Here is a 57671-nt window from a genome sequence, read left to right on the forward strand (position 1 = left end):
GCGTCGGCATGACGTTCCTCTCCTGGGATGTGGCGCGGGGATCTGGCGGTCGTGCCCTCAGCAAAGCCGTTGAGGATGTGGGGTTTTCCCCAGACTGCCCTCCACGAGGATGGGGGAGCCCCACCCGACGCGGCGTCGGTGCCCGCCGACGGGCCCGGGGTTCCGCTCGTGCCCACTTCCCCTTCGGGCACGAAGGCCGGGGCCGTGGCCCGTCGGCGCCGGTGCGTTCCGGGCTCGCCGACATGGCACACCGCGCCCCGTGCGCAGACCCACTACGCGTGCCGTCAGGCACTGAACGAGGAGGTTCCCGGCCATGGACGCTGGGCTCAAGCGCGAACTGGAGGAGAAGGTCTTCTCCGGTGAGCGGCTGTCCCGCGAGGACGGCATCGCCCTGTACGAGTCGGACGACCTGGCGTGGCTGGGCGGTCTGGCGCACGAGGTGCGCACGCGCAAGAACGGTGACGTGGTGCACTTCAACGTCAACCGGCACCTCAACATGACCAACGTGTGCACGGCGTCCTGCGCCTACTGCTCCTTCCAGCGCAAGCCGGGCGAGCAGGACGCGTACACGATGCGCATCGAGGAGGCCGTCCGTCTGGCGAAGGCGATGGAGAACGAGCACCTCTCGGAGCTGCACATCGTCAACGGTCTGCACCCGAACCTGCCGTGGCGCTACTACCCGCGTTCGCTGCGCGAGCTGAAGAAGGCGCTGCCGAACGTCGGTCTCAAGGCGTTCACGGCGACCGAGATCCACCACTTCGAGACGATCAGCGGGATGAGCGCGTCCGAGATCCTCGACGAGCTGATCGACGCGGGCCTGGAGTCGCTGACCGGTGGCGGCGCGGAGATCTTCGACTGGGAGGTCCGCCAGCACATCGTGGACCACCGCACGCACTGGGAGGACTGGTCGCGCATCCACCGCCTCGCGCACGAGAAGGGTCTGAAGACCCCGTGCACCATGCTCTACGGGCACATCGAGGAGCGGCGCCACCGCGTCGACCACGTGCTTCGCCTGCGGGAACTGCAGGACGAGACGGGCGGTTTCCAGGTCTTCATCCCGCTGCGCTACCAGCACGACTTCGTCGACATGAAGGACGGCAAGGTCCGCAACCGGCTGCAGGCGCGCACCACCATGGCGACCGGCGCCGAGGCGCTGAAGACGTTCGCCGTCTCCCGCCTCCTCTTCGACAACGTCCCGCACGTCAAGGTCTTCTGGGTCATGCACGGCCTGCAGACCGCGCAGCTCGCCCTGCAGCACGGCGCGGACGACATGGACGGCTCGGTCGTCGAGTACAAGATCACGCACGACGCCGACAACTACGGCACCCCGAACAAGCTGACCCGCGAGGACCTCCTCGACCTGATCCGCGACGCCGGGTTCCGCCCGGTCGAGCGGAACACCCGCTACGAGATCATCCGCGAGTACGAGGGCCACGACCCGGCCCGCCGCGAGGCGCCGCAGCCGATGCGCGTGTGACCCCGGCCGATCCAGAAGACGACACCTTGACGACACCACGACGACACCACGACGACACTGCCAGGCAGGTGTGAATGTCCCCGCAGACAACGAACGACGAGGACCTGGAAGTCTGGATCGACCAGGACCTGTGCACCGGTGACGGTATCTGTGCCCAGTACGCGCCCGAGGTGTTCGAGCTGGACATCGACGGGCTCGCGTACGTCAAGAGCGACGACGACGAGCTGCTCCAGACGCCGGGCGCCACGACGCGGCTCCGCCTCGATCTGCTCACCGACGTGGTGGACTCCGCCAAGGAGTGCCCCGGCGAGTGCATCCACGTGCGCCGGGTCTCCGACCAGGTCGAGGTGTACGGCCCCGAGGCCGAGGACGCCTGACCCCGTCTCCCCTCCCCGCGCTCACCGGGCGGCCCGTCCCGCCGCCCGGTGAGCGGGTCGCCGGCACGAACCCGCGAAGCCGCCGCCGTACCGCCCCACCGGAAGGACACGTACGTCCATGAGTTCCACCACCGACAACCTGTGGATCCGCAGGTTCCGGCCCTCCCCCGACGCCGCCGAACGCCTGGTGTGCTTCCCGCACGCCGGTGGTTCGGCCAGCTTCTACGTGCCGGTCGCCGGCGCGCTCAGCCCCCGCGTCGACGTCGCCGCGATCCAGTACCCCGGGCGTCAGGACCGGCGGCGCGAACCGGGCCCCGCCTCGGTGGCCGAACTCGCCGACCAGGTCGCCGGGGCCCTCGCGGCGTGGGACGACGACCGGCCGCTGACCTTCTTCGGCCACAGCATGGGCGCGCTGGTCGCGTTCGAGGTGGCGCGCCGTCTGGAGCGCAGTGGGTCCGGTCCCGTCCGGCTGTTCGCCTCGGGCCGGCGGGCCCCGTCCCGCACCCGCGACGAGCACGTCCACACCCTCGACGACGACGGGGTCATCGCCGAGCTGCGGGCGCTGGCCGGCACGGACGCCCAGGTCCTCCAGGACGAGGAGCTGCTGCGCATGGTGCTGCCCGCGATCCGCAGCGACTACCGGGCGGTGGAGACCTACCGCTGCGAGCCCGGGGCCACCGTGAGCTGCCCCGTGACCGTTCTGACCGGCGACGCCGACCCCCGTACCTCTCTCCCGGAGGCGCACGCCTGGAGCGAGCACACCACGGCCGGAGCGGACGTGCGGGTCTTCACCGGCGGTCACTTCTTCCTCTCGGAGCGGCCCGCCGAGGTCCTCGCCGTCCTCGACGAGCACTTCACCGCACCCGCCCGCCAGGGCTGATCCCCGCCTGATTCCGCCTGAATCCGCCTGAATCCCGCCGCCCCTCCCCCGCTTTCCCCTCGACCCGTTCCGGGAGATGTGCACGATGACCGAGCAACTCGCCCCCGAGGCCGCGCAGTCGACGCAGGTGCGCCGACGCCGTCCCCGGGTCGGCCACATCCAGTTCCTCAACTGCCTGCCCCTGTTCTGGGGCCTCGCCCGCACCGGCACCCTCCTGGACATGGACCTGCGTCCCGACACGCCGGACGGTCTCAACGACGCCCTGGCGGCGGGCGAGCTCGACATGGGCCCGATCAGCCTCCTGGAGTTCCTGCGCCACGCCGACGACCTGGTGGCGCTGCCGGACATCGCGGTCGGCAGCGACGGTGACGTCATGTCCTGCCTGATCGTCAGCCAGGTGCCGCTTGAGGAGCTGGACGGGGAGCGCGTCGCGCTCGGCTCGACCAGCCGCACGTCCGTGCGCCTGGCGCAGCTGCTCCTCGCGGAGCGGGTCGGTGTGAAGCCCGACTACTACGTGTGCCCGCCGGATCTGCGCACCATGATGTCCGAGGCCAAGGCGGCGGTGGTGATCGGTGACGCCGCCCTGCGCGCGTCGCTGCACGAGGCGCCCCTGATGGGGCTGCAGGTGCACGACCTCGGCCGGATGTGGAAGGACTGGACGGGGCTGCCGTTCGTGTTCGCCGTGTTCGCGGCGCGCCGCGACTTCCTGGCGCGGGAGCCGGAGCTGGTGCGCCGGGTCCACTCCGACCTGCTCGCCTCCCGCGACCTCTCGCTCGCCGAGGTGACCAAGGTCTGCGAACAGGCTTCGCAGTGGGAGGAGTTCGACGCCTCGACGCTGGAGCGCTACTACACCACGGCCCTCGACTTCACCCTCGGCGCCGCGCAGCTCGCCGGCATCACCGAGTTCGCCCGCCGGGTCGGCGGCGGCGACGAGGGGTTCCCGCCCGACGTCACCGTCCGTCTGCTGGAGCCCTCCACCCCCGCCCTCTGACCCCTTCCACGCCCATCCGAAAGGCCCGGACACCATGTCCCGTCCCGCACCCCATGAACTCCAGCCCGTGCTCGACCGTGCCGCGGCCGGTGGACGGATCACGCCGGAAGAGGCTCTCGACCTCTACCGCGACGCGCCGCTGCACGCGCTGGGCGCCGCCGCGGACGCCGTGCGCCGCCGTCTGTACGCGGACACGGAGCACATAGCGACGTACATCATCGAGCGGAACATCAACTACACGAACGTGTGCGTCACGGCGTGCAAGTTCTGCGCCTTCTACGCCGCCCCGAAGGACACGAAGAAGGGCTGGACCCGGGACCTGGACGACATCCTGCGCCGTTGCGCGGAGACCGTCGAGCTGGGCGGCACCCAGATCATGTTCCAGGGCGGGCACCACCCCGACTACGGCGTCGAGTACTACGAGCAGCACTTCTCCGCGATCAAGGAAGCCTTCCCCCAGCTGGTCATCCACTCCCTCGGCGCGTCCGAGGTCGAGCACATGGCCCGGATCTCGAAGGTGTCGGTCGAGGAGGCGATCACCCGCATCCACAAGGCCGGGCTCGACTCGTTCGCGGGCGCCGGCGCCGAGCTGCTCCCCGCCCGGCCCCGCAAGGCGATCGCCCCGCTGAAGGAGAGCGGCGAGCGCTGGCTGGAGATCATGGAGACCGCGCACGGCCTCGGCGTGGAGTCCACTTCGACGATGCTGATGGGCACCGGGGAGACCAACGCCGAGCGCATCGAGCACATCCGCATGATCCGCGACGTACAGGACCGCACGGGCGGCTTCCGCGCCTTCATCCCGTACACCTACCAGCCCGAGAACAACCACCTCAAGGGCCGCACGCAGGCCACGCTCTTCGAGTACCTGCGCATGATCGCGATCGCCCGTCTCTTCCTCGACAACGTCCCGCACATCCAGGGCTCCTGGCTGACCACCGGCAAGGAGATCGGCCAGCTCTCCCTGCACTACGGCGCCGACGACCTCGGCTCGATCATGCTGGAGGAGAACGTCGTCTCCTCGGCGGGCGCCAAGCACCGCTCCAACCTGGTCGAGCTGCTCACCCTGATCCGGGGCGCGGGCCGCGTCCCGGCCCAGCGCAACACCACGTACGAGCACCTGGCCGTGCACGACGACCCGGCGAACGACCCGGTCGACGAGCGGATCGTCTCCCACGTGTCCTCCACCGCGATCGCGGGCGGCACCGCCCACCCCGAGCTGAAGCTGATCGCCGCCACCTGAGCCCCGGGCGTCCGTCCGGGGCTCGCGCTTTCCGGGCCCCGGACATTCGCGCCCCCGCTCACCCACACCCCCACGCAGTGCCATCCCCCACCCCTGCACACGACGAGGACGGAGAAGCCCATGGCGGGCGCCATTCACGCCACGGGTCTGGTCAAGACCTTCGGCGAGGTCCGGGCCGTGGACGGAGTAGACCTGGACGTGCCGGAAGGCGGCGTGCTCGGTCTGCTCGGCCCCAACGGAGCGGGCAAGACCACGACCGTGCGGCTGCTCACCACCCTGCTGCGCCCCGACGCGGGCACCGCCGTCGTGGCCGGTCACGACGTGGTCCGCGAACCGGACCGGGTCCGGCTCCGCATCGGGCTCTCGGGCCAGTTCGCGGCCGTCGACGACCGGCTGACGGGCCGTGAGAACCTCCGCATGATCGGCGAACTGTACGGCCTGCGCTCCCGGCCCGCCCGGCAGCGGGCCGACGAGCTCCTCGCGCAGTTCGACCTGACCGCCGCCGCCGACCGGGTGTCCAGCACCTACTCCGGCGGCATGAAGCGCCGCCTCGACCTGGCCGGCGCCCTGGTCGTCCGGCCCTCGGTGATGTTCCTCGACGAGCCGTCGGTCGGGCTCGACCCCACCAGCCGGCTGATGCTGTGGGACGCCATCGAGAACCTGGTGTCCCAGGGCACCACGCTCCTGCTGACCACCCAGTACCTGGAGGAGGCCGACCGCCTTGCCCGGGACATCGCCGTGGTCGACCACGGGCGGATCATCGCGCGGGGCACCCCGCGCGACCTGAAGGCGCAGGCGGGCGGCCAGCACATCGAGGTCGTCGTGGCCTGGCCGGAACAGCTCGACCCGGCAGCGAGCCTGCTCGCCCGGTTCGGCAACAGAGCCCCGGACCTGGACCGGCCCCGCAGCACGGTCTCCGTGCCCGTGGACGGCGGCGTGCGCCTCCTCACCGAGGTCATCGCCGCACTCGACGCCGACGGCATCGAGATCACCGACATCGGGCTGCGCCGCCCCACCCTCGACGAGGTCTTCCTCGCCCTCACCGAGGACACGAAGCCCGGCACACAGACCGGCACCCCGCGCGACACCGAACGTACGGCGGTCGGCGCCGGCGCGCCGAGCGAGAAGGAGTGATGAACGTGTCGGCAGCGGCACCGCCCGTACCCGAACTCAAGCCCGGCACGGCCGCCAAGTCCGTGCGCGACGTCCTCGTCGTCACCCGGCGCAACGTGATCCGCATGGTGCGGATCCCGGAGGTCCTCGTCCTCAGCCTCATCCAGCCCGTGGTGTTCGTGCTGCTCTTCGCCTACATCTTCGCCGGGTCGTTCAGCCTGCCCGGCACGGAGGGCGCGACCGCCTACCGCGAGTACATGATGCCGGGCTTCTTCGCCCAGACCATCGCCTTCGCCACCGCCAGCAACAGCAGCGTCAGCATGGCCAACGACGTGCAGAGCGGCATGGTGGACCGGTTCCGGTCGCTGCCCATGGCGCGCGGCGCGCTGCTCACCGGCCGCACCGTCGCGGACCTGGTGCAGAACACCATCGTGGTGGCGGTGATGATCCTGTGCGCGCTGCTCGTCGGCTGGCGCATCCACCACGGCCTGCCGCGCGCCGTCGCCGCGTTCGCGCTGCTGCTGCTCCTGGGGTACGCGCTGTCGTGGGTGGGCGTCGTGATCGGCCTGTCGGTACGCGCCCCGGAAGCTGCCGCGACCAGCAACTTCCTGTGGCTGTTCCCGCTGACGTTCCTGTCGAACGCGTTCGTGGCGCCCTCGACGCTGCCGACCGTGCTGCGGTGGGCCGCGGAGTGGAACCCGCTGAGCGCCACCGTGCAGGCGGCCCGCCAGTTGTTCGGCAACCCGGGACTGACCGCGACGGGCGCCTGGCCCGCGCAGCACCCGATCTGGGTCTCCCTCGGCTGGTCGGTGCTGATCGCCGTGGTCGGCCGCACGCTCGCGGTGCGCCGCTACCGTTCGTCCGAATCGTGAGGAGGCACCGGTGACCGCCGACGCCACGTTCCGGGCGGACCTGATCCGCCCGGTGCACGAACTGCTCGCCGGGCACGCCGCCAGGCAGCCCGACCGTACGGCGTTCAAGGACGCGCGCCGCTCGGTGACCTGGGCCGAGCTCGACCGGCGTACCGCGCGGGTCGCCAGCCACCTGGTGGGGCTCGGACTCGAACGGGGCGCCTCCGCGGTCATCTACCTGCCGAACCGGGTGGAGACCGTGGAGAGTTACCTCGCCATCACCCGGGCCAGCGCGGTCGGTGTGCCGCTGAACCCGAAGTCGACCGACGCGGAACTGGCCCACCTCCTCGACGACTGCGCGGCCCGCCTCGTCATCACCGGCGCGGCCCAACTGCCGCAGATCCGCCGGGTGCTCGCTCAGCGGCCGGGCGTCACGGTGGTCCTGGTCGGCCAGGAATCCGAACCGGGCTTCGCGGAGGCCGCCTTCGCCGATACCGCCGACGAGGAGCTGCCGCGCTGGGAGGACCTCGCGCTGACCTGGTCCCTGCGCGCCCCGCCCCGCGACGACCTGGGCCTCGACGAGCCCGCCTGGATGCTCTACACGTCCGGGACGACCGGGCTGCCCAAGGGCGTCGTGTCCACGCAACGTACGTCGTTGTGGGCGACGGCCTCCTGCAACGCCCCGCTGCTCGGCCTGGAGCCGCAGGACCGGATGGTGTGGCCGATGCCGCTGTTCCACGCCGTGGCGCACAACGTGTGCGTGCTCGGCGTGGTCGCGGTCGGCGCCACCGCCTGCATCACCGACGGCCTCGCCGCCGACGAGGTGCTGTGCCGGGCCGTCGCGGAGGACGCCACCTTCCTGGTGGGCGTGCCGACGATGTACCACCAGATGGCGGAGCTGGCGCGGTCCGGGGAGACCGAGGTCCCGCCGCTGCGGGTGTGCATGGTGGCCGGATCGTCCTGCCCGCAGTCCCTGCACGAGTCGTTCCGGTCCGCGTTCGGCATCGCACTCCTCGACAGCTACGGCTCGACGGAGACCGGCGGCGCGATCACCACGAACCTGCCCGAGGGCCCCCACGTCCCCGGCTCGTGCGGGGTGCCGCTGCCCGGCCTGACGCTGCGCCTGACGGACCCGCGCACCGGGGACGAGGTGGAGCGGGGCGCCGAGGGTGAGATCTGGGTCTCCAGCCCCGCGCTGATGCTCGGCTACCACCAGCAGCCCGAGGAGACCGCCGCCGTCCTCTCCGACGGCTGGTACCGCACCGGCGACCTGGCCCGGCAGGGCGACGACGGCTATGTGACCATCACCGGCCGGCTCAAGGAGCTGATCATCCGCGGCGGGGAGAACATCCACCCCCGCGAGGTGGAGCAGGTGCTCGTCCAGGCGCCCGGGGTCGCGGACGCGGCCGTCGCGGGCGTCCCGCACGACTCGCTCGGCGAGGTCCCGGTCGCCTACGTGGTGCCCGCCCCGGGCGGACTGGACGTCGAGGCGGTGCTCGCGGCCTGCCGACAGCGGCTGTCGGCGTTCAAGCTCCCGGAGGAGATCCACGAGATCGCCGAGGTGCCCCGCAACCCGGCCGGGAAGGTCGCCCGCAAACAACTGGCGGGCCTGCCCGCGCGGCTGCTGTGGCGCAGGTCCCGGCAGCCCGTCGAGACGGCGGCCCGCTACACCGGCGCCGCCGACCTCGGCGTGGACGACGCGGGTCACCCCCTGCTCTCCGCCGCGGTCGAACTGCCCGGGCGCGACGAGCTGGTGTGCACCGGGCGGATCACGGCGGCCGGCGCCGACCCGGCCCTGCTGCGCCGCGTGGACGGCGCGACGGTCGTCGCCGGGGCCGTGCTCCTCGACCTGGTGCTGCACGCGGCGGGCCGGGCCGGCTGCGCCCGGGTCCTTGAACTGTCGGCCGACAGCCCGCTGGTGCTGCCGCGCGACGAGGGCGTGCAACTGCGCGTGTCCGTCGGCGCGCCCGGCGCCGAGGGCGTCCGGCGGGTGACGGTGCACGGGCGCCGCGACGCGCGCGGTGCGGCCGGGCGGCCGTGGATCCGGTACGCGTCGGCGACGGTCGCGGCCGGTTCCGCGCCGGAGCCGGAGACCAGCCTGGCGGTGTGGCCGCCGCGCGGCGCGGACCGCGTCGCCGGGGCGGCCGACAGCGAGGGCACCGGGCGCGTGCCGCGCGGGGTGTGGCGCCGCGACGACGAGATCTTCGTCGAGGTGTCGCTGCCCGACTGGGCGGCCGCGTACGAGAACCCCGCACTGCATCCGGCGCTCCTCGACGCGGCTCTCGCGAGCGCGGCGAAGCACTCCGGGTCCGGCGCCGAGGACGTGGTGGCGGTGCGCTGGCGCGAGGTGTCCGTGTACGCCGTGGGCGCGTCGGTGCTGCGGGTGCGGTTGCGGCGCGCGGCCGACGGCACTTGGGACGTCGAGGCCGCGGACGGTGCCGGTGACCCGGCGTTCGAGGCGCACGCGGTGGTGTGCGCGCCGCTCGACACGCGGGACGTACGGACCGCGTCGGCGGTCCAGCAGGACGGTCTGTTCGAGGAGGTGTGGACGGATGTGGACCTGCCACGGGTCGCGTCGCGCGCGGGCCGCTGGGCCGTCGTCGGCGCGGACCCGTACGGCGCCCGCTCCGGGCTGATGTCGGCGGGCCGTTACGCCGAGGCCCACCCCGACCTGCCGACGCTCCTGACGGCGGCGGCCGAGGACGGCGCGCCGCCCGTCCCGGACGTGGTGATCGTCTCCCCCGCCTCCGCCGCCCGCCCGGACACCGACCCGGCCGACGCGGTGCGCACGGCGGTCGCCGAATCCCTGGCCGTCATCCGCCACTTCGCCCACCCCCTGCTCGCACAGACCCGCCTCGTCGTGCTCACGCGCGGCGGGGTCGCCACGACGGACGACGACCCGGCGGACGCCGCCGCGGCCGCCGCGTGGGGCCTGGTCGGCGCCGCCCAGGACCGGGCGCCCGGCCGCTTCGTGCTCGTGGACACGGACGGCGTCAAGCGGTCCTGGCGACGGGTGGAGTCGGCGGTGGCCTGCGGCGAGCCACGGGTCGCACTGCGATCGGGACAGGCCCGGGCGCCGCGCGCGGTACGGGTGCCTGCGGCTGCCCCCGGCACACCGGCCGGCGACCGGGAAGCACTGCTCACGCAGGACGCGACGACCCCGCACACCCGGGACGCGACCACCCCGTTCCTGCGGGACGCAACCGCCCTGTTCGCCGGGGACGAGGCCCCCACCGCCGCCGAGGCACTCCTCGCACGGTCCGAGGTCGGCGAGACCCTCCTGACCGGTCCGTTCGCGAAGAACGTCGCCGACCGGCTGCCGGACTCCGTGAAGGCCGCCGAGCCGGTGCGCTGGGAGCCGGTGGACCCGGCCGGGGCGATCCGGACGCTGCTCGGGAGCGCCCCGCGCACCGTGCTGTTCACCGCCGCCGTCCGCACCGACGGGACGACGGCGGGGGCGCAGGACGACGTGGACGCCGCGCTGCGTCCGCTCATCGACCCCGCCCTCGAACTGGTCCGGTCCGCGCCCGCGCACGGGGTGACCTCCGTGGTCCTCGCGACACCCGCACCCGCCGCGGCGGGCCTCGCGGACGCGGCCGTCGCCGCCGTGTTCGACGTGTGGGCCCGTGCCCTGCGCACGGCAGGCGTGGCGGCGGTGTCACTGCGCGGCCCCGGCGCGGCGACGGACGAGGCGGCGGACCTGTTCGCGTCGGCCGTGGCGACCGGCAGGACCGCGCTCGTCGCCGACCGGCCGGAACTGCCCGGCGCCCGAACCGCCGGCCCCCTGACCGGATCGGCCGCGCTGCTGCGCGACCTGACGGGCGGAGTGGTCCGGCGCCGCGCCCGCGACACGGTCGCCGACCCCGGCGGGCTGCGCCACCGCCTGGCCGCGCTCACCGGGGCCGAACAGGAGGACACGCTGCTGCGTGTGGTGCGTACGCACTTCGCGACCGCGCTCGGACTCGCCTCGGCCGGACAGGTCCCTGAGGACAAGGAGACCCGCGACCTCGGCTTCGACTCGCTGACCGCGCTCACCGCGCGCAACGCGCTGGAGACGGCGACGGGGCTCTCCCTGCCCGCCGCGGTCGTCTTCGACTTCGCCACACCGGCGGGCCTGGCCCGCCATCTCATGAAGGAACTGCTCGCCGACTGAGGCGGGTCGACGGTTCGCAGCCGGGCGGTACGGCACCGAGGGGTGCCGTACCGCCCGGCTGTCTCCGCCGTCGTCGACGGCCGGGTCCGCCCGGTCAGGAGGAGGAACTGATGCGTGTCGAGAACGTCCACATCGAGTCGCTCGGCGTGGTGCTGCCCGAGTGGGCGAGCGCCGAGCAGGCGGTCGCGGAGGGGAAGCTGGACGCGGAGATCCAGGCCGCGAACGGCCTGACGGGCGCTCACATAGCGGGCGACGTCCCGGCGATGGACATGGCGGTCGAGGCGGCCCGGATCGCCCTGGACCGCTCGAAGACCGACCCCGAGGACCTGGGCGCCCACATCCACACCGCGGTCCACTACCAGGCCCCGGAGGGCGCCTACCCACCCGGCTACGTGCTGCGTGAACTCGGCCTGGGCCGCCTGCCCGCGCTCTATCTCCAGCAGGGCTGCGACGGCATGCTCAGCGCCCTGGACGTGGCGATCGGCAAGCTCACCGGCGCCGCCGGGGCCGGCTCGGTGCTCCTGACGACCGGCGAGAACTTCTCCTCCCCGACGATGGACCGCTGGAAGGGCTTCGGGCAGGCGTACATCCTCGGCGACGGCGCGGCGGCCGCCCTGATCAGCGACGAGGAGGGGTTCGCCGAGGTCCGCTCGCTGAACTCCGGCGTGCTGCACGAGCTGGAGAAGTGGCACCGCGGCGACGGTCCGCTGCTGCTGCGGGAGGACGCCGGCTCGATGTCGGACATGGCCGAGCGGGCGCAGCGTTTCACCGAACGGGAGATGCCGCTGTCGGAGACGATGGAGAAGCTGACCCTCTTCGACCTGGAGGTCATCCAGCGGTCCCTCGTGGACGCCGGTCTGAACGCCTCGGACCTGGCCAAGGTCGTCCCGATCAACATGGACGGCCGGATGATCGAGTACTCGATCATGCTGCCGCTCGGCCTGACGATGGACCGGTGCAGCTGGGGCGAGTTCGGCAAGTCGGTGGGGCATGTGGGCGGCGCCGACGTGTTCATCACCCTGGAGCACCTGGTCCGCACCCGCCAGGTCGCCCCCGGCGACCACGTCCTGCTGGTGTCGCAGGGCCCCGGCTGGCTGTGCAGCGCGGCCGTCGTCACCGTGACCGCCGTCCCGCACTGGGCCGAATAGACCGCGTACGCCGAAGGGCCCGCACCCTGCGCAGGGTGCGGGCCCTTCGGCGTGCGCGGCCGGTCAGGCGCCGAGGCCGGTCAGCCAGGTGTCGGTGGCCCCGGCCGTGGAACGGGCGTGGTCCTCCATCATCGTGAAGTGGTTGCCGGGGACCTCTAGCACGGTGTGCGCCCGCTCCCACGACGTCTGCCAGTCCTCGGGCCGCAGCTCCTCGCCGGGTGCGGCGGGCACCGGCGGCTCGGTGGAGCGGACGAGGAGGACCGGGCAGTCGAGCGGGCCCGGCTCCCATTCGCCGATCATCGCCACGTACCAGCTCATCGCGGTCAGCCGGTCGGAGTCCATGTGCGCGAACATCGACTCGCGGTCGAACATGCCGCCCAGCATCTGCTGGGAGAACCGCAGGAACGGTGAGTCCGCGCGCGGCATGTAGGTGTCGAGCAGGACGACGGCGGCCGGAGCGGCGCCCCGCTCCTGCATCCGCCGGGCCGTGGACAGCGCGAGGACGCCGCCGGAGGACGAGCCGAGCAGGACGGGCGGGGTGTCGCCCACGGTGCGGAGCACCGCGTCCGCGTGCAGATCGGCGACGGCGTCGAAGGTGGCGGGCAGCGCCTCCCCGGTGCCGAAGCCCTGGGTGGGCAGCGCCCACACGTCGCGCCGCCCGCGGAAGGCGGAGGCGAACCGGGCGTACTGGTGGACGCCGGCGAGGGCGACGTAGGAGCTGAAGCAGACCAGCGGGGCGGCGGTGTCACCGGCCGAGAGGCGGATCGCCGCGGGGACGGTGGCGAGTTCGTCCGGCGAGGTGAACGTCGGGCGCAGTTCGGCGGCGGCCTGGAGCAGCGTGAACCCGTCGTCGACCCGGCCGTCCAGGCAGGCCTGCTTGAACAGTCCGCCGATGGTGTCCTCGGGTCGTACGGCAGTTGCGGCCGTACGGTCCTGAGCGGTGTCCGGCGCGGCCTGTTCACCGAGCCTGCCGTGCAGGTGGGCGGCGAGCGCCTCGGGGGTCGCGTGGTCGAACAGCAGGGTGGGGGCGAGCTTCAGGCCGGTGGCGGTGGCGAGGTGGTTGCGCAGCTCGACCACGGTCAGGGAGTCGAAGCCCTGCTCGGTGAAGAGCCGGTCGGGCTCCACCGCGTCCGGCCCCGCGTGGCCCAGGACGGTGGCGGCCAGCTCCCGGACGAGGCCGGTCAGCATCTCGGGGGTGTGTCCGGCGAGGAGCTGTCCTCCGGCGGTCGCGGGGGCTCCTGCCGCGACCCGGCGGGCGGCCACCGCTGCTGCGGGCCGCACCATCGCGCGTACGCCGGACCGCCCGGAGGCGGTGGCGACGGCGATCACCGAGGGGTCGGTGGTGGTGAGGGCGTCGTCCAGGAGGGCGAGGGCGTCCTCGGCGGCCAGGGGCCGCAGGCCGCCCCGGGCCAGGCGGCCCCGGTCGGTGTCGGAGAGGCGGCCGGTGATGCCGCTGTCGTCGCCCCACAGGCCCCAGGCGACGGAGGCGGCGGGCAGTCCGGCGGAGCGCCGCAGGGCGGCGAGTCCGTCGAGGAAGCTGTTGGCCGCCGCGTAGTTGGCCTGGCCCGGGGCGCCGAAGGTGCCCGCGGCGGAGGAGAACAGCACGAACGCGGCGAGCGGGTGGGCGGCGGTGAGTTCGTGCAGGTGCCAGGCGCCGTCCGCCTTCGGCCGGAGCACGGTGTCGAAGCGTTCGCCGTCGAGGGCGGTGAGGACGGCGTCGTCGGTGACACCGGCCGCGTGGACGACCCCGGTCAGCGGCAGATCGGCGGGTACGCGGCTCAACAGGCGCTCCACGTCCGCGCGTTCAGCGATGTCACAGGCTTCCAGACGGACGTCGGCGCCCAGGTCCGTCAGTTCGGCGACAAGGGCGTCCGCTCCGTCGGCCGCGGGACCGCGCCGCCCCGCGAGGAGCAGGGACCGTACGCCGTGCCGGGTGACGAGGTGGCGGGCGACGGCGCGGCCGAGGGTGCCGGTGGCGCCGGTGACGAGCACCGTGCCGTCCGCGAGAGCGGGCGCGTCGCCGGTCGCGGCCGGGGCGACATCGGGGTGCAGGACACGGCCGCCACGGACAGCCGTCTGCGGGCGTCCGCAGGCGACGGCGGCGAGCAGGGCGGCGTCGTCGCCGTCCTCGATGTCCGCTGCCACGTCCACCAGATGGAAGCGGCCGGGGTGTTCGGCCTGCCCGGAGCGGACCAGGCCCCACAGGGCGGCGCCCGCCACATCGGTCCTGCCGACGCGGCCCGCGGTGATCGCGGAGCGGGTGACGAAGGCCAGTCGGGCGTCGGCGTACCGCTCGTCGGCGAGCCAGCCGCACATCAGCTCGTGCGCGCGGGCGAGGTGGCCGCGGACCGTCTCGGGCACGGCGGGGCCGTGGGCCTCGGGGGCGGCGAGCACCACGTCGGGCATGGTCATGCCGGTGTCGACGGCCTTGCCGAGGGCCTCCAGGTCGGCGTAGGTCTCCAGGTGGACCCCCGCCGCGTCGAGCGCGGCGGCCACGCGGTCGTCGCCCTCGCCGAGGAGGATCCAGCGCACCGTGCCCGGACGCGGGGCGTCGGGCGCCGGGAGGAGCTCCTGCCAGTCCAGGCGCAGCAGTTCGGGCCGCCGTGCGGTGTCCGCGGCGGGGGCCGCGGAGACGGCCCGCAGGGTGATCGAGTCGGCGGTGGCCACGGGCCGGCCGGTCGTGTCGGTGACAAGCACCCGGTAGCCGTGCTCGTGGTCCGCCGGGCTCAGGCGTACCCGGAGCGCGGTCGCGCCGGTGGCGTGCAGGGTCAGGCCGGTCCAGGCGAACGGCAGCATGGGCACCGCCTCGTCCTCGTCGTCCCGTACTCCGGGTCGGCGGACGAGCAGCGTCTGCACGGCCGCGTCGAGCAGCGCGGGGTGCAGGGCGTGGTGTGCGGCGTCCTGCCGGTACGGCTCGGGCAGCGCGACCTCGGCGTACACCTCGTCGCCGCGCTCCCACACGGTGCCGAGGCCTTGGAAGCTGGGCCCGTAGGCGAATCCGGCGGCGGCGAAGGCGGCGTACGGGTCGCCGACAGATATCTCCTGGGCGCCCGGCGGCGGCCAGGCCGTCAGCTCGTCGGCCGGGGCGGGCGGCGCCTGCGGGGCGAGGACGCCCTGCGCGTGCCGCCGCCAGTCGCCGTCGTCCCCGGCGGTCCTGGACCAGACGGTGAAGGCGCGGCGGCCGGTGTCGTCCGCGCCGTCGACGGTGACCTGGAGCAGCGCGGCCCCCTCGGCGGGCAGCACGAGCGGGCTCAGCAGGGTGAGTTCGCTCAGGTGGCCGCAGCCGGTGCGGTCGCCGACGTGCACGGCGAGGTCGAGGTAGCCGGTGGCGGGCAGGATGACCTGGCCGAGGACGGTGTGGTCGGCGAGCCAGGGGTGGCTGCGCAGGGAGAGCCGCCCGGTGAACAGCAAGTCGTCGGAGTCCGGGCGGGTGATCTCGGCGCCGAGGAAGGGGTGCTCGGCGGTGCGCAGTCCGGCGGCCTCGGGGTCGCCGGCCGAGGCCACGGTCGGCAGCCAGTACCGCTGCCGCTGGAAGGCGTAGGTGGGCAGCGGCACGACGCGGGCGCCGGGCAGCATCGCCGCCCAGTCGGGTGCGACGCCGTGCGTGAACAGCGTGCCGACAGCCGTGACCAGGCGTTCCGTCTCGGGCTTGTCGCGCAGGACGGCCGCCACGAACACGGACTCGTCCGCGCCCGACGCCTCCCGCTCGGCCAGCGCGCTCTCGGCGAGCGTGGTGAGCGGGCCGTCGGGCCCGACCTCGAGGAAGCGGCGGGCGCCGAGGCCGTGCAGGTGGGTGACGCAGTCGTGGAAGCGGACGGGTTCGCGTACGTGCCGCACCCAGTACTCGGGATCGGTGAGCAGTCCGGGCGTGGCGCTCTCGCCGGTCCGCCCGGAGACCAGGGGCAGGGTCGGTTCGGCGTACGAGACGCGGGCGGCGACGGCACGGAAGTCGTCGAGCACCGGATCCATCAGGGGCGAGTGGAAGGCGTGGCTGACCCGCAGCCGGGTGGTGCGCCGTCCGGCCGCCGAGAAGTCGGCACAGATCTCGTCGACGGCCGCCTCGGTGCCCGAGATCACGGTCGCCTCGGGCCCGTTGAGGGCGGCGATGCCGATGTCGTGCTCGCGCCCGGCGAGCAGCGGCAGCACCTCGTCCGCGGCGGCCCGTACGGAGGCCATCGCCCCGCCGGGCGGGAGCGCCTGCATGAGGCGGCCCCGGGCGGCGACGAGAGCGCAGGCGTCGTCCAGGTCGAACACCCCCGCCACGTGGGCGGCGGCGATCTCACCGATGGAGTGTCCGGCTACGAGGTCGGGCCGCACGCCCCAGGATGCGAGCAGGCGGTAGAGGGCCACCTCGAAGGCGAACAGGGCGGGCTGGGCGTACTCGGTGCGGTGGAGCAGTTCGGCGTCGTCGCCGGACACGGCTTTGTCGAGTCCGGGGACGCGCTCGCACACGGCGTCGAAGGTTTCGGCGAACACCGGGTAGGCGGCGCGCAGTTCGCGGCCCATGCCGAGGCGCTGGGCGCCCTGCCCGGTGAAGAGGAACGCGGTCTTGCCGCCGGAGCGGGCCGTGGCGGGCAGCGTGGATCCGTCCGCGAGCGCACGCAGTCGCGTGGTGAGCCCGTCGTGGTCGGCGCCGACGAGGACGGCCCGGTGGGGGAAGGAGGCCCGGGTGGTCGCCAGCGCAAGCGCCGTGTCGGCGGGCCGGACGTCGGGGTGCGCGGCGACGTGGTCGAGCAGCCGGGCGGCCTGGTCGCGCAGAGCGTCGTGGGTGCGGGCGGAGAGGACCCAGGGCACCGGGCCGGTCCACGCGGCGGGCTCCTCGCCCTGCGGTTCCTCGGGCGGCGCTTCCAGGACGATGTGGGCGTTGGTCCCGCTGATACCGAACGAGGACACGCCCGCACGGCGCGGACGCTCCCCCGTGTCCGGCCACTCCCGCGCCTCGGTCAGCAGAGAAACGGCGCCTTGTTCCCAGTCGACGTGTGAGGACGGCGCGTCCACATGGAGCGTCGCGGGCAGCACACCGTGCCGCATGGCGAGCACCATCTTCATCACACCCGCCACACCGGCACCGGCCTGCGTGTGACCGACGTTCGACTTCACCGAGCCGAGCCACAACGGCCGCTCGGCGTCACGATCTTGGCCGTACGTGGCAAGGAGAGCCTGCGCCTCGATCGGGTCACCCAGCTTGGTGCCCGTGCCGTGCGCCTCCACCGCGTCCACGTCCCGCGAGGACAGTCCGGCGGAGGCGAGCGCGGCGCGGATGACCCGCTGCTGCGAGGGCCCGTTCGGCGCGCTCAGCCCGTTGGACGCACCGTCCTGGTTGACGGCCGACCCCGCCACCACCGCGAGCACCGGGTGCCCGTTGCGCCGCGCGTCGGACAACCGCTCCACGAGCAGCAGACCGCCGCCCTCCGAGAAGCCCGTACCGTCGGCCCCGTCCGCGAACGCCTTGCACCGGCCGTCCGCCGCGAGACCCTGCTGACGGCTGAAGTCGACGAACAGACCCGGGGTCGACATCACCGTCACGCCGCCGGCCAGCGCGAGATCGCACTCCCCGTTGCGCAGGGCCTGCGCCGCCAGGTGCAGGGCGACCAGGGACGACGAGCACGCGGTGTCGACGGTGACCGCCGGGCCTTCGAGGCCGAACGTGTACGACACCCGGCCCGACAGGACGCTGGCCGAGTTGCCGGTGCCGAGGTGGGCGCCGACCTCGTCGCCGGGCGCGAGGGGACGGGACGTGTAGTCCTGGTAGTTCGTGCCCGCGAAGACGCCGGTACGGCTGCCGCGCAGGCCGCGCGGGTCGATGCCCGCCCGCTCGAACGACTCCCACGCCATCTCCAGGAGCAGCCGCTGCTGCGGGTCCATCGCGAGGGCCTCGCGGGGCGAGATGGTGAAGACGCCGGGGTCGAAGTCGGCGAAGCCGTCGAGGAAACCGCCGACGCGGGTGGAGGAGCGGCCCGCCTTGCCGGGCTCCGGGTCGTACAGGGCCGCCACGTCCCAGTCGCGGTCCTCGGGGAAGGGGCCGAGGGCGTCGGTGCCGTCGCGCAGGAGCTGCCAGAACCGCTCGGGGGTGTCGGCGTCGCCGGGGAAGCGGCAGGCCATGCCGACGATGACGACGGGGTCTTCGGCGGATTCCTGGCGGGCCGGGGTGTCGAGACCGCCGGAGACGGCGCGGTCGGCGGCCGGGGCCAGGCGCTCGCTGAGGTGCTCGGCGAGGGCGGCCGGGGTCGGGTAGTCGTAGACGAGGGTGGCGGGCAGGCGCATGCCGGTCGCCTCGCCGAGGGTGTTGCGCAGCTCGACGGCGGTGAGGGAGTCGAAGCCCAGTTCGCGGAAGGCGCGGGCGGGTTCGACGTCGTCGGGGCTGGGGTGGTTGAGGACATAGGCGATGTGCGCGCGGACCAGTTCGAGGAGGGCCTGGCGCCGGTCGGCGTCGCCGAGGGCCGCGATCGCGGCGAGCACGTCGTCGCCGTCGCCCTCGGAGCCGCTCGGGGCGGCGGGCCGCTGGGCGCGGAGCCGTTCGAGGTCGGGAAGGCCGGTGTAGAGGCGGCGCGGGCGGCCCTTGTCGAGTTCGGCGCCGAAGACCTCCCAGTCGATGTCGGTGACGACGAGCGTGGTGTCGTCCTGTTCGAGGGCGTCCTGGAGCGCGGTGCAGGCGACGGCCGGGTCCATGAGGCGGACGCCGTGGCGCTGGAGGCGTTCGCCGACCGTGCCGGAGGCCATGCCGCCGTCGGCCCAGCCGCTCCAGGCGATCGCCGTGGCGGGCAGGCCGCGGGAGCGGCGGTCCTCGGCGAGGGCGTCGAGGTAGGCGTTGCCTGGGGCGTAGTTGCCGTGTCCGGGGCTGCCGAAGACGCCGGACGACGAGGAGAAGAGGACGAACGCGGACAGGTCGAGGTGGGCGGTGGCGGCGTCCAGGTTGCGGGCGCCGCCGACCTTGACCCGTAGCACTTCGGCGAGGCGCTCGGGGGTGAGGGAGCCGATGACGCCGTCGTCGAGGACGGCGGCGGTGTGGAAGACGGCGGTCAGGGGCCGCTCCTCCGGGATGGCGGCGAGGAGCGCGGCGAGGTCGGCCGGGTCGGCGATGTCGCAGGCGACGAGGTCGGCCGTGGCGCCGGTGGCCGTCAGCTCGGCGAGCAGGTCGTCGGCGCCCTCGGCGTCGGGGCCCGAGCGGCTGACCAGGAGCAGGTGTGCGGCGCCGGTGCGGGCGAGCCAGCGGGCGACGTGGCGGCCGAGGGCGCCGGTGCCGCCGGTGACAAGCACGGTGCCCCGCGGGTTCCAGGCGCGGCGGCCGGGCCGTCCGCCGACGGCGGCGCGCTCCAGGCGGCGGCCGAGGACGCCGGTGGCGCGGACGGCGACCTGGTCCTCGTGGTCGGTCCCGGCGAGGACCGCGACGACCCGGTCGGCGGCGCGCGCGTCGCACTGCTCGGGCAGGTCGACGAGGCCGCCCCAGCTGTCGGACTGTTCCAGGGCGACGACACGGCCGAAGCCCCAGACCAGGGCCTGGGCGGGGCGGGCGGGCGCGGGGTCGGCGCCGGTGGCGACGGCGCCGCTGGTCAGGAACCAGACGGGGAGGCGGGCGTTGCGGTCGTCCATCGCCTGGACGAGGGCGACCGTGGCGGCGAACCCGGCGGGCAGTTGGGGGTGCGCCGGGTGCGGTGTGTCGTCCAGGGCGAGGAGGGAGAGCAGGCCGCGGGTATCGGTGACCTCGTCGGCCAAGGCGTCGGCGAGCACCGCACGGTCGGCTCGGGGATCGACGACGACGGGCAGGCACTCGGCACCCGCGCGGGTCAGCGCTTCCCGTACGGCGGTGGCCTCGGGCCCGTCCTCGTGGCCGCGCGGCACGACGAGCGCCCACCGGCCACTCAGCGACGGCGCGTCCGTGACCTGGAGCGGCGACCAGGCGATGCGGTAGCGCCAGCGGTCGGCAGTGGCGCGGTCGGTGCTGCGGCGCCGGTAGCCGGCGAGGGCCGGGGCGAGGGTGGCGACGGTCGCCTCGTCGAGGTCGAGGGCGGCGGCGAGGGTGGTGAGGTCGCCGGAGTCGACGGCCTCCCAGAAGGGCGCGTCGGCGGTGCCCGCGGCGGACTCGGGGGTGTCGTCGGCGCTGAACCCGGGCCAGTAGCGGCGGCGTTGGAAGGCGTAGACGGGCAGGTCGACGCGGTGGGCGGGCTCGTCGTGGACGGCGGCCCAGTCGACCGGGCCGCCCCGGACGGCGAGCGCGGCCACGGAGGCGAGGAACCGCTCGGGTCCGCCTTCGGAGCGGCGCAGGGAGCCGAGGACCGCGCCGTCGGTGATGCCGAGGTCCTCCAGGATGTCGCCGACGGCGGTGGTGACGACGGGGTGCGGGCCCGCCTCGACGAAGACGCGGTGGCCGGCGTCGGCGAGGGAGCGCACGGTGGTCTCGAAACGGACGGTGCGGCGGATGTTCTCGTACCAGTAGGCGCCGTCGAGGGTGGTGGTGTCCTCGACGCGGGCGCCGGTGACGGTGGAGTGGAAGGGGATCTCGGCGGGGCGCGGGCGCACCGGCGCGAACCCGGCGAGCAGGGCGTCCTTGACCTCCTCGACCTGGCCGCAGTGCGAGGCGTAGTCGACGGGGACGCGGCGGGCGCGGATGCCGTCGTCGGTGAGGCGGGTGAGGAGTTCGGCGAGCGGTGCGGCGTCGCCGGAGACGGTGACGGAGCGCGGCCCGGTGACCGAGCCGACGGAGATCCGGCCCTCGTAGGGGGCGAGGAGCCGTTCGACCTCGGCGAGGGGCAGCGGGACGGCGACCATGCCGCCGCGGCCGGTGATCGCGGTCAGTTCGCGCGAGCGGGTGACGACGACGCGGGCCGCGTCCTCCAGCGTGAGGACGCCCGCGATGTGCGCGGCGGCGATCTCGCCCTGGCTCTGCCCCGCCACGGCGGCGGGGCGTACCCCGCACGCCATCCACAGGCGGGCGAGGGCGACGCAGACGACGAAGAGGGTGGGCTGGACGACGTCGAGGCGTTCGAGGGGCGGGGCGCCGGGCGCGCCGCGCAGGACGTCGAGGACGCGGTAGTCGGTGAACGCCTCGACGGCCGCGGCGGCTTCGTCGAAAGCGGTACGGAACCGGGCGTCGGCCGCGTGCAGTTCGACGGCCATGCCCTCCCACTGCGGGCCCTGGCCGGGGAAGAGGAAGACGGGGTCGCCCTCGGCGTCGGCGACGCCGCGGACCACGGCCGGGTCGGGTGTGCCGTCGGCGAGGGCGGTCAGGCCGCGGAGGAGTACGTCGAGGTCGGGGGCGACGACTGCGGCGCGGTGTTCGAGAGCCGGGCGGGTGGCGGCGAGGGACCAGGCCAGGTCGGCGGGTCGCTGCGCGGCGTCCGGGGCGGCGCGGAGGTGCGCGGCGAGGCGGCCCGCCTGGTCGCGCAGGGCGGCGGCGGTGCGGCCCGAGACGGTGAAGGCGCGGGGGCGGGGGGTGGCGTTCTGCTCCGTCTGCGGGGCCGGTTCCTCGGTCGGCGGGGCCTGTTCGAGGATGACGTGGGCGTTGGTGCCGCTGACGCCGAAGGAGGAGACGCCCGCGCGCCGTGGCCGGTCGCCGGTGTCGGGCCAGGCGCGGCCCTCGGTGAGGAGTTCGACGCGTCCGGCGCTCCAGTCGACGTGCTCGCTGGGCCGGTCGACGTGGAGGGTGGCGGGCAGCCGTCCCGCGCGCAGCGCGAGCACCGTCTTGATGATCCCCGCGACGCCTGCGGCGGCCTGGGTGTGGCCGATGTTCGACTTGACGGAGCCGAGCAGCAGCGGCCGGTCGGCGGGCCGGTCCTGGCCGTAGGTGGCGAGCAGGGCCTGGGCCTCGATGGGGTCGCCGAGGGTGGTGCCGGTGCCGTGCGCCTCGACGGCGTCGACGTCGGCGGGCACGAGGCGCGCGGACTTCAGCGCCTGCCAGATGACACGTTCCTGGGACGGGCCGTTGGGGGCCGTCAGGCCGTTGGAGGCGCCGTCCTGGTTGACGGCGGAGCCGCGCAGGACGGCGAGGACGGGGTGGCCGTTGCGGCGGGCGTCGGAGAGCCGCTCGACGACGAGGACGCCCGCGCCCTCGCCCCAGGCGGTGCCGTCGGCGGCGTCGGCGAAGGCGCGGCAGCGGCCGTCCGCCGACAGGCCGCGCTGGCGGCTGAACTCCAGGAAGATCGTGGGCGTCGACATGACGGTGACGCCGCCGGCCAGGGCGAGGTCGCACTCCCCCGCGCGCAGCGCCTGCGCCGCCAGGTGCAGGGTGACCAGGGAGGAGGAGCAGGCGGTGTCGACGGAGACGGCCGGGCCCTCCAGGCCCAGGGTGTACGAGATCCGGCCCGAGAGGACGCTGGGCGAGTTGCCGACGCCGTCGTCGCCCGCGTTGTCGGAGTGGCTGAGCAGCGTCGTGTAGTCCTGGAGGTTGGTACCGGAGAACACGCCGGTGCGGCTGCCGCGCAGGGCGAGCGGGTCGATGCCCGCGCGTTCGAGGGCTTCCCAGCAGATTTCGAGCAGGATGCGCTGCTGCGGGTCGGTGCCGACGGCCTCGCGGGGCGAGATGCCGAAGAACCCGGCGTCGAAGTCGCCGACGCGGTCGATGAATCCGCCGGTACGGGTGTAGCTGCGGCCGGGGGTTCCGGGCGTCGGGTCGTAGAGCGCGTCGACGTCCCAGCCGCGGTCGCGCGGCCACTCGGTCATGGCGTCGGTGCCCTGGTCGAGCAGGCGCCACAGGTCGTCGGGGTCGCCGACGCCGCCGGGGAAGCGGCAGCCCATCGCGACGATCGCTATGGGTTCGCTCTGCTGTGCCTCGGCCGCGGCCAGGCGCTGGCGCGTCTGGTGCAGGTCGGCCGTGACCTTCTTCAGGTAGCCGAGGAGCTTGTCCTCATCGGTCATGTGTTCTCACCCGTTCTAGGTCCCGTGGCCATCTCGTCAGCCGTCTCGTGAGCCGTCTCGTGAGCCGTCTCGTCAGGAGATGCCGAGGTCGTTCTCGATGAAGTCGAAGATCTCGTCCGCGCCGGCGGAGTGGATCCGGTCGCTCACGTCGTCGCCGCCGTCCGTGGTCGCGGGCGCGGTGGCGACGGTGGCCGTGCCTCCGCCGAACCGTCCGAGCAGCGACTGGAGCCGGGCCCCGATGCGGTCGCGCCGGGCGTCGTCCTCGGACAGCCCGTCGAGAGCGGCCTCCAGGGAGTCGAGTCCGGCGAGGACGGCCGCCGCGCCGTCGGTGTCCTCGGTGAGCCGCCCGCGCAGGTAACCGGCGAGCGCCTGCGCGCTGGGCTGGTCGAAGAGGAGCGTGGCGGGCAGGGCGAGGCCGGTGGCCGCGCCGATGCGGTTGCGGAGTTCGACGGCCATGAGGGAGTCGAAACCGAGCGCGTTGAACGCGGTGGTGGCGCCGACCCGGTCGGTGCCGGTGTGGCCGAGAACGGCGGCGGCCTCGGCCCGCACGAGGGCGGTCAGGGTGCGTTCGCGTTCGGCGGCGGACTGTCCGGCGAGCCGGTCCCGCAGGGCCTCGGGCGCGCCCGACGTGGTCTCCGGGCGCTGCGCGAGCACGTCGCGGACCTCGGGGAGGTCGGCGAGGAGCGGGCTTGGCCTGGAGGTGGTGAAGCCGGGCGCGAAGCGGGCCCAGTCGATGTCGGCCAGGGCGAGGACCGCGTCGGGGCGGGCGACGGCCCGGCCGAGGGCGTCGGCCGCCTTGCCGGGGTCGAGCGGGTTGATGCCGCTGCGGCGCATCCGGGCCTCGGTGTCGGCGTCGGCGGTGGCCATGCCGCCACCTCCCCAGGGGCCCCAGGCCAGGGAGGTGGCGGGCCGACCGGCGGCCCTGCGTGTCTCGGCGAGGGCGTCCAAGTAGGCGTTGGCGGCGGCGTAGTTGGCCTGCCCGATGGTGCCGAGGGTGCCGGAGACCGACGAGTACAGGACGAACGCGGTGAGGTCGCGGTCGCGGGTCAGTGCGTCGAGGTTGCGGGCGGCGGCCAGCTTGGGCCGCAGGACGCGGTCCAGGGCGCCGGGGTCCATGCCGTCCAGGAGCCGGTCGTCGAGGACGCCGGCGGTGTGCACGACGGCGTCGACGGGGTGCTCGGCGAGCAGCGCGGCGAGCGCGTCACGGTCGGCGGTGTCGCAGGCGGCGAGGACGAGTTCCGTGCCGGTGTCGGCGAGGGCGTCCTTCAGGCGGGCCGCGCCGTCGGAGCCCGCGCCGGACCGGCTGACGGCGACGATGCGCGCGGCGCCCTGCGCGGCGAGCCAGGTCGCGGTGCGCAGGCCGAGCGCGCCGGTGGCGCCGGTGAGGAGGACGGTCCCGCCAGTCCAGTCCGGGGTGCTCGGGGTCGGCCCGGCCGGGGCGTGTTCGAGGCGGCGCAGGAAGGTGCCGGCGGGCGGACGGCGACCTGGTCCTCACCGGAGGGGTCGGCGAGGACGGCCACGAGGCGCCGGGCCACATCGGCGGCGACAGCGGCTTCGGTGCCCGCGGGCAGGTCCACCAGGCCGCCCCACAGCTGGGGGTGTTCGAGGGCGGCGGTCCGTCCCAGGCCCCAGACGGCGGCCTGCTCGGGTACGGCGGGCGCCTCCGTGCCGAGGACCCCGGTCGCCCCGGCGGTGAGCGCCCACAGGCGGACGGGGTCGGCCCCGGCGGCGCCGTCGGCGAGGGCCTGGAGGAGAGCGGTGGTGGCGGCGAGCCCGGCGGGAACGGCTTCGTGCCCGGGCAGGGGCTCGGTGTCGGCGGCGAGCAGGGAGAGGACGCCTGTCCAAGCGGGGGTGGGGTCTTGGCTCGGGCCGACGGGGGCGATGGTTGCGTCGGCGTTGGTGCCGTTCCGGTGCGGATCGGTGGGGGCGGTGGGCAGACCGGCACCGTCGGCAGCGGCGCCATCGCCATTCCGACGCGGACTGACGAAGGCCCCGGCGCCGTTGGCGGCGCCATCGCCGTCCCGGCCCGGACCGGTGAAGGCCACAGGCAGACCGGCACCGTCGGCAACGGCAGAAGCGCCGTCCCCGCGCAGATCGGCCAGAGCCTCGGCCAAGCCCTCACGATCGGCGCTCGCGCAGTCCACGGGCAGGACGCGGACCCGCGCCCCGTGCGTGCTGAGCGCGTCGGTGACGGAGCGTGCCCACGGGGTGCCGGCGAGCCTGCCGGGTACGGCGACGAGCCAGGTTCCCGTGAGCGTGGCGGCACCGCCCTCGGCGGCGGGGCGCCACACCACCCGGTGCTCCCAGCGCCTCAGCTCCTCCTGCGTGCGGTCCGCGTCCCGCCACGCGGCGAGCGCGGGCAGGACGGCGCTGAGCGGTGCGTCGGCGTCGACCGACAGCCGCTCGGCGAGCGCGGCCGGGTCGGCTGCTTCCACCAGTTCCCAGAACGCCGCGTCCTCGCCGGAGGCGGTGGCGGCCGGGACCGCCGACGTCTCCAGCCAGAAGCGCTCCCGCTGGAAGGCGTAGGTCGGAAGCGACACGATCCGCGCCCCCGCGTCGAGAGGCGCGACCGGGACGCCGGCTCGCCCCTCGACGTGCAGGGCCGCCGCCGCGAGGAGGGCGGTGCGCTCCTCGGGGAGGTCGCGGCGGAGCAGGGAGACGGCGGTGACCGATGCCGGGTCGCCGACACCGTCCCGCACGAGCGTGGTCAGGGTGGTGTCGGGGCCGAGTTCGAGGAAGTGCGTGACGCCTGCCGCCTCCAGGGCGCTCACCCCGTCGGCGAAGCGGACCGCCTGGCGCACATGACGCACCCAGTAGTCAGGGGTGATCAGGTCGTCGCCGGTCGCGAGAGCACCGGTGAGGTTGGAGACCACCGGGACGGTCGGCGCGTCGTAGCGGACGCGCTCGGCGACGGCCCGGAAGTCGTCGAGCATGGCGTCCATGAGCGGCGAGTGGAAGGCGTGCGAGACGCGCAGGCGCCGCGTCTTGCGGCCGCGCCCGGCGAACTCGGCGGCGATCGCGTCCACGTCCTCCGCCCGGCCGGACACCACCACGGACACGGGACCGTTGACGGCGGCGATCGCCACGCGCTCGGCGCGGCCGTCGAGCAGCGGCAGGACCTCGGCCTCGGTGACCTCCAGGGCCGCCATGGCACCGCCCTCGGGCAGTGCCTGCATGAGCCGGCCCCGCGCGGCGACCAGTGCGCAGGCGTCGCCGAGGTCGAACACCCCGGCGGCGTGCGCGGCGGTCAGCTCGCCGATCGAGTGGCCGCCGAGCACGTCGGCGCGTACGCCCCAGGACGCGGCCAGCGCGTGCGCGGCGGTGCCGAACGCGAACAGGGCGGCCTGGGTGTAGGCCGTGCGGTCGAGGAGCGCGGCCTCGGCGCTGCCCTCGTCGGCGAAGACCACGTCGCGCAGCGGCGGTCCGTCGAGGTGGCGGTCGAGTTCGGCGCAGACGGTGTCGAAGGTCTCGGCGAAGACCGGCTGCGCGGCGTGGAGTGCGCGGCCCATGCCGGGGTGCTGGGCGCCCTGGCCGCTGAAGAGGACGGCGAGCGTTCCGCCGTCGGCGGTGCCGGTGGCGACGTGCGGGGCCGTCTCCCCCGTGGCGAGGGCGGCGAGCCCGGCGAGCAGCTCGTCCCGGTCGGCGGCGACGATCGCGGCCCGGTGCGCCTGCGGGCTGCGGGCGGCGGCGAGGCTGTGCGCGAGGTCGCGGGCGTCGAGGGCCTCGTCGTCGTGCTGGAGCAGGTGGGTGCGCAGGCGGGCGGCCTGGGCGCGCAGCGCGTCCGGGGTGTGTCCGGAGACCGGGTGCACGCGCGGCACGACGGCGGGCGCGGGCCGCTCGGGAACGGGGAGGGCGGCGGGGGGTTCCTCCAGGACGACGTGGGCGTTGCTGCCGCTGATGCCGAAGGAGGAGACGCCCGCGCGGCGGGGCCGGTCGTCCCGGGCGGGCCAGGGGCGGGCTTCGGTGAGCAGGTCGATGGTGCCGCTGGACCAGTCGATGTGCGGGGAGGGTGCGTCGACGTGGAGGGTACGCGGCAGTTCGCCGTGGTGCATCGCCATGACCATCTTGATGACGCCCGCGGCGCCCGCGGCGGCCTGGGTGTGCCCGAAGTTGGACTTCGCGGAGCCGAGCATCAGCGGTTGCTGCTCCGTGTGTTCGCGGCCGTAGGTGGCGAAGAGGGCCTGCGCCTCGATGGGGTCACCGAGGGTGGTGCCGGTGCCGTGCGCCTCGACGGCGTCGACGTCGGCCCCCGACAGGCCGGCGGCGGCGAGGGCCTGCCGGATGACGCGCTCCTGGGAGGGCCCGTTCGGGGCGGTCAGCCCGTTGGAGGCGCCGTCCTGGTTGGTGGCGGAGCCGCGGACGACGGCGAGGACGGGGTGCCCGTTGCGGCGGGCGTCGGAGAGCCGTTCGAGGAGCAGCATGCCGACGCCCTCGGAGAAGCTGGTGCCGTCGGCGGACGCGGCGAACGCCTTGCACCGGCCGTCGGCGGCGAGGCCGTTCTGCGCGGTGAACTCGGTGTAGGTGCCGGGTGTGGCCATGACGGTGACGCCGCCGGCGAGGGCCATCGCGCACTCGCCCTGGCGCAGCGCGTGCGCCGCGAGGTGCAGGGCGACCAGGGCGGAGGAGCAGGCCGTGTCGACGGTCATCGTCGGCCCTTCCAGGCCGAAGGTGTAGGCGACGCGGCCGGAGATGACGCTTCCGGAGACGCCGAGCCCGATGTAGCCCTCCATGCCCTCGGGGATGTCGGCGAGGCCGGACGCGTAGCCGGAGCCCATGGCGCCGACGTAGACGCCGGTGCTGCTGCCGCGCAGGGACAGCGGGTCGATCCCCGCGCGTTCGAAGGTCTCCCAGGAGGTCTCCAGGAGGAGGCGCTGCTGGGGGTCCATGGCGAGGGCCTCGCGGGGCGAGATGCCGAACAGGGAGGCGTCGAAGTGCGTGGCGCCGTGCAGGAATCCGGCCTCCAGGCCGGGCAGGCGGTCCAGGTCCCAGCCGCGGTCGGCGGGGAAGGCGCCGATGGCGTCGCCGCCCTCGGAGACGAACCGCCACAGGTCCTCGGGCGAGGTGACGCCGCCGGGGTACTGGCAGGCCATGCCGACGATGACGACCGGGTCGTCCTGTCCGGCGGTGACGGTGGTGGCGGCGAACTGCTCGCTCGTGCCCGCGAGTTGACCGAGCAGGTGGCGGGCGAGCGCGCTGGGCCTGGGGTGGTCGAAGACGAGGGTGGCGGGCAGCCGCAGACCGGTCTCGGCGTTCAGCCGGTTGCGCAGGTCGACGGAGGTGAGGGAGTCGAACCCGAGGTCCTTGAAGGACTGTTCCCCGTCGACGGCGGTGGCCGAACCGTGCCCGAGGGCGACGGCGGCGTGCTTGCGCACCAGGTCGAGGAGGAGCCGTTCCTGGTCGGGCGCGGACAGCCCGGCGAGCTTGCGGCCGAGCGCGGAGGAGTCGGTGTCGGCGGCGCGGGCCGTGCGGCGGGCGGGCGCCGGGACGAGTCCGTGCAGCAGGGCGGGCAGGCGCCCGGCGATGGCGGCGGCGCGCAGAGCGGCGGGATCGGTGCGCAGGGGCGCGAGCAGCGGCTCGTCACCGGCCACGGCCTCGTCGAGCAGGACCAGCGCCTGGTCCGGGTCGAGGGCGGGCAGTCCTGAGGCGGCGATGCGGCGCCGGTCGTCGTCGCCGAGCCCGCCGGTCATGCCGCTGTCGTGGTCCCACAGGGTCCAGGCCAGGGAGGTGGCGGGCAGGCCGTTGGCGCGGCGGTGGTGGGCGAGGGCGTCCAGGACGGTGTTGGCGGCGGCGTAGTTGGCCTGCCCGGCGCCGCCGAGGAGGCCCGAGGCGGAGGAGAACAGGACGAACGCGGTGAGGTCGGCGTCCCGGGTCGCGTCGTGCAGGGCGAGCGCGGCATCCGCCTTGGCGCGCAGGACGGCGGCGAGCCGCTCGGGGGTGAGCGAGCCGAGGACACCGTCGTCGAGAACCCCGGCGGTGTGGACGACGGCGCGCAGCGGCCGGCCGGCGGGGAGCGCGGCCAGGACGGCGGCGAGGGCTACGGGGTCGGCCGCGTCGCACGCCTCTACGCGTATGTCGGCGCCCTGGGCGGTGAGTTCGGCCGTGAGGTCGTCGGCCCCGGGGGCGTCGGTGCCGCGCCGGGAGAGCAGCAGCAGGGAGCGCACGCCGTGCGTGGCGACCAGATGGCGGGCGACCAGGGCGCCGAGCGCGCCGGTGCCGCCGGTGATCAGGACCGTACCGTCCGGGTCCCAGACGGGTACCTGGTCAGCGGCGGGGGTGGCGCGGGTGAGCGCGGGGATCAGCAACCGGCCGTCGCGCACCGCGAGTTGTGCCGCTCCCCCGGCGACGGCGACGGCCGCGGCGAGCGCCGCGCGCGAGGCGTCGGTGTCGTCGACGTCGGCGAGGACGAGACGGCCCGGGTTCTCGGTCTGTGCGGCACGGACCAGGCCCCAGACGGCGGCGGCGGACAGGTCCGTGACGTCCTCACCGCCCACGGAGACGGCGCCGCGCGTGACCACGACGAGCGTGGCGTCCTCGGTGCGCGGGTCGGCGAGGAGGGTCTGGAGATCGGTCAGGGTGCGGCCCGCCACGTCGGTGGCCGTCTCCCCGGGGCGGGAGGCGACCGGCAGGACGGCGACGGTGCAGGACGTGTCGTCGTCCCCGCCGAGCGCGGGCCACGCGGGGACGAGGCCGTCGGCCGGATCCTGTCCTGCCAGGCGCCAGCCGTCGGTGTCCGGCGCGTCGGTGAGTTCCACGGCGCTCCAGCGCACCGCGTGGAGGGCACTGTCGGCGGGGCGGGCGGCGCGCAGGGCTCCGTCTGCGACAGGGCGGCTGACCAGGGAGTCCACCGTGGCGACGGGGTCACCGGCACCGTCGGCGAGCGTCAGGCGGACGGCGCCGGAGGGGCCGCGGTCGAGGCGGACGCGCAGTGCGGTGGCGCCGACGGCGTGCAGGCTCACGCCGCTGAACGCGAACGGCAGCCCCAAGCCGCCACCGCTCCCGTCGCTGCCGTCGCCGGTGAGCTGGGCGTGCAGCGCGGCGTCGAGCAGGGCGGGGTGCAGTCCGTAGCGGGCCGCGTCGCGGTGCTGGTCCTCGGGGAGCGCGATCTCGGCGTACCAGGTGTCGCCGGACCGCCAGGCGGCGCGCAGGCCCTGGAAGACGGGGCCGTACTGGTAGCCCTGCGCGGCGAGGCCCTCGTAGAAGCCGTCGAGGGAGACCGGCTGGGCGTCGGCGGGCGGCCAGGCGGCCAGGCCGGTCGCCGGCTCGGCCGGGGCCGGGGCGAGCACGGCGGTGGCGTGCCGGGTCCAGGGGCTGTCGTCGTCGGCGTCGGGCCGCGCGTACACGGTGACCGGGCGGCGGCCGTCGGACTCGGGCGCGCCGAGCGCGATCTGGAGCTGGACGCCGGTGTCGCCGCTGTCGGTCGCAAGGACGAGCGGCGCCTCCAGGGTGAGGTCGTCGAGGAGGCCGCAGCCGACCTCGTCACCGGCGCGCAGCACGAGCTCGACGAACGCGGTGCCGGGCAGCAGGACGGCGCCGGACACGGTGTGGTCCGCGAGCCACGGCTGGGCGCGCGTGGACAGGCGCCCGGTGAGCAGCACCCGGTCGTCGTCGGCGACGCGGACGACGGCGCCGAGCAGCGGGTGCCCGGTGCCGGTCAGGCCCGCGCCGGTGACGTCGGCGGTGGTGAGGGCGGGGCGCAGCCAGTAGCGGTCGCGGTCGAAGGCGTACGTGGGCAGGTCGACGCGCGGGTCGGCGGGGTCCTGGCCGAGGAGGGCGTCGAGGTCGACGGGGACGCCGTGCGCGTGGGCGGTGGCGACACCGGCGAGGAGCGTGGCCGCCTCGGGCCGGTCCTTGCGCAGCAGCGGCACGCACACGCGGTCGGTGGTGTCGTCGGGCAGGCAGGTGCGGGCGAGCGCGGTGAGGGTGGCGTCGGGGCCGAGTTCGAGGTAGCGGGTGACGCCGTGGGCGGCGAGCCAGTCGACGCCGTCGGCGAAGCGGACCGCGTGGCGCAGGTGGCGCACCCAGTAGTCGGCGGAGGCGAGTTCGTCGGCGGTGGCGGGGCGCCCCGTGAGGTTCGAGACGACGGTCAGCCGCGGCTTGTGCGCGGTGACGGTCTCGGCGACCGCGCGGAAGTCGTCCAGGACGGCGTCCATGCGCGCCGAGTGGAAGGCGTGCGAGACGCGCAGGCGGCGGGTGGTGCGGCCGCGGGCGCCGAGTTCGGCGGCGACGGCTTCGACGACGGCCGCGTCACCGGAGATCACCGTGGCGCGCGGGCCGTTGACGGCGGCGACGGACACGGCGTCGCCGTGCGGGTCGAGCAGCGCGGTGACCTCGTCCTCGGCGGCCTCGACGGCGACCATGGCGCCGCCCTGCGGCAGCGCCTGCATGAGCCGGCCGCGGGCTGCGACCAGCCGGCAGGCGTCGGGCAGGGACCACACCCCGGCGACGTGCGCGGCGGACAGTTCGCCGAGCGAGTGGCCGAGGACGTACTTGGGGGCGATGCCCCAGGACTCCAGGAGGCGGAAGAGGGCGACCTGGATCGCGAAGAGGGCCGGCTGGGCGAGGCCCGTCTCGCGCAGCGCCTCGTCGTCCGGGGCGCCGTCCAGGACCACGTCGCGCAGGGAGAGGCCGAGTTCGGGGTCGAGGTGCGCGCAGATCTCGTCGAAGGCGCGGGCGAACGCGGGGAACTGGGCGTACAGCTCGCGGCCCATGCCGGGGCGCTGGGCACCTTGCCCGGAGAAGAGGAACGCGGTGGCGCCGCGCAGGGTGCGGCCGGTGACGACGGCCGGGTGCTCCTCCCCGGCCGCGAGGGCGGCGAGGGCGGCGCGGGCGGCGTCGGTGGACTCGGCGAGGACGACGGCGCGGTGCTCGAAGGACTGCCGGGTGGTGGCGAGGGCGCGCGCGGTGACGTGCGGGTCGTCGCCGGGGTGTGCCTCTACGTGGGCGAGGAGGCGGGCGGCCTGTCCGCGCAGGGCGTCGGCGCCGCGCGCGGAGAGCAGCCAGGGGGCGAGCGGAAGCCGTGCGGCGGGCGCCTTCTCGGCGTCCCCGGGCTCCTCGCTCTCCTCCGGGGCGGCCTCCAGGATCGTGTGCGCGTTCGTGCCGCTGATGCCGAAGGAGGAGACGGCGGCGCGGCGCGGACGCCCCTCGGTGACGGGCCAGTCGGCGGCTTCGGTGAGCAGCCGGACGTGCCCCGCGTCCCAGTCGACGTGGGTCGACGGCGTGTCGACGTGGAGGGTGCGCGGCAGCCGCCCGTGCTGGAGCGCCATGACCGTCTTGATGACACCGGCGACACCGGCGGCGGCCTGCGTGTGGCCGAGGTTGGACTTGAGGGAGCCCAGGAAGAGGGGCTGTTCGGCGTCCTTGGCGCGCCCGTAGGTGGCGAGGAGCGCCTGCGCCTCGATCGGGTCGCCGAGGGTGGTGCCGGTGCCGTGCGCCTCGACGGCGTCGACGTCGGCGGCGGTGATTCCGGCGTTGGCGAGGGCCTGCTCGATGACGCGCTGCTGGGCGGGCCCGTTGGGCGCGGTCAGGCCGTTGGAGGCGCCGTCGGAGTTGACGGCGGAGCCGCGCACCACGGCGAGGACGGGGTGTCCGTTGCGGCGGGCGTCGGAGAGCCGCTCGACCAGGAGCAGGCCGACGCCCTCGGACCAGCCGGTGCCGTCGGCGGAGTCGGCGAACGCCTTGCAGCGGCCGTCGGGTGCGAGGCCGCGCTGCCGGCTGAACTCGAAGAGCAGGCCGGGCGTGGCCATCACGGCGACACCGCCCGCCATCGCGAGGTCGCACTCCCCCGCGCGCAGCGCCTGCACCGCCCAGTGCAGGGCGACCAGCGAGGAGGAGCAGGCCGTGTCGACGGTGACGGTGGGCCCCTCCAGGCCGAGCACGTAGGAGATGCGGCCGGAGGCGACGGACGTCGCGTTTCCGGCCAGCATCAGGCCGTGCACGTCCTCGGGCACCTCGACCGGGCCCTGCCCGTAACCGGAGGTGGCGGCGCCGACGAAGACGCCGGTCGCGCTGCCGCGCAGGGACTGCGGGCGGATCCCTGCGCGTTCCAGGACCTCCCAGGACGCTTCGAGGAGGATGCGCTGCTGCGGGTCGGTGGCGAGCGCCTCGCGGGGGCTCATGCCGAAGAACGCGGCGTCGAACGAGGCGGCGTCGCCGAGGAAGCCGCCCTCGCGGGTGGAGAAGGTGCCCGGGCGGTCGGGGTCGGGGTCGTAGCGGTCCGCGATGTCCCAGCCGCGGTCCTCGGGCAGCGGTCCGATGGCGTCCCCGCCCTCGTCGACCAGGCGCCACAAATCCTCGGGCGTCCGGACGCCGCCGGGGAAGCGGCAGCTCATCGCCACGATGGCGACGGGCTCGCTGCTGCGCTCCTCGGCCTCGCGCAGCTTGCGGCGGGTCTGCCGCAGTTCGCCCGTGACCCGCTTGAGGTATTCCACGTACTTGTCGTCGTCAGCCACGTGTGTCACTTCCTTGTACAACCGGGCGGGCCGGGGCGTCGTCGGGTGCGGGCAGAGGGGCCGATGGGACCGGCGGGGTGCTCACAGGTCCCCCAGCTCGCGGTCGATCAGGTCGAAGAGGTCACCTGCGGACTCGACCCCGGCCAGTTCCGCGTCCTCGGTGTCGGGGGTGTCGTCGGCCGGGGCGGCGACGGGCTCGCCCTGCCAGTGGGCGAGGAGTTCGCGCAGCCGGGCGGTGACCTTGTCGCGGTCCTCGCCGGCCACGCCGGAGTCGCGCAGCGCACCCTCCAGGCGGTCGACCTCGCCGAGCAGCGCCTGCGCGGTGCCGGGCGGCTCGGGCAGGGCCAGTTCGGCAAGGAGGTGCCGGGCCTGGGCGAGGGCGGTCGGGTAGTCGAAGACCAGCGTCGCGGGCAGCCGCAGTCCGGTGGCGGCGGCGAGCCGGTTGCGCAGCTCGACCGCGGTCAGCGAGTCGAAGCCGAGCTCCTTGAAGGTCAGTTCGGGGTCGACCTCGTCGGCCGAGCCGTGTCCGAGGACGGCCGCCGCCTGCTCGGCGACCACGTCGACGAGCAGCTGCTCGCGGTCGGCGGCGGGCAGCGGGGTGAGCCGCTCGGCGAGCGACTGCGGTGCCGGTGCGGCGGACGTCGCGGTCGTGGCCGCTGCGCCGGCGCGCCGCCGGACGGGGGTGCGGACCAGGCCGCGAAGGAGCACGGGCAGGACGTCGTGGTGCTCGCGCAGGGCGGCCGGGTCGAGGTGCATGGGCAGCAGCGCGGCCCGGTCGGTGTCGGCGGCGGCGTCCAGGAGACGCATGCCGTGAGCGGCGTCCAGCGGCACCATGCCCGTACGGGCGTGGCGTTCGCGGTCGCCGTCGCTCAGCTCGCCGGTCATTCCCGCCTCCGGCAGCCAGGTGCCCCAGGCGAGGGAGACGGCGGGCAGTCCCTGGGCGCGCCGGTGGTGGGCGAAGGCGTCCAGGAAGGCGTTGGCCGCCGAGTAGTTGGCCTGTCCGGCGCCGCCGAAGGTGCCGGCGACGGAGGAGAAGACGACGAACCGGGCGAGGTCGAGGTCGCGGGTCAGTTCGTGCAGGGCGACCACGGCGTCGGCCTTGGGCCGCAGCGCCTCGGCGAACCGCTCCGGGGTCATCGAGGACAGGACGCCGTCCGCGAGGACTCCGGCGGTGTGCACCACGGCGGTCAGGGGCCGGTCGGCGGGGATGCCCGCGAGGAGCGTGGCGAGCGCGGTGCGGTCGGCGACGTCGCAGGCGGCGACGGTCACCTCGGCGCCCAACTCGGCCAGCTCGGCGCGCAGTTCGTCCGCGCCGGGCGCGTCCGGGCCGCGCCGTCCGGCGATCAGCAGGTGCCGTACGCCCTGGTCGGCGACGAGGTGGCGGGCGGTGATCCGGCCGAGTCCGCCGAGTCCGCCGGTGAGCAGGACGGTCCCCTCGGGGTCGGGTGCGACCGGCAGGGTCAGGACGACCTTGCCGATGTGGCGGGCCTGGCTGAGGAAGCGGAACGCGTCGGGTGCCCGGCGCACGTCCCACACGGCCATCGGCAGGGGCTTCAGGACACCGCGTCCGAAGAGGTCGACGAGGTCGGCGAGGATCTCGCCGATCCGGTCGGGGCCCGCCTCGACCAGGTCGAAGGCGCGGTAGGCGACGCCGGGGTGGTCGGCGGCGACCTGCGCGGGGTCGCGGACGTCGGTCTTGCCCATCTCCAGGAACCGGCCGCCGCGCGGCAGGAGCCGCAGGGAGGCGTCCACGAACTCGCGGGCCAGGGAGTCGAGGACGACGTCGAAGCCGTCGCCGTCGGTGGCGGCGCGCAGCCGCTCCTCGAAGCCGAGATCGCGGGACGAGGCGAGATGCGCGTCGTCCAGACCGGCGGCGCGCAGGGCGTCCCACTTGGCCGGGGACGCCGTGCCGTACACCTCGGCGCCGAGGTGGCGGGCGAGCTGGACGGCGGCGGAGCCGACACCACCGGCAGCGGCGTGCACGAGGACCCGCTCGCCCGGCTTGAGCCCGCCGAGGTCGACAAGCGCGTAGTACGCGGTGAGGTAGACGATCGGGACGGTGGCGGCCTCGGCGAAGCTCCAGCCCTTCGGGATCCGCGCGACCATCCGGGCGTCGGCGACGGCGACCGGGCCGAACGCCCCGGCGAACATGCCCATCACCCGGTCGCCGGGCGCGAGTTCCGCCACGCCGGAGCCGACTTCGGTGACGACGCCCGCGCCCTCCAGGCCGATCGCGGTGGCGTCGCCGGGGTACATGCCGAGCGCGGTCAGGACGTCACGGAAGTTGACACCGGCGGCGCGCATGGAGATCCGCACCTCGTTCGGTGCGAGCGGCGCGGTGACCTCCGGGCAGGGCGCGAGACGCAGGCTCTCCAGGGTGCCCTTGCGCTCGACGCCGAGCCGCCAGGCCCCGGTGTCGGCCGGCGGGACGAGGGCCTTCTCGGCGCCGAACGGCACGATGCCGGGCGCGAGCGCCTTACCGTCCTGAACGGCGACTTCGAAGGCGCTGTCGCCGTCCAGGACAGCGGGCAGTGCGGCCAGCGACTCGCCCGTTCCGTCGGTGTCGGCGAGGACGAGGCGCCCCGGGTTCTCGGTACGGGCCGCCCGCACCAGGCCCCAGACGGCGGCCTGCGCCGGGTCGGCGGGGCGCGGCGCGGCCGGGACGGCGCACCGGGTGACGACGGCGAGGCGCGCGTGCAGGAACGCCGGTTCGTCGAGCCAGCGCCGTACGAGGTCCAGGGCGTGGCCGGTGGTGAGGCGGGCGGCGTCGGCCTCGGACCCGGAGGGGGCCGTCGCGACCGGTACGGCGTACAGGACGGTGTCGGGGATCTCGTCGGACTCGGCGAGGGTGTCGAGGTCGGGCACGGCGTGCGCGGTGTGTCCGGCGGCGCGCAGTGCGGCGGCCAGTTCGTCCGCCTCGCCCGCGCCGACGACCGTCCAGGTGGTCGTGGTTGCCCCGGTGACCGGGGCGGTGAACGGCTGCCAGTCCAGCTCGTACAGGCCCTGCCGGTCGGGGGCGCCGACGTTGGAGCCTTCGAGGTCCCCGGTCAGTTCGCGCAGGGTGAGCGAGCCGACGGAGGCGACGGGGCGGCCCGCCGGGTCGGCGAGCGCGAGACCGATGGCCTCCGGGCCCTCCTGGACCATCCGCAGCCGCAGCGCGGAGGCGCCGACGGCGTCCACGCGCACGTCGTTCCAGGAGAACGGCAGGCGCCCCGCGTCCTTCATCGGCACGAACATCACCGCGTGCAGCGCGGCGTCGAGCAGGGCCGGGTGCAGGTCGAAGGCGTCGGCGGCGGGGCCCGCGTCGGCCGGCAGGGCGACCTCGGCGAACACCTCCTCGCCGCGCGTCCACACCCGCGTCAGTCCTTGGAACAGCGGGCCGTAGAGGTGGCCCCGGTCGGCGAACGCCTCGTAGAAGCCGTCGAGCGCCACCTCCGCACCGCCCTCGGGCGGCCAGACGGTGAAGTCGTACGGTGCCGCGGCCGGCTCGGCGGCCTCCGTGAGCAGGCCGCTGACGTGGAGGGTCCACGGGGTGCCGGGCTCGGCGTCGTCGGGGCGGCCGTGCACGGTCAGCGGGCGGGCGCCGGTGGCGTCCGGCGCCTCGACCCGTACCTGCACCTGTACGCCGCCGCGCTCGGGGAGGGTGAGCGGCGTCAGGATGGTCAGTTCGGCGACCTGCTCGCACCCGGTCCTGGCGCCCGCGTGGAGGGCCAGGTCGAGGAAGCCGGTGGCGGGGAACAGGGCGGTGCTGGTGAGGGCGTGGTCCTTGAGCCACGGGCTGGAGCCGAGCGCGAGGCGGCCCGTGAGGACCTGCGTGGCTCCGTCGGCCAGTTCGACGGCGGCGCCGAGCAGCGGGTGGCTGCTCGCGCCGAGCCCGGCGGTGGTGACGTCGCCGAGCAGCACGGGCGGCTTCGGCCAGAAGCGGCGGCGCTGGAAGGGGTAGGTGGGCAGCGGTGCGGTGCGGGCGCCGGTGCCGTCGAAGAGGCGGGGCCAGTCGACGCTCACGCCGTGGGTGAAGGCGTGGGCGAGGGCGTCGAGGAGTGTGTCCCGCTCGTCGCGGTCCTTGCGCAGCGCCGGTACGAAGAGGGTGTGCCCGGCGTCCGGCAGGCAGCTCTGCGCCATCGCGGTGAGGGTGCCGTCGGGGCCGACCTCGACGAACCGGTCCGCGCCGTGCTCGGCGAGCCAGCCGATGCCGTCGGCGAAGCGGACGGCTCCCCGTACGTGGCGCACCCAGTACTCCGGGTCCTGCAGCTCGCCGGGGGCGGCGGCCCGTCCTGTGACGTTGGAGACGACGGCCATCTGCTGCGGCGCGTAGGAGAGGCCGGCGGCGACGGCACGGAAGTCGTCGAGCATCGGCTCCATGAGCGGTGAGTGGAAGGCGTGGCTGACTCGCAGCCGGGTGGTGCGGCGCCCGTCGGCGGCGAGCTTCGCCGCGATGTCGGCGACGACGTCCTCGGCGCCGGAGACGACGACGGAGCGCGGCCCGTTGACGGCGGCGACACCGGCGGCGTCCGCGTGGCCTTCGAGCAGGGGCAGCACCTCGTCCTCGGTGGCCTCGACGGCGAACATGGCTCCGCCTGCCGGGAGTTGCTGCATGAGGCGGCCACGGGCGGCGACCAGGGCGCAGGCGTCGGGCAGCGTCAGCACCCCGGCGACGTGGGCGGCCGCGATCTCGCCGATGGAGTGCCCGGCGACGAAGTCCGGCCGCACGCCCCACGATGCGAGCAGGCGGTAGAGGGCGACCTCGACGGCGAACAGGGCGGGCTGCGTCCACTCGGTGCGGTTCAGGCGCTCGGCGTCGTCACCCTCGGCGTCATCACCCTCGGCACTGTCACCGAGGACGAGCGTGCGCAGGTCGTCGTCGCCGAAGTGGGCGCAGACCGCGTCGAAGGCGTCGGCGTAGACGGGGAACGCCTCGTACAGTCCGGCGCCCATGCCCGGACGCTGGGCGCCCTGGCCGGAGAAGAGGAACGCGGTCTTCCCGTCCCCCCGGTGCGTGCCGGTGACGGTGTGCGGCCCGGTCTCACCCGAGGCGAGCAGCCGCAGTCCGTCGGTGAGGGCGGCCTGGTCGGCGCCGAGGACGACGGCGCGGTGCTCGAAGACGGCGCGGGTCGCGGTGAGCGAGAGGCCGAGGTCGGCGGGGGTCACCTCGGGGTGCGCGGCGATGTGGTCGAGGAGCTGGGCGGTCTGGGCGCGCAGGGCGTCGCGGCTGCGGGCGGAGAGGACCCAGGGCAGGGGGCCCGTCGACGCGGCCGGCTCCACCGGGGCAGCGGCAGGCTCCTCGGGGACGGCCTCCAGCACGACGTGGGCGTTGGTCCCGCTGATACCGAACGAGGACACGCCCGCCCGACGGGGACGCTCGCCTGTCTCCGGCCACTCCTGTGCTTCGGTCAGCAGGGCGACGGCGCCCTGTTCCCAGTCGACGTGCGAGGACGGCGCGTCCACGTGCAAGGTCGCGGGCAGCACACCGTGCCGCATCGCGAGCACCATCTTCATCACACCCGCCACACCGGCACCCGCCTGCGTGTGACCGACGTTCGACTTCACCGAGCCGAGCCACAACGGCCGCTCGGCGTCACGGTCCTGGCCGTACGTGGCGAGCAGCGCCTGCGCCTCGATCGGGTCACCCAGCTTGGTACCCGTGCCGTGCGCCTCCACCGCGTCCACCTCGGCCGCCGGGACACCCGCGTCCGCGAGCGCGGCGCGGATGACCCGCTGCTGCGAGGGCCCGTTCGGAGCACTCAGCCCGTTGGACGCACCGTCCTGGTTGACGGCAGAACCGGCCACCACCGCGAGCACCGGGTGCCCGTTGCGCCGCGCGTCCGACAGCCGCTCCACGAGGAGCAGACCGCCGCCCTCGGAGAAGCCCGTACCGTCGGCCGCCTCGGCGAACGCCTTGCAGCGGCCGTCCTCCGCGAGACCCTGCTGGCGGCTGAAGTCGACGAAGAGGCCCGGCGAGGCCATGACGGTGACGCCGCCCGCGAGGGCGAGGTCGCACTCCCCCGTGCGCAGGGACTGCACGGCGAGGTGCAGGGCTACCAGAGAGGCGGAGCAGGCGGTGTCGACGGTGACCGCCGGGCCTTCGAGGCCGAAGGTGTAGGAGAGGCGGCCGGAGACGACGCTGGCCGCGTTGCCGGTCAGCATGTAGCCCTCGAAGTCCTCGCCGGAGGCGGCGAGCATCCCGGTGTAGTCCTGGCCGTTGGTGCCGGCGAACACGCCGGTACGGCTGCCGCGCAGGCCGCGCGGGTCGATGCCCGCGCGCTCGAACGTCTCCCACGCCATTTCGAGCAGCAGTCGCTGCTGCGGGTCCATGGCGACGGCCTCGCGGGGCGAGATGTTGAAGAACGCCGGGTCGAAGCCGCCCGCGTCGGTGAGGAAACCGCCGGTGCGGGTGGAGACGGTACCGGTCCTGCCGGGCTCGGAGTCGTGGAGCGCGTCGAGGTCCCAGCCGCGGTCCTCCGGGAAGGGCACGAGGCCCTCCTCACCGTTCAGGAGCATGGTCCACAGCTGTTCGGGGGTGCGGACGTCGCCGGGGAAGCGGCAGCCCATGGCGACGACGGCGATCGGGTCGTCGTCCGTGGCGTCCCGGCGCGGGCCGCGCTCGACGGCGTCCGCCGTCGTGTCGTCGGCGACCTCCGCCAGCAGGAAGTCGGCGAGCGCGCGGCAGGTGGGGTGGTCGAAGACGAGGGTGGAGGGCAGGCGCAGGCCGGTGATGCGGTTCATGCCGTTGCGCAGTTCGACGGCGCTGAGCGAGTCGATGCCCAGGTCGGTGAAGGGCTGTTCCGGGTCGACGGCGTCGGCGGCCGGGTAGCCGAGGACGCCGGCGACGTGGCCGCGCACGATCTCCAGGACGGCGCCGGCCCGCTCGTACTCGGGCAGGGCGGACAGGTGGGCGTGGAGCGAGGAGGTGTCGTCGACGGCCGGTCCCGCGCTCTGCTTCAAGGTCTCCAACGCCGCGCGGGCGGTGGGCAGTTCGTCGAGCAGATGGCTGGGGCGGGGCGCCGTGAAGGACGGGGCGTACGTGTCCCAGCGCAGGTCGGTGACGACGACGTGCGTGTCGCCGAGGTCGAGGGCGTGGCCGAGGGCCTCGCAGGCGGCGGCGGTGTCCATGGGGTGGACGCCGTGGCGGCGCATACGGTCCGCGGCACCGTCCCCGACCATGCCGCCGTCGGCCCACAGGCCCCACGAGACGGCGGTGGCGGGCAGTCCGGCGGCGCGGCGTTCGGCGGCGAGGGCGTCGAGGTAGGCGTTGCCGGGGGCGTAGTTGCCGAGTCCGGCGCCGCCGAGGACGCCCGCGGTGGAGGAGAACAGGACGAACGCGGAGAGGTCGAGGTCGCGGGTGAGGTCGTGCAGGGCGCGGGCGGCGCTCGCCTTGCCGCGCAGGACGGGGTCCATGCGGTCCGGCGTCAGCGAGTCGACGACGCCGTCGTCGAGGGAGCCCGCCGCGTGGAACACGGCGTCCAGGGGCTGGTCCGCGGGGATCGCGGCGAGCAGCTCCGCGAGGGCGGCGCGGTCGGACACGTCGCAGGCGGCGAGGGTGACTTCGACGCCCCGGGCGGCGAGTTCGTCGCGCAGGCCGGTGGCGCCGGGCGCGTCGGCGCCGCGTCGGCCCGCGAGGACCAGGTGGGTGGCGCCGCGGTCGGCGAGCCAGCGGGCGACGTGGCCGCCGAGGGCGCCGGTGCCGCCCGTGACGAGGACGGTGCCGCGCGGTCGCCAGGCCTCGGCGGGGGTGTCGGCGCCGGGGGCGTGGACCAGGCGGCGGCCGTGGGCGCCGGTGGCGCGCAGCGCGATCTGGTCCTCCTGGCCGGGCTCGGCGAGGACGGCGGCGAGCCGGGTGGCGGAGCGGGTGTCGAGGTCGGCGGGCAGGTCGACGAGGCCGCCCCAGCGGTCGGCGTGCTCCATGGCCGCGACCCGGCCGAGGCCCCAGACGAGGGCCTGGGCGGCGTCGGGCGCGGGGTCGGCGGAGCCGACGGCGACGGCTCCGCGCGTGGCGCACCACAGGGGCGCGTCGATGCCGAGGTCGCCGAGGGCCTGGATCAGGGCGAGGGTGGTGGCAAGGCCGACGGGGACGGCTGCGTGGCCGGGGTGGTCGCGGGTGTCGAGGGCGAGCAGGGACAGGACACCGACGGGGCGTGCGTCGTCGTCGCCGTTTCCGCGAAGCAGGTCGGCGAGGGCGGTGCGGTCGTGGGCGCCGTCCGGCACGGTGATCCGCCGGACCGTGCGGGCACCGCCCGCCGTAAGCGCGTCGGCGACGGCGTCGACGACGTGGGCGTGCCCGGCCTCCCCGGCGGGCGCCACGATCAGCCACGTACCGGTGAGGGTGGCCGCTCCGGTGTCGAGGGGGCTGAAGGCGACCCGGTAGCGCAGGGCGTCCGTGGTGGCGCGTTCCCTGCGGGTGCGACGCCACTGGGACAGGGCGGGCAGGACGCTGCTGAGCGGCGCGTCGACGGGCAGGTCGAGGCTGTCGGTGAGGGCCTCCAGGTCCTCCTGCTCCACGGTCTGCCAGAACCGGGCCTCCACGGAGTCGGCCGTGAGGGCGCCGCTCGCGGCGAGGTCGGCCACCGCCGCCTCGCGGACGGTGGGCCAATAGCGCTGGTGCTCGAAGGCGTAGGTGGGCAGGTCGGTGCGGAGGGCGCCGGTGCCGTCGAAGACGGTCTCGAAGTCGATGTCGACGCCGTGTACGTGGGCCTCGGTGAGGGCGGTGAGGAACTGGCGCGCGCCGCCCTGGTCGCGGCGGAGCGAGCCGAGGACCGCGCCGTCGACGCCGGTTGCGTCGAGGGTCTCGCGCAGTCCGACGGCGAGGACGGGGTGCGGGCCGACCTCGATGAAGGTGCGGTGCCCGGCCGCGATCAGGCCGCGGACGGCGTCCTCGAAGCGGACGGTCTCGCGCAGGTTGGTGTACCAGTAGGCGGCGTCGAGCCCGGTGGTGTCCTGCCAATCCCCGGTGAGCGCCGAGCGGAACGGGATCTCCGCGTCGCGCGGGGCGATGCCGTCGAGCGCGTCGAGGACGGTCTCGCGGATCGCCTCAACCTGCGCGGAGTGCGAGCCGTAGTCGACGTTGATCTTACGGGCCCGGATGCCGTCGGCGACGAGGGCTGCGTGGAGTTCGTCCAGGGCCGCGGCCTCGCCGGAGACGACGGAGGACGTGGGCCCGTTGACGGCGGCGACGGCGAGGTGTTCCGCCCAGGGCGCCATGCGGGCGCGGGTCTCGTCGGCGGACAGCGGCACGGACATCATGCCGCCGGTCCCGGCGATGCGGGTGATGGCTTTGCTGCGCAGGGCGACGACGCGGGCGCCGTCCTCCAAGGTGAGCGCACCGGCCGCGCAGGCGGCGGCGATCTCGCCCTGGGAGTGGCCGACGACGGCGGCAGGGCGGACGCCGTGCGCGCGCCACAGGGCGGCGGTGGCGACCATGACGGCCCACAGGGCGGGCTGGACGACGTCGACGCGGCCGAGGTCGGCGGCGTTCTCGTCGCCGCGCAGGACGGCGGTCAGCGACCAGTCGACGTACGGGGCGAGCGCCTGCTCGCAGCGGTCGATCCAGTCGGCGAACACCGGCGAGGCGTCGAGGAGTTCGCGGCCCATGCCCGCCCACTGGGCGCCCTGTCCGGGGAAGACGAGGACGGGCTCGGCGCCGCCGGGCAGCGCGCTGCCGACCGGGACGGGCGCGGTGAGCGGCGCGTCGGCGGCGAGGGCGGCCAGGGTCTCGTCGAGCGCGGCGGTGTCGTCGGCGAGGACGGCGGCGCGGTGGGTGAGGGCGGCGCGTCCGACGGCGAGGGTGTAGCCGACGTCGGTGAGCGGGGTGCCGGGGCGGGCGCGCAGGTGGCTGCGGAGCCGGGCGGCCTGGGCGCGGAGCGCGGCCGGGGTGCGGGCGGACAGCAGCACGGGGACGGCCGGCAGGGTGGTGCGCGCGGCGGGCCGTCCGGTGCTTCCGGTGCTTCCGGGGCTGTCGGTGCTTTCGGGGGCCTGTTCCACGATGACGTGGGCGTTGGTGCCGCTCATGCCGAAGGAGGAGACGCCGGCGCGGCGGGCGCGGCCGGTCTCCGGCCAGGGCTGCTCCTCGGTGAGGAGGCGGACGTTCCCGGCGCTCCAGTCGACGTGCGGGGTCGGGTTGTCGGCGTACAGGGTGCGCGGCAGCAGGTTCTCGCGCAGCGCCATCACCATCTTGATGACGCCGCCGACTCCGGCCGCCGCCTGGCTGTGGCCGATGTTCGACTTGAGGGAGCCGAGCCAGAGCGGCCGGTCCTCGTCGCGGTCCTGGCCGTAGGCGGCGAGCAGGGCCTGGGCCTCGATGGGGTCGCCGAGGGTGGTGCCGGTGCCGTGCGCCTCGACTGCGTCGACGTCCTGCGGGGCGAGTCCTGCGGAGGCGAGGGCCTGGCGGATGACGCGCTGCTGGGAGGGCCCGTTGGGGGCGGTGAGGCCGTTGGAGGCGCCGTCCTGGTTGAGGGCGGAGCCGCGGATCACGGCGAGCACCTGGTGGCCGTTGCGGCGGGCGTCGGAGAGCCGTTCGAGGACAATCATGCCGACGCCCTCGGCCCAGCTGGCGCCGTCGGCGTCCGCGGAGAACGGCTTGCAGCGGCCGTCCTCGGCAAGCGCGCGCTGGCGGCTGAACTCGATGAGGGAGCCGGGCGTCGACATCACGGTGACGCCGCCCGCCAGGGCGAGTTCGCACTCTCCCTGGCGCAGGGACTGCGCGGCGAGGTGCAGGGCGACGAGCGAGGAGGAGCAGGCGGTGTCGACGGAGACAGCGGGGCCTTCGAGGCCGAGGGCGTAGGAGATGCGGCCGGACAGCACGCTGGGCGAGTTGCCCGTACCGACGTAGCCCTCGAAGTTGTCGTCGGAGGCCGCGAGGATCGTCACGTAGTCCTGGTAGGTGACACCGGCGAAGACACCGGTGGCGGAGCCGCGCGCCGCGGCCGGGTCGACGCCCGCGCGCTCTAGCGCCTCCCAGGAGACTTCGAGGAGGAGCCGCTGCTGCGGGTCCATGGCGAGGGCCTCGCGGGGGCTGATCGAGAAGAACGCCGGGTCGAAACGGCTGGCGTCGTGCAGGAAGCCGCCCTCGCGGGTGTAGACGGTGCCCGGGTGGTCGGGGTCCGGGTGGTAGAGCCGCTCGGGGTTCCAGTTGCGGTCGGTGGGCAGCGGCGAGATGCCGTCGGCCCCGGCCCGGACCAGGTTCCACAGGTCCTCGGGGCCGGCGATGCCGCCGGGGTAGCGGCAGGCCATGCCGACGACGGCGATCGGGTCGTCGTCCACGGCGCGCCGTACGGCTACGGGGGCGGCGGCGTCGGCCTCGTCGAACAGGTCGTCGGCGAGGTGGCGGGCCAGCGCCGCGGGCGTCGGGTGGTCGAAGACGAGCGTGGCGGGCAGGGTGACGCCGAGTGCGGCGCTGAGCGCGTTGCGCAGTTCGACGGCGGTCAGCGAGGTGAGCCCGAGGTCGGTGAACGGCAGCGCCGACTCGACCTCGTCGGGCCCGCTGTGCCCGAGAACGGCGGCGACGCGCTCGCGGACGGTGGTGAGCAGAGTCCGCTCGCGCTCGGCGGCGGGGCGGGTGGCGAGGCGTTCGAGGAGGGTGCCGGGGGGCTGGGTGCGGGTCGCTGCGCGGCGGCGGGTGGGGGTGGCCGGGGTGGCGGTGGTAGCGGCCTGCTGGCCGGTGGCCGGGGTGGCCGTGGCAGCGGTCTGCTGACCTGTGGCCATGACCGCCTCTTCGCCGGTGGCCGAAGCCGTGGCCGCGTCCGTGCCCTGGTCCTCGGCCGGCGCCGCCGTGTTGCCCGGGGTCGGGCGCAGCAGCAGGGAGCCGATGGTCAGGACCGGGTCGCCGATCGCGTCGGCGGCGAGCAGGGCGAGGGTGTTCGGGCCGGTGCGTTCCAGGCGGACGCGCAGGGTGGTGGCACCGGTGGCGTACAGGCGGGCCGGGCCCGCCGAGAAGAGGACGCGGCCTTCGCCCAGGCCGTCGAACGCGCCGAGGCCCAGCGGGTGCAGGGCCGCGTCCAGGAGCGCCGGGTGGAGGTCGTGGCGGGCGGCGTCGGCGGTCGCGGTGTCGGGGAGTGCGACCTCCGCGTACACGGCGCCGTCATCGTCCTGCCAGGCGGCCGTGAGGCCCTGGAAGACAGGTCCGTAGTCGAGTCCGGCCGCGCGGAGACGGGCGTACAGGCCGTCGATGGCGAGTTCCCGCGCGCCGGGCGGCGGCCAGGCGGTGAGGTCGTGGACCGGGGCGGCTTGCGTCTCGTCGGTCAGGACACCGGCGGCGTGCCGGGTCCATTCCGCGCCGCTGTCACCGGCGGGCCGGGCGTGCACGGAGAACGCGCGGGCGCCGCGGACGTCCGGGGCCTCCACCCGGATCTGGAGGGCTGCGCCGTCGTGCTCGGGCAGCGCCAGGGGGCGTTCCAGGACGAGTTCGCCGAGCTGCGGGCGGCCCGCGTGCACCCCGGCGGCCAGGGCGAGTTCGATGAAGGCGGTGCTCGGGACGACGGCGGTGCCGCCGATGCGGTGGGCGGCGAGCCAGCTCGCGCCGCGCGTCGTGAGGCGGCCGGTGAGCACCAGGGTGTCGTCGACGGCGGACGGCACGACGGCGCCGAGCAGCGGGTGTCCGGCGGGGACGAGTCCGGCGGCGGCCGGGTCCGTGGCGGCGGTGGACTCGATCCAGTAGGGCCGGTGCTGGAAGGCGTAGGTGGGCAGTTCGACGGGGCCCGCGCCGGGCGCCACGGTGTCGAGCACGGCGCGCCAGTCGACGTCGGTGCCGTGCGCGTGCAGGGCGCCGACCGCGCTCAGCAGCACCTCGGCCTCGTCGCGGTCGTCGCGCAGCGCGGGTACGGCGACCGGCGCGGCGCCCTGCCAGGCGCTCTGCGCGAGGGCGGTCAACGTGGTGTCGGGGCCCAGTTCGAGCAGGCGGCCGGTGTGCAGCTCCTCCAGGGCGGTGACGCCGTCGGCGAACCGTACGGCGTGCCGCACGTGCTGGACCCAGTAGTCCGGGTCGGTCAATTCGCCGGGCCCTGCGAGGCGGCCGGTCACGTTCGAGACGACGGGAATCCGCGGCTCGGCGTACGCGACGGATGCCGCGACGGCGCGGAACGCGTCGAGCATGGGCTCCATGCGGGGCGAGTGGAAGGCGTGGCTGACCCAGAGCCGGGTGGTCTTGCGGCCCTGTGCGGCGAAGTGGGCGGCGACGTCGAGGGCCGCGTCCTCGTCACCGGAGACCACCACCGAGCGGGGGCCGTTGACGGCGGCCACCCCGAGGACGTCCTCCCGTCCGGCGAGCAGCGGCAGCACCTCCTTCTCGGCGGCCTGGAGGGCGATCATCGCGCCGCCCTCGGGCAGCGCCTGCATCAGCCGGCTGCGGGCGGCGACGAGTCGGCAGGCGTCGGGGAGGGTCAGCACCCCGGCGACGTGCGCGGCCGCGATCTCGCCGATGGAGTGGCCGAGGAGGTGGGCGGGGCGTACGCCGAAGGACTCCACGAGCCGGTAGAGGGCGACCTCGACGGCGAACAGGGCGGGCTGCGCGTACTCGGTGCGGTTGAGGGTGTCGGCGTCGTCGCCGTGCACGACCTCGGCGAGCGGCCGGGGCAGCAGCCCGTCGAAGTGGCCGCAGACGGCGTCGAAGGCGTCGGCGTACGCGGGGAACGCCTCGTACAGGCCGCGTCCCATGCCGGGCCGCTGGGTGCCCTGCCCGGCGAAGAGGAACGCGAGGCCGCCCTGCGTCAGGGTGGACCCGGTGACGACGGCGGGGTCGGTGCCTTCCGTGGCGAGGGCGCCGAGCGCGGCGAGAAGGGCGTCGCGGCCCGTGCCGGTGACGACGGCCCGGTGCTCAAGCGGGGCCCGCGTGAAGGCGAGGGCGTACGCGACGTCGGCGGCGTCGAGCCCGGGACGCTGTTCGAGATGGGCGAGGAGCCGGGCGGCCTGGTCCCGCAGCGCGGGCACGCTACGGGCGGCGAGCAGCCAGGGCAGGGCGGTGCGGTCGCTGTCCGCGTCGGCTCGACCGGGAGAGACGGACGCGCGTGCGGGCTCGCCCAGGACGGCGTGGGCATCGTCACCCCGCCCGGGAGAGGCGAACGCGGCTGCCGTACCTGCCGGTTCGGCCAGACCGGCGTCAGCAACGTCACCCCGCCCGGGCGAGACGAACTCGGCTGCCACACCGGCCGGTTCGGCCAGGACGACGTGCGCGTTGGTGCCCGACACGCCGAACGCGGAGACGCCCGCGCGGCGGACCCGGTCGCCGTCGCCCGGCCATGCCACGGCCTCGTCGAGGAGGCGGACGCGGCCGGTCTGCCAGTCGACGCGGGACGAGGGACGGCCCGCGTGGAGGGTGCGCGGCAGGGTGTTCTCGCGCAGGGCCAGGATCATCTTGATGATGCCGACGGCGCCGGCCGCGGCCTGCGTGTGCCCCAGGTTGGACTTGACCGAGCCGAGCCACAGCGGGCGTTCGGCGGGCCGGTCCTGGCCATAGGTGGCGAGCAGCGCCTGCGCCTCGATGGGGTCGCCGAGAGTGGTGCCGGTGCCGTGCGCCTCGACCGCGTCCACGTCAAGCGGCGAGAGCCCGGCGGAGGCGAGGGCCTGCCGGATGACGCGCTGCTGCGAGGGCCCGTTCGGGGCGGTGAGGCCGTTGGAGGCGCCGTCCTGGTTGACGGCGGTGCCCTCCACGACGGCCAGCACACGGTGCCCGTTGCGCCGCGCGTCGGAGAGCCGTTCGACGACGAGGACGCCGACACCCTCCGCCCAGCCGGTGCCGTCGGCGTCGTCGGAGAACGCCTTGCAGCGGCCGTCGGGCGCGAGCCCGCCCTGGAGGCTGAACTCGACGAAGGCGCCGGGATCGGCCATGACGGTGACACCGCCCGCGAGGGCGAGGTCGCACTCGCCGGAGCGCAGCGACTGCACGGCGAGGTGCAGGGCGACCAGCGACGAGGAGCAGGCGGTGTCGATGGTGACGGCCGGGCCCTCCAGACCGAGGGCGTAGGAGACGCGGCCGGAGACCACGCTGCCCGCCTGCCCGGTCAGCAGATGCCCGCCGAGCCCCTCGGGAACCTCGGTGAGCCCGGTGGCGTACCCGGAGCTTCCGGCGCCGACGAAGACGCCGGTGCGCGAGCCCTTCAGCGCGGTGGGCGCGATCCCGGAACGCTCCAGGGCCTCCCAGGAGGTCTCCAGGACGAGCCGCTGCTGCGGGTCGAGGGCCTGGGCCTCGCGCGGGCTGATACCGAAGAACGCGGCGTCGAACGCGGAGGCCTGCGCCAGGAAGCCGCCGGAGGCGGTGTCGCTGGCGTCGAGGAGGGCGGCCAGGTCCCAGCCGCGGTCCTCGGGGAACCCCCCGGCGGTGTCGCCGCCGGAGGCAAGCAGCTCCCACAGCTGGTCGGGGCCTTCGATGCCGCCCGGGAGCCGGCAGCCCATGCCGACGATGACGACGGGGTCGGTGTCGGTGGCCTGTACCGCCACCTCGTGCGACTGCTGCGTCTCTTGAGGCGCGGCACCGAACAACTCGTCGCGCAGGTGGGCGGCGACGGCGAGCGGGGTCGGGTGGTCGAAGACCAGGGTGCTGGGCAGCGCGACGCCGGTCTCGGTGGTGAGGGCGTTGCGCAGTTCGACGGCGGTCAGCGAGTCGAAGCCCATCTCGCGGAAGGCGCGCCCGACGGTGACGGCGGCCGGGTCGGTGTGTCCGAGCGCGGCGGCGGCGCGGCGGCACACGAGGTCGAGCAGGGCGGCGTCGCGCTCCTCGGCGGTGAGTGCGGCGAGCCGGTCGCGCAGTGTGCCGCCCGCTTCGGTGGCGTCGGCAGCGGTACGGGCCGGCGCGGACGCGGCGCCGTCGGTCAGTCCGGCGAGCAGCGGGCTCGGGCGGCCGGTGGTGAACGCGGGCGCGAACCGCTCCCAGTCCACGTCGGCCACGACCACGGCGATGTCCCGGGCGGCCAGGGCGCGGCCGAGGGCGGTGAGCGCGGCGTCCGGGTCGAGCGGTCGGAGGCCGCGCCGTTCGAGGAGCGTCCGGGCGGCCTCGTCGGCGGCCATGCCGGTGCCGCCCCACGGCCCCCAGGCCACGGACGTACCGGCGAGGCCACGGGCCCGGCGGCGCTCGACGAGGGCGTCCAGATGCGCGTTGGCGGCGGCGTAAGCGGCCTGGCCGCCGCTGCCCCACACACCGGCGATGGAGGAGAACGTCACGAACGCCGACAGGCCGCTGTCGCGGGTCAGTTCGTCGAGGTGGTCGGCGGCGACCGCCTTGGCGGCGAGGACGGCCGCGAGCCGCTCGGGGCTGTAGGCGGCGATCACGTCGTCGTCGAGGACGCCCGCGCAGTGCAGTACCGCGTCGACGGGGTGCTCGGCGAGCAGCGCGGCCACGGCGTCGCGGTCACCCATGTCGCAGGCGACGACCGTCACCCGCGCCCCGAGCGCGGCGAGTTCGCCCCGCAGCTCGTCCGCGCCGGGCGCGTCGGGCCCGCGTCGGCTGGTCAGCACCAGTTCCCTGGCGCCGTGTCCGACGGCCCAGCGGGCGACCCGCGTCCCGAGGGCGCCGGTGCCGCCGGTGATCAGGACACGTTCGGGCGCCGTCCACGCGCCGGTGGCGGCAGGGGCGGGCGCGTGCACGAGCCGGCGGGCGTAGGCGTCGGCGCCACGCACGGCGACCTGGTCCTCGTCGGCGGCGGCGAGCACGGCGGCGGCCCGCGCGAGCGAGCGCCGGTCCGGCCGGGCGGGCAGGTCGAGCAACCCGCCCCACACGTCCGGGTGTTCCAGGGCAGCGACGCGCCCCAGACCCCACACCGAGGCCCGCGCGGGCTCGACCACGGCCTCGGTCCCGCCGCCCACGGCGACGGCACCGCTGGTCACCAGCCACAACGGCGCGGCGAGCGCCGCGTCGGCGTGGGCCTGCACGAGCGCCAGCGCACTGTCGACGTCCGGCAGGCAGGACAGCACACCGGCCACGGGCTCCGGCTCGGCGGCCACCGCTCGCAGCAGCTCGGCGAGCGCCTCCCGCTCCACGCCCGTGGCGCACTTCACGCGCTCGATCCCGGGCACGAACTCCTCGATGCCGGGCAGGGCGGGACCGTCACCGGACTGCAGCAGCAGCCACCGCCCGCCGACCGCGCGCGGGTCGCCCGCGCCCGACGTCAGCCGCTCCCACCGCACGCGGTAGCGCCAGGAGTCCGCGGTGGTCCGCTCGACCTGCTCACGCCGCCACGCGGACAGCGCGGGAACGACACCGTCGAGCGCGTCGCCGTCGAGGTCGAGGACACCGGCGAGCTCCTCGGCGTCCCCCCGGTCCACGGCCTCCCAGAACGCGGCCTCCCCGGCCGTCGTCGCCGGGACCGCACCGGGCACGGGGTGCGCTCCGCGCCGCGGCTCGGGCCAGTACCAGGAACGCTGGAAGGCGTACGTCGGCAAGGACGCGGGCCGCGCCCCGGCGAAGACCTTGCCCCAGCCGACCGGCGCGCCGACGGTGTGCAGCGCGGCCACGGCGGCGTAGAACGCGTCGGCCTCGGACCGGTCCTTGCGCAGCACGGGCACGGCCAGGGCTTCGGCGGCCGGGACGCAGTTCCGGGTGAGGGCGGTGAGAGTGGCGTCCGGACCGATCTCCAGGAACCGCGTCACGCCCTTGGCGGCGAGCGCGTCGACACCGTCGGCGAAGCGGACGGCCTGGCGGACGTGGCGGACCCAGTAGTCGGCCGACGCCAACTCGCCCTCGGCGGCGAGGCGTCCGGTCAGGTTCGACACCACCGGGATCGACGGCGCCGCGTAGTCGATTTGCTCGGCCACCTCACGGAAGGCGTCGAGCATCGGCTCCATGAGCGAGGAGTGGAAGGCGTGCGAGACACGCAGCCGGGACGTGCGACGCCCCTGCCGCTTCAGCTTTTCGGTGACCGTGAGGACGGCCTCCTCGACACCCGCGATCACGACGGCTTGCGGGCCGTTGACGGCGGCGACGGACACCTCGTCGACCAGCAGGGGCAGCACCTCGTCCTCGGCCGCCTCCACGGCCACCATCACACCGCCACCGGGCAGCCCCTGCATGAGCCGGCCCCGGGCCACGACCAGGGCACACGCGTCCTGGAGCGACATCACCCCCGCCACGTGCGCGGCGGCGATCTCACCGATGGAGTGGCCGATGACGAAGTCCGGGCGGACCCCGAAAAACTCGACAAGGCGATAAAGCGCTACCTCGACCGCGAACAGCGCGGGCTGCGTCCACTCCGTACGGTCGAGCCGCTCCGCGTCGTCACCGAAGACGACCTCCCGCAGCTCCTCGCCGACATGCGCGCAGACGGCGTCGAAGGCCTCCGCGAACACCGGGAAGGCGTCGTACAGCTCACGCCCCATCCCGAGCCGCTGCGCACCCTGCCCCGAGAACAGGAACGCCGTGCGGCCTTCGTCGACCGTGCCAGTGACGGTACGAGGATGCGGCTCGCCCTGCGCCAACGCGGCAAGACCGGCGAGGAGTTCGGCGTCGTCACGGCCCCAGACGACGGCTCGGTCCTCGAACCCGGTGCGCGTGGTGGCGAGGGCGGTGCCGATCTCGACGGCGTCGATCTCGGACGCGGATCGTACGGCGTCCAGGAGACGGGCGGCTTGGGAGCGCAGGGCGTCGGAGCCACGGCCGGACAGCACCCACGGCACCACCGGCATGGCGACGGGCTCGCCCGCCTCCGTGCTCTCCTGCGGTGCCTGTTCCAGGATGACGTGGGCGTTGGTGCCGCTGAGACCGAAGGAGGACACGCCCGCGCGACGCGGACGGTCACTTGCGGGCCAAGTCTGCTGCTCGGTGATCAACCGCACGGCCCCGGACGACCAGTCCACGTGCGAGGACGGCTCCTGCGCATACAGCGTGGCGGGCAGGACCCCGTGCTGCAGCGCCTCGACCATCTTGATGACACCGGCGACACCCGCAGCGGCCTGTGTGTGCCCCAGGTTCGATTTGACTGAGCCCAGCCACAACGGGCTGTCCTCGGCACGCTCTCGCCCATACGTCGCCAAGAGGGCCTGCGCCTCGATCGGGTCACCGAGCTTGGTGCCCGTGCCGTGCGCCTCCACCGCATCCACGTCCGCGGCCGACAGACCGGCCGAGGACAGCGCGGCGCGGATCACCCGCTGCTGCGACGGCCCGTTCGGCGCCGTCAGACCATTCGACGCACCGTCCTGATTGACCGCCGAACCCCGCACCACCGCCAGCACCCGATGCCCGTTGCGACGCGCATCCGACAGCCGCTCCACCAGCAGCACACCGACACCCTCACCCCAGCCCGTGCCGTCTGCGTCATCGGAGAACGCCTTGCACCGGCCATCACCCGCAAGCCCGCCCTGCCGACTGAACTCCACGAACGCACCCGGCGTCGACATCACCGTCACACCGCCCGCCAACGCCAGCTCGCACTCCCCCGCCCGCAACGCCTGCGCGGCCAGATGCAGAGCCACCAGCGACGACGAGCAGGCGGTGTCCACCGTCACCGCCGGACCCTCAAGACCCAGCACGTACGACACCCGGCCCGACGCCACACTCGCCGCGTTGCCGGTCCCGACGTAGCCCCCGAAGTCACCCTCGGACAGGCTCAGCAGCGCCGGATAATCCTGACCGTTCGTCCCGGCGAACACACCCGTACGGCTGCCCCGCAACGACCGCGGATCGATCCCCGCCCGCTCCACCGCCTCCCACGACGCCTCCAGCAACAGTCGCTGCTGCGGGTCCATCGCCAGCGCCTCACGCGGCGACACCCCGAAGAACTCCGCGTCGAAACCGCCGACGTCCGACAGGAAGCCGCCGCGTGCGGTGTGGCTGGCGTAGGGGTTGTCCGGGTCGGGGGCGAAGAGCAGGTCGAGGTCCCAACCGCGGTCGGTGGGGAAGTCGCCGATGCCGTCACGGCCGTCGGCGAGGAGGTTCCACAGGGCTTCGGGCGATTCCACGCCGCCCGGGAAACGGCACGCCATCCCGACGATCGCGATCGGCTCGTCCACCGCCGCCACAGTCGTCGGGACGACAGAGGTCAGGTCGTCCCCGAACAGCTCGCCGTACAGGAACGCGGCCAGGGCCTGCGGCGTCGGGTGATCGAAAACCACCGTCGCCGGAAGCGTGACGCCCGACGCCGCCGCCAGGACGTTGCGCAGCTCCACCGCGATCAGCGAGTCCACGCCCAGGTCACGGAACGCCCGCTCGGCCCCGACGCGTTCGGGGCCGGGGTAGCCGAGTGCGGCGGCGGCCCGGGTGCGTACTTCGGTGAGGAGTTCGCGGCGGCGGGACTCGGGATCGAGGCTCTGGAGTCGGGCCCGCAGGCCGGTGACGACGGTCTCGGCGGCCCGCTCGGATCCGGCCGGGGCGCGGAACACCTCCGCGAGCATCGGGCTGGGGCGGACGGCCGTGAAGGCGGGGCCGAAACGGTTCCAGTCGATGTCGGCCACGAGGACGGCGGCCGGGGTGTCCCCGCCGCAGACCGCGAGGGCGTCCAGGGCCTGGTCCGGGTCGAGCAGTCCTACGCCGCCACGCTGCTGGCGGCTCTCGGCGTCGGCGTCGGCGGCCATGCCGCCGCCCGCCCACGGGCCCCAGGCGATCGAGGTGGCGGGCAGCCCTTCGCTTCTGCGCCGCTCGGCGAGGGCGTCGAGGAGGGCGTTGGCGGCGGCGTAGTTGGCCTGTCCGGCGGAGCCGACGGTGCCGGCGAAGGAGGAGAACAGGACGAACGCGGAGAGGTCGCGGTCCCGGGTCAGCTCGTCGAGGTGGCGTGCGCCGGTCACCTTCGCGGCGAAGACGCGGCTGAAGGCCTGCGGGGTGAGGCCGTCGAGGACGCCGTCCTCCAGCACACCCGCGGTGTGGACGACCGCGTCGACGGGGTGGGTGTCGAGCAGCTCGTCGAGCGCCGGGCGGTCCGCCAGGTCGACGGCCGCGAAGGTCACTTCGGCGCCGAGGTCGCGCAGTTCGGCGCGCAATGCATCGGCTCCCTGCGCCTGATCGCCGCTGCGGCTGACCAGGATCAGGTGGGCCGCGCCCTGCCGCGCCGCCCAGCGGGCGACCCTGGCGCCGAGCGCGCCGGTGCCGCCGGTCACCAGGACCGTACCGGCGGGCTGCCATGCCGTCCCGGAACCGGACGGCGCCGCGACGACACGGCGGCCGAGCAGACCCCCGGGACGGATCGCGGCCTGGTCCTCGTGCCCGTCACCGGCGAGCAGGGCGACGAGGCGGGCGGCCGAGCGCCGGTCGAGGACCGGCGGGAGGTCCACGAGGCCGCCCCAGCGGTCGGGGTGTTCCAGGGCGGCGACGCGGCCGAGGCCCCACACGGCGGCCTGGTCCGGAAGCGGGGCCGCGTCGCTCGCGGTGGCGGCGACGGCGCCACGGGTGAGGGTCCGGACGGGGGCCTGGACGCCCGCGTCGCCGAGGGCCTGGGTCAGCGCGGCGGTCGCGAGGACGCCGAGGGGCACGGCGTCACTCTCGCCGTTGTCGAGGGCGAGCGTGGACACGACACCGGTCACAGGGTCGTCCCCGGTGGCGGCAGCGATGCGGTGGGCGAACTCGGCCCGCGTATCGGCGTGGTGGTGTTCGACGACGAGCAGTTCGGCCCCGGCCGCGGTGAGCGCTTCGGCCAGTGCGCCGTCCCAGCCGTCGTCCCCTTCGAGGGTCGCCGGGCGTACGAACAGCCAGCGACCGGACAGCCGCGCCCCCTCGGGCAGACCGGCGACAGTGCGCCAGACGACACGGTGGTACGGGTTCGACGGGTCGACGGCCGAACCGTCCTCGGCGTACGAGCGCTCCAGCCAGTAGCGGTCCCGGCGGAAGGCGTAGGTGGGCAGCTCGACCGCGCGGGCGCCCGGCAGGAGCGCGGACCACCGCACGACGCCTCCGCGCACGTGCATCCGCGCGAGGGCGGTGAGCAGCGCGTGGCTCTCGGGCCCCTCCTTACGGAGCACGGGCACGTACAGGGCGTCGCTGTCCGGAGCGCAGGTCTGGGCGAGGGCGGTGAGGGTGCCGTCGGGGCCGATCTCCAGGAACCGGGTCACGCCCTGCTCGGCCAGCGCACCCACACCGTCGGCGAAACGCACCGCCTCACGGACATGCCGCACCCAGTAGCCGGCCGACGCCAACTCGCCCTCGGCGGCCAGCTTTCCCGTCACGTTCGACACGACCGGGATCGATGGCGCCGCGTACGTAATCCGCTCGGCCACCTCGCGGAAGGCGTCGAGCATCGGCTCCATCAACGGCGAGTGGAACGCGTGCGAGACACGCAGCCGGGACGTACGCCGCCCCTGCCGCTTGAGCTCGAACGCGACCTGCTCGACCGCTGCCTCGGCACCGGCGATCACCACGGCCTGCGGACCGTTGACGGCAGCGACCGACACCCCGTCGACCAGCAGCGGAAGCACCTCGGCCTCCGCCGCCTCCACGGCGACCATCACGCCACCTGCGGGCAGCTCCTGCATCAACCGGCCACGCGCGACCACCAGGGCACACGCGTGCTCCAGCGACATCACCCCCGCCACATGCGCGGCAGCGATCTCACCGATCGAATGCCCCATCAGGACGTCCGGGCGCACCCCGAACGACTCCACCAGACGGAACAACGCCACCTCGACCGCGAACAGCGCGGGCTGCGTCCACTCCGTCCGGTTCAGCCGCTCGGCGTCATCTGCGAAGACGACATCCCGCAGCTCCTCACCGACCTGCGCGCACACCGCGTCGAAGGCCTCCGCGAACACCGGAAACGCCTCGTACAGGTCGCGCCCCATGGCGAGCCGCTGTGCACCCTGCCCCGAGAACAGGAACGCCGTCTTGCCTTCGCGGGTGGTGCCGGTGACGGTGTGCGCGTCGGGCTCGCCCTGGGCCAACGCCGTCAGCCCCGCGAGGAGTTCGGCCCTGTCGTGGCCCTGGACGACGGCCCGGTGTTCGAAGGCCGTGCGGGTGGTGGCGAGGGAGGCGGCGAGGTCGTAGAGGTCGGTCGCCGGGTGGGCGGTCAGGTGGGCGGCGAGGCGGCCGGCCTGGGCGCGCAGGGAGTCGTCGTCGCGGGCGGAGAGCAGCCACGGCAGGACGGGGAGGGTGGCGCGCGGGGCGGCTTCGGGGGCGGGGTCGTCGTCGCTCGGGGCGGGGGCCTGCTCGATGACGGCGTGGGCGTTGGTGCCCGAGAGGCCGAACGCGGAGACGCCGACGCGGCGCGGGTGGTCGGTGGCGGGCCACTCGGTGGGCCGGTCCAGGAGCTCGACGTGGCCTGCGCTCCAGTCGACGTGGCTGGAGGGCGTCCCGGCGTGCAGGGTGGGCGGCAGGACGCCGTGGCGCAGGGCGAGGACGGACTTGATGACGCCGACGACACCGGCGGCGGCCTGCGTGTGACCGATGTTGGACTTGACGGAGCCGAGCAGCAGCGGGCGGTCGGCGGGGCGGCCCTGTCCGTAGGTGGCGAGGAGCGCCTGGGCCTCGATGGGGTCGCCGAGTGCGGTGCCGGTGCCGTGCGCCTCGACGGCGTCGATCTCGGCGCCGGGCAGTCCGGCGTTGGCGAGCGCGGCGAGGATGACGCGCTGCTGGGAGAGGCCGTTGGGGGCGGTGAGTCCGTTGGAGGCGCCGTCCTGGTTGACGGCGCTGCCGCGCAGGACGGCGAGGACCTGGTGGCCGTTGCGGCGGGCGTCGGAGAGCCGCTCGACGACGATCGTGCCGGCGCCCTCGGCCCAGCCGGTGCCGTCGGCGTCGTCGGAGAACGCCTTGCAGCGGCCGTCGCTCGCGAGGCCGCCCTGCTGGCCGAACTCGATGAACGCGCCGGGGCTGGACATGACGGTGACGCCGCCGACGACGGCGAGGGAGCACTCCCCGGAACGCAGTGACTGGGCGGCCAGGTGGAGGGCGACGAGGGAGGAGGAGCAGGCGGTGTCGACGGTGACGGCGGGCCCCTCCAGGCCGAGCGCGTAGGCGACGCGGCCGGACAGGACGGACATGGAGTTGCCGGTGAGCAGGTGGCCGCGGACGTCGTCGGAGACCTCGCGCAGGCCGGAGGTGTAGCCCTGGTCGCTGCATCCGACGAAGACGCCGGAGCGGCTGCCGCGCAGGGTGGCGGGGTCGATGCCGGCGCGTTCGAAGGCCTCCCAGACCACTTCGAGCAGCAGGCGCTGCTGCGGGTCCATGGCGAGGGCTTCGCGCGGGGAGATGTCGAAGAAGGCGGGGTCGAAGGAGGTGGCGTCCGCCACGAAGCCGCCGCGCCGCCGGTCGCCG

The 57671-nt window shown here is 75.0% G+C and carries 13 protein-coding genes and 1 pseudogene (2 of these 14 running past the window's edge); 9 read left to right on the forward strand and 5 right to left on the reverse strand.

Annotation, left to right across the window (positions count from 1 at the left end; genetic code table 11):
• Positions 1-10, reverse strand: the 5' end (the start) of a protein-coding gene (locus tag N5I75_RS15910) for a 1,4-dihydroxy-6-naphthoate synthase (RefSeq protein ID WP_476678061.1). 851 nt of this gene lie to the left of the window's left edge; the window shows 10 of its 861 coding nt (coding positions 1-10); it begins with the start codon at positions 8-10; the stop codon falls past the left edge of the window.
• A 303-nt stretch (positions 11-313) separates the two neighbouring features.
• Here N5I75_RS15910 and mqnE point away from each other — a divergent pair, with 303 nt between their 5' ends.
• From mqnE to N5I75_RS15955, 9 genes are all read left to right on the forward strand, one after another.
• Positions 314-1477 carry an aminofutalosine synthase MqnE gene (mqnE, locus tag N5I75_RS15915; RefSeq protein ID WP_394427918.1) on the forward strand — a complete coding sequence of 388 codons (1164 nt, stop codon included), beginning with the start codon at positions 314-316 and terminating at the stop codon, positions 1475-1477.
• A 74-nt stretch (positions 1478-1551) separates the two neighbouring features.
• Entirely contained in the window at positions 1552-1854 is a 303-nt protein-coding gene (locus tag N5I75_RS15920) for a ferredoxin (RefSeq protein WP_453764513.1), read from the forward strand.
• A 118-nt stretch (positions 1855-1972) separates the two neighbouring features.
• Complete coding sequence (locus N5I75_RS15925) at positions 1973-2734, forward strand: thioesterase II family protein (protein ID WP_476678064.1); 762 nt, start codon at positions 1973-1975, stop codon at positions 2732-2734.
• Between the two features lie 85 nt (positions 2735-2819).
• Positions 2820-3725: a menaquinone biosynthetic enzyme MqnA/MqnD family protein gene (locus N5I75_RS15930; RefSeq protein WP_476678066.1), complete on the forward strand. Its 906-nt coding sequence runs from the start codon at positions 2820-2822 to the stop codon at positions 3723-3725.
• 34 nt (positions 3726-3759) lie between these two features.
• Complete coding sequence (gene mqnC, locus N5I75_RS15935) at positions 3760-4965, forward strand: cyclic dehypoxanthinyl futalosine synthase (protein ID WP_476678068.1); 1206 nt, start codon at positions 3760-3762, stop codon at positions 4963-4965.
• A 120-nt stretch (positions 4966-5085) separates the two neighbouring features.
• Positions 5086-6099: an ATP-binding cassette domain-containing protein gene (locus N5I75_RS15940; protein ID WP_476678069.1), complete on the forward strand. Its 1014-nt coding sequence runs from the start codon at positions 5086-5088 to the stop codon at positions 6097-6099.
• Entirely contained in the window at positions 6099-6950 is an 852-nt protein-coding gene (locus tag N5I75_RS15945) for an ABC transporter permease (RefSeq protein ID WP_476678071.1), read from the forward strand. Before N5I75_RS15940 ends, N5I75_RS15945 begins: the two co-directional genes overlap by 1 nt.
• Positions 6951-6960: 10 nt before the next feature.
• Positions 6961-11082, forward strand: coding sequence for an AMP-binding protein (locus tag N5I75_RS15950; RefSeq protein WP_476678073.1), 4122 nt, complete (start codon positions 6961-6963; stop codon positions 11080-11082).
• A gap of 110 nt (positions 11083-11192) precedes the next feature.
• The gene (locus N5I75_RS15955) at positions 11193-12230 is read left to right on the forward strand and encodes a ketoacyl-ACP synthase III family protein (RefSeq protein ID WP_476678074.1); all 1038 of its coding nucleotides are present in this window, start codon (positions 11193-11195) and stop codon (positions 12228-12230) included.
• 99 nt (positions 12231-12329) lie between these two features.
• On the opposite strand, the pseudogene N5I75_RS15960 reads toward N5I75_RS15955, so the two are convergent.
• The 4 genes and pseudogenes from N5I75_RS15960 to N5I75_RS15975 form a co-directional block, all read right to left on the reverse strand.
• Positions 12330-23054: pseudogene (locus tag N5I75_RS15960) on the reverse strand (type I polyketide synthase); the annotation flags it as partial.
• 99 nt (positions 23055-23153) lie between these two features.
• Positions 23154-24440 (reverse strand): beta-ketoacyl reductase, encoded by a 1287-nt coding sequence (locus tag N5I75_RS15965; RefSeq protein ID WP_476678178.1) that lies wholly within the window; start codon positions 24438-24440, stop codon positions 23154-23156.
• Positions 24347-33529 carry a beta-ketoacyl synthase N-terminal-like domain-containing protein gene (locus tag N5I75_RS15970; RefSeq protein ID WP_476678076.1) on the reverse strand — a complete coding sequence of 3061 codons (9183 nt, stop codon included), beginning with the start codon at positions 33527-33529 and terminating at the stop codon, positions 24347-24349. Before N5I75_RS15970 ends, N5I75_RS15965 begins: the two co-directional genes overlap by 94 nt.
• Positions 33530-33610: 81 nt before the next feature.
• On the reverse strand, positions 33611-57671 hold the 3' portion of the coding sequence (locus N5I75_RS15975) for a type I polyketide synthase (protein ID WP_476678078.1). 254 nt of this gene lie beyond the right edge of the window; the window shows 24061 of its 24315 coding nt (coding positions 255-24315); its start codon lies off the right edge, out of view; it ends in the stop codon at positions 33611-33613.

It is taken from the genome of Streptomyces sp. R818 (assembly GCF_056172735.1).

Excerpts from the sequence above, each read along its gene's own strand:
- N5I75_RS15955 (WP_476678074.1), top strand. The coding sequence starts at position 11,193 with ATGCGTGTCGAGAACGTCCACATCGAGTCGCTCGGCGTGGTGCTGCCC.
- mqnE (WP_394427918.1), top strand. The coding sequence starts at position 314 with ATGGACGCTGGGCTCAAGCGCGAACTGGAGGAGAAGGTCTTCTCCGGT.
- N5I75_RS15945 (WP_476678071.1), top strand. The coding sequence starts at position 6,099 with ATGAACGTGTCGGCAGCGGCACCGCCCGTACCCGAACTCAAGCCCGGC.
- N5I75_RS15925 (WP_476678064.1), top strand. The coding sequence starts at position 1,973 with ATGAGTTCCACCACCGACAACCTGTGGATCCGCAGGTTCCGGCCCTCC.
- N5I75_RS15940 (WP_476678069.1), top strand. The coding sequence starts at position 5,086 with ATGGCGGGCGCCATTCACGCCACGGGTCTGGTCAAGACCTTCGGCGAG.
- mqnC (WP_476678068.1), top strand. The coding sequence starts at position 3,760 with ATGTCCCGTCCCGCACCCCATGAACTCCAGCCCGTGCTCGACCGTGCC.
- N5I75_RS15920 (WP_453764513.1), top strand. The coding sequence starts at position 1,552 with ATGTCCCCGCAGACAACGAACGACGAGGACCTGGAAGTCTGGATCGAC.
- N5I75_RS15930 (WP_476678066.1), top strand. The coding sequence starts at position 2,820 with ATGACCGAGCAACTCGCCCCCGAGGCCGCGCAGTCGACGCAGGTGCGC.